We start from the raw sequence: 57671 nt of genomic DNA on the forward strand, positions 1-57671 counted from the left end.
TCGGTCAGCGTGTCTGGCCTGCAACAGCCGGAAACCTTCCCATAGGAAACGTGTTTCTTCCTGCTTCCCGTTTTCGCCCCAGATGACCGTTTTACGGGTGCGTCTGCCCAGTGCGTCATAGCTATAGCGTGCGACAAAATCGCCCTGCGGCCCCCGACCCCGAGCTTCCAGTAGTCGATTATCGGCGTCGTACCGATAAAATTGTTCTGTTCCACCATCACGCCGCTGTGTCAGGTTACCCTGACCGTCATACTGGTTCCAGAGATTGCGCCAGTTCAGCAGACGGTTGTCTGATAACGGGAAAGCAGAAGATGAACGGCTGATGTCCTGTATGTTGTCCGCTGCATCATAGCCGTATGCCCGGTGGTGTACCTGCCAGTGCACGTCAATGCGCTTCAGCAGGCGGCCCTCTGCATCGTAATCGTACTGAACATCGCCTCGCAGGCTGTCGCGGACTGAGGCCAGTTCGCCGGATGCGGTGTAACTTAGGGCTCGCGATAATATCTGCTGTTCGGGCTGGGCGACATCCCAGAGCCCGCTGCGCTGTGAGGTCAGGCGGCCTAAACTGTCATACTCTCGCCGCTGTTCGCGTCGTCCCTGAGTGCGGGTGATTTCCCGGTGTAAGCGGTCACGGGTAAACTCGCTGACCACTTGATGATTGAATTTTACTACGCTGACGTGGCCTGAACCGTAGCGCAGCCAGCGCAGCGCGTCACCATCCGGCAGAGACAGGGTACTTACATTCCCCAGTTCGTCCCGCGTATAGCAAATGTCTCCCTCACTGCCGTGCTCTCCCGACAGATAGCCTGCGGCATCATAGGTCAATCTGACCTCATCGGCGGTGAGTCCCAACGCGAGGCCTTCCTCGGTAGGCTCACGTTTTAGCGAAACCAGCCGCCCTCTGTCACTGTGCTGGTAATGAAACTCGGCGTGTGCATGTGCTCGGCGCACCAATTGCCCAGCGGCATCATGCTGATAAACGTGCGCGATGGCGGCATCATTCGCCGCATTTCCGCGCTGTGAGCGCTGACATAAGTGGCCTGCGTCGTCGTAGCGGAATGTTAGCTCGACGCCATCTACGCGCCGTTCTTTAACCAGTCGGCCGACGGCATCATAGCCAAATTGGTATTCTGCACCGTTGCCATTATCTAATCGCAACAACAGCCCGCGCGTATCATAGTGCCAGTGCTTTGTCCGGCGGAGGCGGTCTGTCACACTGACGGGCTGGCCTAATGCGTTATACTGCCAGCGTACTTCGTTGTTCTGTGCATCACGCCATGCCTGTAACTGACCACGGGCATTCCAGCGCAGCGTTTCCCGGCGACCATCCGGGTAGATAACGCCAGTCAGTTGTCCACAGGCATCCCACTCCCGGCGGGTGGTGTGGCCTTCCGCATCGACAGAAGCCAGCAGTTGTCCGTAATGGTCATACTCGAAGGTGCTGCATTGTCCTGAACAGTCGGTACGGGCCGTCAGCAGCCCTTGGTTATTCCAGACCAGCCTCACGGTGCCGCCCAGAGCGTCGATCACGCTGTCCGGTAAGTTCTCCTGTGTATTGGGATAGTGATAACGTGTTGGGTTACCCAGTGCATCGACCTCCTCAACCAATCGGTTGAGGTCGTCATACTGCATTTGCTCCTGGCTGCCGTCGGCATACGTCACCAGCGCAATGTTATCCGTCAGCCGATACCACTGGTAGTGTGTTTCCCGACCTAACGGGTCAATTTCACTGAGTAAACGCCCATAGCTGTCCCATATGGTTTTGCGACTTGCCCCGCCGGGAAGGATGACTTCACACAGCTCGCCGTCGGTATAATTCAGGTTGGTTTCGCGACCGTCGTAATCGGTAAAGCGAACGACGTGGTCATCACTGTCAAGCTCCCACCGTGCAACGAGGCCGTCCTCCCGGCGAGCGCTTCTCCGCTGTCCGGCAAAGTCGTACTCCAGCGTGAGTTGTTCACCCGCGCTATTCCGGTATGCCACTACGCGAGGTAAATCGGCAATCTCCTGCCACTGATATTCGCTGAGCAGGCCGTTGGCATCTTCATGACTGGCCATCAGCCCGTCATCTTGCCAGGTAAAACGACGGCGCACGCTACCGCCCTGCCCGGTGACGGTGACAAGCTGCCTTTGCGTATTGTAGGTATAGTGCACAAGACAGGTCGATTCATCCAGCCAGACGCTTTCCAGCCGTCCCTCAAGATATCGGCATGTGATGTGCCGCCCGGCGCAGTCAGTGAGTGCGCTAAGCGTGTCGTCGTCGTTCCAGAAAAGGAGCATGTCATTGCCACATGGTTCGGCAACGCGCGTCAGCACCGCTTTTCCCTGCGGAGACAACGCCGTGTAATACCATGTTTCCCCATCTGGGCCATAAACCGACCAGCTCTCATCCTGATGGTGCTCCAGCCAGCGTTTTTCTGGCGGACAGTAGGTTCGCTGGCCGATGGGAACGAAAGGGAAGGAAATCAGATCGCCTGACGGCGCACGCCAGACCAGACCGTCCTGATAGCGCGTTAGCGTCGTTTCCCAGAACAGGCTCCATCCTTTTCCCAATACACTATCGCCGGGGTTACCGCTACGCCAGTAACGTTGCCAATACACGGATAAGCGAGAGGGGAGGACAAAATCCAGCTCATCTTCATCTGACAGAAATTTTTGACCACTTACGATGTCTATCGGGCGGGCGATAATGCCCCCAGCCGCGACGCTTGTCATGAGCACGCCAAAACGGCAGGCAATGCGTTGGATCTTATTGATACCGGGGATTTTCTGTAAAAGTTGGCCCAGTTTTCCGAGCTTGCTTGCTGCGCCGCCAACGCCACCAATTAATCCGGCGAAAAGCAGTGTTAAATCAGAGACTTTATAGAGCCACTCGGGAACTTCCGGTTTGATAGGTAATGTGGATTTGGCTTTACCACCGATGAAAACATTGGAAGAACCTTCCGTGATAGTGGCGCCGCAGTTCACTTTATCGCCAAGGCGGGATGCTGGCTGGCTGTTGATGTATACTGTTTCTGAGCCCTGCGCCACCTGCATGGACGGTCCGTCTTTGCTACAGCTGGCGACACTCAGAGTGGCAAGGGCGGCCTTCATACCGTTGATGAACACATTGCGTGAACCCGTATCAATGGTTCCGGCCTTCGACATGCTGCTGGCACCTGCCTCGGCAATGCTATCACGGGCTTTTTCTGCCAGCACGCCAGTTGCCCAACCCACAGCAAAACTGAGGCCAATCAATAATACGCCAACGCCCAGGCAAGAGGAGGCGAGACCCGCAACAAATAAGGCACCGGCAGCAATGCCACCGACTGCGGCAATCAGACCACCGACGATGGTGCCCGCAATCATGCCTGCTAACGCACCCGAATGCCCGATCCCATCACCAACGCGCGCGGCTTCAAACATAACAATATTCCTTATCGTTATTGGTTAAACGTAAAGCTCCCGAGCAGGGCGTTGAACCGAGACTCATCAGCAGCAGACGGTGCGGCGGTTTTCGATAAGGTGAAAACCAGAATCTGTACGCTATCTAATGCGAATACCGCCTGCTGCTGCCAAATACGTTGACCATCACGCATATAACTTGCCTGAAGGCTTTCACCTTCCAGAACGTGATTGCCCAACCAAATCGCTTCACGGGTCTTTGTTTTCCAGCCTTTAAAATGCTGAGTCATCAGATCCAACTGTCTATCGATGTAGCCGCTCAATACCTCTCCGTCGTTCAGTACATCACGTGAAACCGTAAAAGCGGGTTCGCCTTCCTGACTGGGCGTAAACGCATTCACTGTGCGATCGCGGTAGCCGTCGGGCAACGTGATGCGGCCTTCGGTGAAGATGCAGTGGGAAGAAGATGTCGTCGTCACGATAAAATGTCTCGAATAATGGTGTCGTTGTAAGCTCTAGCCACCACACCTGTAGCATGGTGACTCATTCTCAGATTATTTATTTAAATCAATACGTTCACTGCCAATTACGTTGACCTTCACGCCTTTGATGTCGATATTGCCATTCTGATAAATGGTCAGCGATCCTGCGCCCGTCGTCAGTTCGATATTGCCGCCAGTCGAGGTGATGGTGATATTTCCCGTTACCGTCAGCTTGTCGTTCATCGTGACCTCGGTTTCTCGACCTGCTCCGATGATGACTTTCTGGGCACCCTGAATCTCCGTTCCCTGATTCTCGACGACGTTAAGAATTTGATGGCGGCCTATGACACTGATCTGATCCCGTCCGACGTTCTCTGCATGGTCGACGCCTACACCCGTACTGCGGTTATTCAGCACCACGGTGTTCATGTCTTTCTGGGCATGGATAAATACTTCTTCCTGCCCAGCCTGATCCTCAAAGCGCAGTTCGTTGAACCCGGCGCCTTTGTGGGTGGTGGTGCGCAGGGTCGTGCGTGTCTTGTTCGCGGGTAGCGGGTAGGGTGAGGGGTTGGTGGCGTGGAAGGTTCTGCCCGTCACGATGGGCTGGTCCGGGTCGCCTTCGAGGAAACTCACAATGACTTCATGACCGATGCGCGGAATAGCGATCAGGCCGTACTGGCCACCGGCCCAACCCTGGCTGACGCGTACCCAGCAGGAGCTCTGGTCATCGTTTGCGCCGTAGCGGTCCCACGGGAATTGCAGTTTCACCCGGCCGTACTGGTCGCAGTAAATTTCTTCACCCGCCGGGCCGACGACGGTGGCGATCTGCGGGCCGTCTACCATTGGTTTGTAGGGCAGGTCGGCGCGCCAGGTCGTGCTGGCTTTCACCACTTCAAAGCTGTTGCTGTAGGTGGTCGGTTCGCCGCCGCTTTCCTCTTCCAGCGCCTGCGGCTGTTGCCCGCTGTGGGTGATGGCGACCAACTGCCAGCCGATATTGAGTGCCAGATTGGGGTGTTCGGTTAAGGTAAAACTGCTGCCCGGCATCAGTTCAGCCGCATTGGACTCGCCCGAGCCAGTCATCGCCCCTGCTCGCAGTGCATCCAGCCGATAGCCGGTAAAGGCTTTACCGCTCGGATCTTGTTTAAAACGACCGGGGTAGTCGAAGTGTTGGTAACTTTCGCGCTGGTGTTCCAGTTCTCCGCTGATCTTCTGGTGCAACAGGCCATAGGCTGGGGTTTTGAAGCTGTAGTCTTTGAGTGCGACTTCTGCGGTGCTCACCGCCTCGGCATAGCGGAAACGACGCACGTATGCGCCTTCACTCAGCCCCTGTGTTGCCAGGTTGAAAAACAGCTCAGGGCCTTTTGCCAACGCGCCTGCATCGTCGGCAAAGATAACGCGGTGTTTGCCTTCCTCAAACTCATGGAAGAAGAACAGGCCTTCTTCGGCAGCCAGTCGGGCAATAAAAGCTAAATCGCTTTCGCGGTACTGCACGCAATATTCCCGCGCTGCGTGCTCGTTGCGCAGCGCAAAGGCGTAGTCGGTGATGCCCGCTTCTTCCAGCAGGGCGCCGATAATTGCCTCAGGCTTCTGCGCCTGAAAGATACGAGCATTGGTACGTAGCCCCAAACGCCACAGGGCCGGACGGACTTCTGCCTGATAGCGTGTGCGGCGAAAGCCGGTATCGCCTTGCGCAAACGCGCTGACAATACCGCTCACGCGTCTTTGGAGTTCACCTTCGTACCACACCAGGAGTTCGCAAGGTTGGTCGAGAACCGCACCAAAATCGATCCCCGGTAAGGGGCTGGCCAGATTCAGCGACAGGGCAAACGGCTGGTTGAGCGCCTCGCTGAGCTGAAAATCCACCACGGCAAAGGTCGATGCAGGCAATGCGCCGACCTTAACGGTGAACTGTAATCCTGTACTGTTTGCCATCCGTCCTCCTGATGCTGTCATCCACACTCAGGCATGGCGTGGGCCATGGCTCAATGCAGAAAACCCGGGCAAGCCCGGGTTAAATAGGAATTACGCTTCGACCGGCGCACGCCAGTCATCAGAACCGGACGTACCGGCAACCGTGTGCTCCCAGTCGATTTTGCGGTAGGCCAGTGACACTTCGATCAGCTGGGTGTAGTCCAGTTTTGATGGATCCTGGCAGTGTGGCATCTGGCAGTTGATGTCCACGATGGTGGAATCGGTCAGCACGGTAGAGAAGAAGTGCTCCTGCTTACCTTCAACTGATGTGCGATACCACTTCAGGGTGACGGTTGGCAGCATTTCACCGGACGCCAGGGCGTTGTACATCAGCGGAACCGCTTTGTTCAGTGCGACGGTGAATTTGAACGGCTTGTGTACGCGCTGGCCGGATGGCTGACCAGACTGCGGGTCGGTTGGGACGGTGACGATGTGTTTGAATTCCTGTACCAGCATTTCGTCTTCGTGGCCTTCCACATAGATGTTGCCGACAGAATCAGATGTGAAAGCACCCGCGGTGATGTTGCCCTGTGTTTTACCTTCGATGCTGATATAGCATGGAGTTGGCATAGTCTTGCTCCTTGTTATTGAACGGAATGAGTAACTTCACCGTTCACATAGCAATCCATGTGCCAAATTTTATGTAATTGTTTTGTAATGGAAATTACTTAATTCAAATTTTACCTAAGCGAAATTTGAGCAAAAAATTGCGCAGACTTCGCGAATCGTTTGCAGGCATTGCGCAAAAAGTGATTTCCACCAGAAAGTGAGCAATAAGTTGCGCAGAATGCGCATTTATTCTAAAAGTTTTTGTTAGGTTTGAGAGACTGCCGTCTTTTTGGAATGAATCAGCGATTGATTGGGGAATGAACCAAAGTTATTACCGATTAAAAGGGAAAAATAACCCCAATGATTAATCGTTAGCCGACTGATGTTGTGGGGATGAAAGGGGGCAGAAAACAGGTGAATAAAGATAAAGAAAGCGGACGGCAAAATAACAACGGTGGGGCTGGTTTGCCCGCATCCCACCGTATTTCGTTTCACGACGCGTCTATTGTGGCGGTGAATTAGCCTTCCTGCATCGCCTTTTCAACTTCTTCCGCCAGAATCGCAATACCCTGTTCGATTTTCTCCGGCTCCGGCACATAGTTCATGCGCATACATTGATGAGCGTGCGGCCAGTCCTGATCCAGACCGGGGAAGAAATAGTGTCCCGGCACCATGAGGACGCCGCGTTTTTTCAGGCGCTGGTACAGGATTTCCGTCGTGATAGGCAGATCCTTAAACCACAGCCACAGGAAGATTGCGCCTTCCGGTTTATGAATCAGGCACTGCTCAGGCGACAGGTAACGACGAATAATCGCGATAGTTTCCGTCACGCGCTGTTGGTAGAACGGGCGCACGACGTCGTTAGATAAGCGCAGCAGATCGCCACGCTGAATCATCTCGTGCGCCAGCGCCGGGCCGACCGCCCCCGGAGACAGACTAATGATGCCGTTCATGTTGCCGATCGCGGAAATCACCTTTTCATCCGCGATTACGATACCGCAGCGTGAGCCGGGCAGACCGAGCTTGGACAGGCTCATACACAGGATGATATTCGGGTTCCACAGCGGCGTCGCGTCAGTGAAGATAATGCCGGGGAACGGTACGCCATAGGCGTTATCAATCAGCAAGGGAACCTTGTGCTGCTGCGCCAGAATATCCAGACGCATCAGCTCGTCGTCGGTCAGCACGTTACCGGTCGGATTGGTTGGGCGGGATACGCAGACCAGCCCGATATCATCAGTAATCGACAGGTGATCGAAATCGACGTGATATTTAAATTGCCCTTCGGGCAGCAGTTCGATCTGCGGACGAACGGAGACGAACATGTTGTCGTCCAGCCCGGAATCCGAATAGCCGATATATTCCGGTGCCAGCGGGAACAGCACCTTTTTCAGGCTGCCATCGCTGTGGCGACCTGCAAACAGGTTAAATAAGTAGAAAAACGCACTCTGGCTGCCATTTGTCAGCGCAATATTCTGTGGTCCAATCTGCCAGCCTAATTCATTACTCAGGAGTTCGGCCAGCGCTTTAAGCAACGTATCCTTACCTTGCGGACCGTCGTAGTTGCATAGCGCTTCCGTTAATTTCCCTTGCTCCAGCATCTCCTGACACAGTTGCTGGAAGTAGCGGTCCATCTCTGGAATGTGTGCCGGATTGCCGCCCCCCAGCATGATTGCGCCTGGCGTACGCAGCCCTTCGTTCAGGTCGTCCATTAATTGGGTGATGCCAGCGTGGCGCGTGAATTTCTTGCCGAAAAGAGAAAAGTTCATAGTTTATTTATCAGTGATCGTACACAGGTTAGCGGCAACCATAGCGCTTGCGCCAATAGGGTGCAATGTGGTCAAAAAACAATCTGATAATTTTTTGTCTCGCCAAATATTTAAAATTCAGCATGAATGTCTGAAATTCATGCCGACGAGAAAAGGATTTTAGACCGCGTGCTTTATGTTGCTGAAACGATGTCAGCTTTTACCGATCAATATCTCAATAATTCTGCAAATATAGATACCATTCATGGTGAATTAGTGATGCTAATTGGATAAATAACGCGACAATGCCGAATTTTTCCATCTGGTGATAGTTATCACATTCTGACCATCAGCTGATTTGTAGTCTTTAGCTCGCATTAGCTAAAACAATTCAGCAAAAAGGGATGGTTAACATGAAAAAATTACTGGCTATAGGCATCACACTGGCGCTGACATCATGGCAACTATCGGCGCAGACATTTGTGCTGACAGATGCTGAAGGCAGTGTAGAAAAGGGAAACTGGCAAATTGGCAGTGATGCCCTGAAGATCAAAAATCAGCATTTCAGCATTGAGCAAAAAGTCCTGCACGGCGGACGTCAGGAAGGCAGTAAAGTGATTACGATTACCAGTCAGGACGGGCTGAAAATTGCCCTCAGTCCGACGCGGGGGATGAACTTACTGCATGTGACGGGCAAAAACATCCGTTTGGGGTGGGATTCGCCGGTTGATGAGGTCGTAAACCCGAACACCATCAATCTGGAAAGCCGTAACGGGCTGGGCTGGCTGGAAGGTTTCAATGAGATGATGGTGCGCTGCGGCTTCGAATGGACGGGGCACCCGGTCGTCAGCGAGGGCATGATCTACACCCTGCATGGCCGCGCAGGCAACACACCGGCTTCTAAAGTGGTCGTGGAAGTCAGCGATAAAGCCCCGCATACCATTACGGTGCGGGGCCTGCTGAAAGAAAACAGCTTCAAGAAGTCGAATCTGGAAACCTGGACCGAGCTGCGCTACGTTCCCGGCAGCGAGTCGTTTACCGTGCATGATGTGTTGACCAACAAAGCCGACTACCCGCGCGACTATCAGATTATCTACCACAGCAATTTTGGCACGCCGATTCTGGAAGAAGGCGCGCGTTTCATCGCGCCGGTGAAAGAGATTTCTCCGTTTAATGACCATGCTAAAGCGGGTTTGTCCACCTGGCAAACCTATAAAGGGCCGACAAAAGATTTTGATGAAATGGTGTTCAACATTACGCCGTATACGGATGCACAGGGCAAAACGCTGGCGGCGCTGGTGAACAAGGCGGGAAATAAGGGCGTATCGATTGCCTTTGATACCCATCAACTGCCGCTGCTGACGCTGTGGAAAAACACGGACACGGAAAAACAGGGCTACGTCACAGGGATCGAACCCGGTACTAACTACGCCTACCCGGTTACGATTGAACGTGAGCAAGGGCGGGTCAAAAAGCTTCAGCCTGGTCAGAGCACGACGTTTGAGCTGACATATAGCCTGCTGAGTAGCGCAGAGGCGGTACAGAAAACGGAGCAGAAAGTAAAAGCCATTCAGGGTGATAACAAAACCACGCTGACAGAAAAACCGATCGCCATCGAGTAAACGCTCTCTAGACCGACCACTGATTCAGGTGGTCGGCTATTCCACGTCATGATTACGCTTAGTCATTGTCACGTAACGTCATAATTATCTTTTCTTATCCGTTTTTTCATTTTACGCGTACCTTGAGGAAGGTATTTGTTACGTATTTGATCAGGGGATGAGAATGTCGGTGAGAGATGCGCTGCTTGCGCTTTGTGTCGTGGTGTTATGGGGTGTGAATTTTGTGGTGATTAAGGTCGGTCTGAATGACATGCCGCCCTTTTTGCTGGCAGGGCTACGTTTCTCTTTGGTGGCGCTACCGGCTATTTTCTTTGTTCCATTCCCGCGTATTCCCCTGAAATGGCTGATTGCCTATGGCATGACCATCAGCTTCGGTCAGTTTGGCTTTCTGTTTCTCGCTATCAAGCTGGGCATGCCCGCAGGGATTGCCTCGCTGGTACTACAGGCTCAGGCCTTTTTTACGCTGCTGGTTGGCGCGGTCTTGCTGTCGGAAAAGCTGCGCTGGAATCACGTTGTTGGGATTCTGGTGGCGGCGATAGGGATGGTGGTGCTGGCAGAAGGGCGCACGGCGCTGCAAATGTCCTCCGGTATGACCACCACCACGCTGCTGCTGACGCTGGCGGCGGCGCTGTCATGGGCGGTAGGTAACATCGTCAATAAAGTTATCATGAGCAAAAACAGTGATGTAAGAATCATGTCGCTGGTGGTGTGGGGTGCACTGGTGCCTGTCGTGCCGTTTTTCATCAGTTCCTGGCTGTTTGAAGGCAGGGACGCGATTGTCCACAGTTTAACGACGATCCAACTGCCGACGATCTTGTCGTTAGCGTATCTGGCGTTTGCGGCTACCATCATCGGCTACGGGATTTGGGGAAGCCTGCTGGCGCGCTATGAGACCTGGCGTGTGGCGCCCTTATCGCTGTTGGTGCCGGTGGTTGGGCTGGTCAGCGCGGCCGTTTTTCTTGGTGAATCGCTCTCGCTGCTGCAAATCATGGGCGCAATACTGATTATGGTCGGCCTGTTGGTGAATGTGTTTGGCGCACGGTTACGTTCATGGCTACCTGTGCGGCAGTCATAAACCGTATGTCCCATTATGGGGCGTATTTATCGTGCAGCGTCGCAAAGATAAGCGGCTATTTTCGCAATTTCTCATGCCTTTCCTACGCTTCTTACTGCTGCTGATGAATCCGTTAAGCTGCGGTCGTTTATTGGCGCGGGCTTTGCAGGTTAGCTTTGCACGAGGGTAGACATAAAAGCAGTGAGTGAAATCAACGGGATAAAGGGGCCTTCATGAAAACAAAAAACACAACATCGGGAAAATGGTTGCTGTCGCTGGGCGTGGCGACGCTGCTGGTGAGTGGAGCGGTGCAGGCGGCGTCAGCCCCTGCGGTGGAAGCGAAAAACGGTATGGTGGTTAGTTCACAGTATCTGGCTTCGCAGATTGGCGTCGATATCATGAAGATGGGCGGTAACGCGATTGATGCCGCGGTGGCTGTGGGCTATGCGCAGGCGGTGGTTAATCCCTGCTGTGGCAACATCGGCGGTGGCGGGTTTATGACGCTGCATCTGGCCGATGGAAAAGACACCTTTATCAACTTCCGTGAAACGGCACCGGCGGCGGCCAGCGCCAACATGTACCTGAACGCGGATGGGAGTGTGAAAAAGGATGCGAGCCTATATGGCTATCTGGCCGCTGGTGTGCCGGGTACGGTGCTGGGGCTGGATACCGCGCTACAAAAATACGGCAAATTGACGCGCGAGCAGGTGATGGCACCGGCGATTAAACTGGCGCGTGAAGGTTTTGAACTTACGCGGGCAGATACCGATATTTTGGATACTACGGTAAAACGCTTCAAAGCCGATCCTGAAGCGGCGCGCATTTTCCTGCGTCCCGACGGTAGCCCGTTGCAGCCCGGCGATAAGCTGGTGCAAACCGATCTGGCGAATACGCTGGCGGCGATTGCCGCGAAAGGGCCGGATGCCTTCTACAAGGGGGAGATTCCACAGGCTGTGGAGAAGGCGGCAAAGCAGGGCGGCGGCATTTTGACGGCGGCTGATTTTGCCGATTACCGTATTACCGAAACGGCACCGGTAACCTGCAACTATCGTGGCTATCAGTTTGTCTCTTCGCCGCCGCCCAGCTCCGGTGGCGTCACGATGTGTGAAATCCTCAATATTGTCGAAGGCTACGACATGAAATCGACGGGCTTTAATTCTGCCGCCACCGTTCATGTGTTGACGGAAGCGATGCGTCACGCTTACATGGATCGCAACACGTACCTTGGCGATCCGGCGTTTGTCAGCAACCCTGTCGAGCGTTTGTTGAGTAAGGATTATGCTGCCGAAATCCGCAAACAAATCGAGCCGGAGAACGCGACGCCGTCCAAAAACGTGCAGCCGGGGGTGGGTCCGCACGAGCGACCGGAAACCACGCACTACTCCATCGTGGATAATCAGGGCAATGCGGTGTCCACCACGTATACCGTGAACGGGCGTTTTGGTTCGGTGGTGATTGCGCCGGGAACAGGTTTCTTCCTCAATAACGAAATGGATGACTTTACCGTGAAAGTTGGCGAGAAAAACCTGTATGGGTTGGTGCAAGGAGAGCGTAATTCGATCGCCCCCGGTAAGCGCCCACTTTCGTCCATGAGCCCGTCATTGGTGACGAAAGACGGCAAAGTCTTCATGGTGCTCGGTTCGCCCGGTGGTTCGCGCATTATCACCATCACGCTGCAAACGGCACTGAATATCATCGACCACGGCATGGCGCCGCAGGAAGCGGTGGACGCCCCGCGCATCCATCATCAGTGGCTGCCGGACGAGGTGTATTATGAACTGCGCGGGTTGTCTGCCGATACGCTGAACCTGCTGAAGCAGCGCGGCTACAAGATGGTGGAACAAACGCCTTGGGGCGCAGCGGAGCTGATTCTGGTCGGCTTACCGGGTGCGGCGGGTGTGACACCTGCGGATTCGGGCAATGACTCGGCGGTATCCGGCAAAGTACGCGAAGGTTACCTGTACGGTGCCAATGATATCCGCCGCCCGGCAGGGGCAGCGATAGGGTATTGATTTTACTTTCCTATAAGTTAGCAGCCCGAAAGGGCTGCTCTGTCTGCGTTATTCTGATTTTTTATCAACTAATCCTAATAAAGACATATCATAGAGAAGGTCTGATTTTTCTTCCTCGGTGATCTCCTCTAATAGCTGTTCAATAGGATGTTCAACGAGAATTTTTTCTATCATATCTCTATGGTATTTTTCGGCTATCTCTGGACCTCTTCCTGCAATCATAATTAAAGACAAGACCTCAAGCATTAGATTTTCAATGGGGAAATCATAAGCTCCCTCTGATTGTTCATAGGCGTAACCACCTTCCGATTCATTTTCAATCCATACATTTCCAGTCATATTGTAAGAGTGAATTTTGTGTCTACAATATATGTAATAACACTCTAAAAAGCTTTCCCTAATCTCATTATAGCTAATACGTTCTTCGTTCACTTTCTTCCTCCTGGCTTCAATATAATTCCATTGTTATCCAATACATTTATTTCTATATTAGGATATTTTTGCTTAAATTGGTCAATGACACCTAGACAACTTTCACAGGCTGCCCGTTCTGTGAATATGGTTACACTGCCTTTTGCTGAGATATTGCTTCCTAATCTATCGGCTAAATTATCTAGGATTTTGTATTCTGAATCAGTATTTCTCGATATCTTTGTGCCCTCACTGTTCTCTATCACCTGATAGGTGAAATTCTGTTTTCCTGAGCCGACAAAACCCTGCTCAGCTTTGTCTATACGGCTATGCCCTGCTAAGGTTTTCGGCATCCCTAGTATATTAATTTCTGCGATAGCTACATTTCCACTAGTTCTAGGATTGCGAGGTAATGTTGCTCTCAAATCTATAATCTGCTGCTTAAAGCCAGCCGATTGCTGTATGGTTTTCTCATTAACCAGATAACTTTTCCAGCCTGCGGTTGGCGTCACGAGGCTTTTTGACAGGTACTGATTACCGACGCCTGCTTTCCCGATGCCCGCGAATGTACTCGCTATCGAAATACCAAAACCTAAAGTTTCTACTGTGTCCTTGGACCAGCCCGTAATCTGACTAAAATTTTCAATCCATTGGTTTCTGGCAAACATCTGACCATCAGAAATGCTGTCGCCTGTAGTATAGGTAAACAGCTGTTCCATGTCATAGCCCACATAAAGCGGGTAATTGCTAGTACGTTGCCGATCTTTCTGTACCCAATAATTGGCGAGTATTCCATCTTCTTCGCGTGTTGCTGGGTACATTGCCATTAACATTTCATATTGCTGGCGTTCGGCAGAATCTAATGATTCCTGTGCCACACAGTTAACTTTGCGGCAGGATGCTGCCAACAGGCGCAATTCCTTTTCATTATCACCTTTGGCAAGCTCTTTGATGGCCTGCATTTCATCAAGGTGTAATTGCCGATTAAAGCGTTCAACGATTTCAGCGGCGCTAGCGCCGCTATTTACACCACTGGCTTTGCCTGTGGCAACGGCACCCATAACTGCGCCTGCAAAACGGCTGATTTGAGCCTGTTTTTCTTGCCATCCTTCTGATTTTACAAGATTATCGTTAATGATTATGCCAGCCAGCTCTGCCGCTAATGCACCAGCCGCAGCGCCTTTGACGTTACCACCACTGATTTCAGCAGCGATACCTGCGACAACAGCATGGCTGAGGGCTTTGCCCGGTACGTCAAGGACTGTACCGTTATCCCCAATAAACTTAGCCCCTTCCGCATTGATCTGACTGCCGATATTACTCAAGAGCGCGGTGGTGAAATTATCTTTGAAGCTACCGCCGTTAATCGCAGTACCGATGCTGGAACTGATCACTGACTGTCCAGCGACACGCTGCGCGACCTTGCTCCAGTCACCGTTGCTGAGCATGGGCAGTTTGGCCTTGGCAGGATCGATGACGGTTGTGCCGTTAGCAGCCTTGCTAAATTGCATAACTTCATCGAAGCCTGCTAATGCACCGCCGATCACCATTGAGGTAACCAGAGATTTAACAGAATCGCTGTTGCTCATGGCCTGGATCGTTTTAGACAGGTTGCCTTTGTTATCAACCAGTGCGACTGCCGCCTGTGAAGTTAATGCCGTCATGCCTGAGTAAACGGCACCAGACATCACGGTAGCAGTCATCCCTGACGCGGTATTGGCTGCTGTTGTCGCGACCATTCCCGCCAATCCAGATCCTGCGGTAACTGCCGCAACTGCGATAGCAATTACGGCACCCACCACTGGATTCAAACTTTGGGTAGTATGATTCCAATTAGTGTAGGCATCTTGCACCGCGTTCCATTGCACATCTTTACGGGTATTCAACCCTTTTAGCCATGTTGCCCCTGAAGTATTGCTGAGAGTCAGCAACGCATTTTGCAGCGATTGAGCATTGCGTGTTTTTACGTCAGCAGAAATTCCTGTCGCTGCATCAACGGTAAATTGTCCACCGGCATGGATTGATGGTAATAGCCATGTATCTTTGGTGTATCCCCTATCGGAGTTTTTAATGAAGAAGCCTTTCGAGGTGGTGATAGTCTGCTCAAACGTGGTGTTTTTTACCGCCTTAAAGATGACCTTCCCTTGTGTGCTGATGAGTTTAGCGTTCCTGCCAGCTTCTATTTTGCTGGCTTCATAGATGCTGTCATCACGGCTCAGCAGGTTGATGTCACTTCCAGCGGTAAACTCAGCCACCTTATTACTGACATTGTGATAGGTCTGTTTACCCTTTTTCTTTTTTCCATACCATGTACGGCTACTGGATTCTTTTTCATAGTGGTTGGTTTCTTCCATGGCTTGTGCGTACAGGAATCCACCTTTAGCGGCTACATCCATTGCACCTTTTGCAAGTAAACTCGTGGCCTGAAATAAGATGCTGTTATTGGATAGAAGTGTTAGAACACCGCCGCTGTTTAATACGACATTTCTTTGTGTGGTCGTTTCATTAAACTCGTTGTCACCCTCCCGCACTGAATAATATCGCAGGGCGTTGAACTCCATTTTCCCATTAGAGCTTAACGTCATGTCCCCTATTGAGGATAATGCGCTGCCGGAGGCAATAAGATCGCCATTTGTAGCAAGTGTGAGATTTCTTCGCGCATCAATCTGAGTAATAACATGGCGGTCGTCTCTATTATCTTCATCCGGTTCGACAATCGCAGAATATGCCGTTGAGAGTAATGAAATCGTGTTGCCTGCGAGGAGAGTAATGTTGTTGGCAGATAAATTTGCTGATTTAACAGTAATTGTATTTCCTGCATTGATCAGTAAATCCCCACCCGTATTAAGTCGGCTTGATAATGAAGGTGTGCGTGTAGACGGTAAAAATTCGCTGTAGATGTTACCTACGGTTTTAGCATCAATGGTTATCATTCCATTGGCAATTAAATCAATGCCTTTTACGGCAGTAAGAGATACGCCTGATAAGGTAAGATTACCTTTTGCCTTGGCAAGAATATTACTATTTGAGAATAAATCATTTAGTTTGAAAAATGCATTTTCAAATATTTTTTGATTATTCTGCTGTGTGGTTTCTATTCTTCTTTGGTGGGTGGCGAGATCATAAATAGAATTAGTGATACTAATGTCTTTCCCTGCAATAAACTCTGTGCTTTTGTTATTGCTAAAATTAATTCCTGATAGGCTTATATTTCCTCCTGCATTTAGAGAGAGAGTCTCCTCTGCCTGGAGTGAAGCATATTGGCGATTTCCGGAATCACTAAATAGAGTTGATGAATCAGTTTCGTATACGATATCACTTTCACGGCTGGTGATGTTTATGTTTCTTGCTCTTAATGATGAAGTTCTCGATAATAGAGATACTCCTGAATTAATGTTTATATCATTTTTTTGTGATAGAATGTGAGAGTTTTTAATATTTGTCAAACTTTGTGATATCAAGTTTGTGTCGCTATAAGATTCTATTGTACCATTAATATTCATCGAACCAGCTTGTAATAATACACTCCTCCCTTTAATGTTTATTTTTTCCAATGGTGTAAATATTGATGATGCTTGCGATGTTGGTTCTTTAGTTCTGAATATATCAATAACCTGTTTAAAATCTGCAACCACATTCTCAGTTGCATGTACCTTTGCCGATAACAGTTGTTCACCTTTAAAGGCACTCTCTTTATCTTTGACCTTATAGTAAGCAAGGATTAGTGGCATGCCATCATCGAGGAAAGTTGTGCTGGCGGATTGTGATGTATTTGAGCGTCTAACCGCTTGCTCCTGTGCTGTTTCCGAACGAAAATTCGTTGTATGCTCAGTTTGCTTGAACAAGGGGGAAATATTTAAAAATGTTTGCCCAGTCAGAAATATATTACCAAAGGATCTTAAACTACTGGCATTATTTTCTAGTTGAGTCGCATTAATATAGAGATTTTTTTCGCCATGAATTTCAGCTTCGGGCGTTAGGGTAGTAAATTCTCCCTCAACTTCTTTTTTAGCAATAGATGGGATATATGCTTTCGCATCGGAAATTGAGCGAATTGGCAATTCATTACCAACATTAAGGTTGGCGTAAGTTAAATCCTTCTTCTCTTTTACAACGATCTGATCTCTGACATTGTTAAGCGATCTCGTCCTAATCACCAAATCCCCGGTATTGGTTTTAATCGTCCCCGAACGGTTTTCTACCTTAACGCCTTTATTTCCCGTCGCGTCTTTTTGGATCCACAGGTTGTTGTTGGCCTGAATGGTGGCCTGTGTGTTGGTCAGGTTATCGTTGAACAGGCGCATATCCTGGCCCGCGACGATATTTCCTTGGTTATTCAATGTGGTACTGGCAAGCGTGATATCGCGGTCACTTTTTACCGCATTGCCAGCAGCAATATCGACCTGCTGTGCAGTCAGATTAAGATCGGTTTTCGCGTGTACATTACCGAGCTGGATTTTACCTTTGCTGTCCAGCGTAATGCCTTGCTGAGAGCTGGTCAGGTTAGCGACATTAGCGCCGACGCCATCCTCGGTTGCCACGAGTCGGATGCGTTCAGCATACATGCCGCCGAGCGCTTTGGTATCGACTGCCAGCAGTGGTTTTGCACCTTCTCCGGCGATAGGAGCGATCGTGCCAGTTTTGAAATCGACCCGATTGCTGCCTTGAGTCAGCGTCAGGTTTTTCGCATTGATTTTGCCGTTCAGTTCGGTTGCCCGGCTGAGGATATCGACATAATCCGTTGCTGAACCGTCCAGGCCTTTGCCACCAATGGTGATGCTGCCTTTTTTCACTTCCAACGCTTCAAGTGCGCCTTGCTGATCCAGCACCGGTTTACCCGTCGTCAGCGTGGCTGAAGGTGTGTTGATGAACCCACATCCATCACAGGTAATGCCATTCGGGTTGGCAATCAATACGTTGGCTTTATTCCCGAAGACTTCGATCTTCCCTTGCAGGTCTGAGCGGGTGGAGCCCGTTACCTCGTTGATAATCAGATCGGCCGCTTTGCCATTGAGGTTGGCGTTAGCATTTAGCTGCCCAGCCAACTGCGATTGCCCCGCGGCAATGCTGTTGTTTAGCACGGCACCGGGTGTCCCGACGCTGAAATCTTGATAGGTATTGTGAGAAACGCCCGCTGCGTTCGGCGTGGCGATATTGATGACCGGAACAGCACCCGCGTTGTTGACCTGCGTGCGTGGGCCGTCTGGTGTGAGTGCAGCGAACGCGGGGTGTAACGGTTGAATTGCGGTCAGGTAGATCAGCAGATAGCTAAGTCCACGAGTGGTGCGGTTATTGAATTTCTCCATGTGACTTTCCTTGTTTTCCTTTTGCTGTGAATCGATGACTTAATCAAAAAGTGCCGTAACGGGGAGGGAGACTTGCCAGTAAACGACGGCGTTGTCGGGATGGAGATCGTCCGGGAAATGCAGCGGCACGCCGAGCGACACTGACTGGCTTACCCAACGTGAAGATGCGGACAAACCGACGGAAGCGCCGGTCATATTGCCACCATCGACTTTGCCGGCTTTCCCCGCAATCCACCCGCTATCCAGCGCGGTGGTTAATGCGATATCTCCCAAAAATGGCAGCGTGGTGAATTGCCAATTCAGTTCATTACGCCAGTAGAAGCCTCGGTTGCCGGTCAGCGTTTGTTCCTTAAATCCCCGAACTGAATACTCGCCGCCGAGCGAGACACGTTCGCTGGTATACAGGTTGTCCGGCGTGGTCTGGCCATAAAGGGAGGTCAGAAAATATAGCGAAGGGGTAAGTGGGTAGAAATAGCTGCTGCTGGCGCTAAATTTGCGGAACTCGCTGCGCGGCAGGTCACGGTTTTCCTTTGTGTCATCCGTTGCGCCCCAACTCCTTAAGCCATGGCTGAGCATCGGGTTGAGCGTAAAATATCCGCCCGCCAGCGTCGTGCTATAGCTGAGTCCGATACTGGCGCTGCTGACTGTCGGGCTGCTGATCTCAAGGCGTTCACCCGCCATCCGGTTCTCGGTACGTCGGCGAGAGAGCGCGCTATCCAGCGCCAGCTTCTGCTTCCCATCTCGATAGAGCGTTCTGTTAAGGCTGAGCCGATGAGTATTACTTTGCCCTTCATAGCGATACGCGCTGCTGCCAATCGGGATCGGTTGGAAAAAGTCATTCCAGGCGTATTGGTAGCCGAGCGTCCAGTAGCCATAAGGCAAAGACATCCCGCCCGATAAGGCTTCGCTGCCGTAGCTATGGCTGAATGCGCTATCACGGCTGGCGGTGAGCCACCAGCGGTCAGCGAGTCGCAGCGGGTTATCGAGCGTTAGGTGGGTAGAAAGCTGTTCGCGGCCCGTGCTTTTTTGTCCGCTGTTGTCTGTGCTGAGAGACAGGGGGATAGGGCGGGCTTGCGTGGTGCGTTTGAGGTAAACAATCGAACTTCCGGTCTGTTTTCCCGGCTGAATATCAATCGTAACCTGCTGCGAAGGCAGGCGATTAAGTTGTTCCATCCCTTGTTCGATATCGCGCAGATTGAGAATGCGTCCTTCCAGCCCGGGGAAGGCCATCTTGATTGCGAGTGGTGTTTCCCCTTCCATGCGAATGGCTTCTATCTTTCCCTCGCTGACGCTGATGATGAGCGTGCCGCTGGAGAGGTCTTGCTCCTGTAAATAGGCCTGACTGGTGACAAAGCCGCGATTAAGGTAGGCGTTGGTCGTTTCCCTCACGGCGTTATGGACTGTGGCTAAATCCAGGCAGCGGTTTTGGTAGCGTTGCTGAATAGCGGCCCGATCTTTCGTTGAAAGGGACTCTGCATCGTGAAAGGTAATCCTTTGGATAGGGAAGCAGACAGCATCCTTTGCTGTTGGTGCAGTGACCGTGGGTATCGTTAAGGTGGTGCTGTTTTCCAACGATAAGCGCTGCTGTTTGGCCTGCTCCAATAATGACTTTTGCTGGAGTTCCAGCGCATCCCGATCTGTTGGGCTAATGGGGGTAGCGGCGAAGGTTGAGCTGCAGAGGCTCAAAGAAATAAGGCTTATAAAAGAAAGGGTTTTACACAAAATGAACGCGATCCTTACGTTGATTTACATTTTGCGCTTATATACACAAATGCCTTATTCCATGACTAGGTAAAATCGATACCTGATAGAAATTCGACAGAATGCATTGAGAAATTTAATTTATGAGAATAAAAATGATAGTCATTATCATTTTTATATAAATAGGCAGGTAACTATATCGCAAGATAGTGTAATCTTGATATTTATCATAGGGTTTCCGCTGTGATGGAAACCCTATGGGGAGGAAGAGATCGAAATCAGGCGTGGGTTAGCGCGCCCAGGCAGTCATCCAGTGCGCCGACCAGCCAGTCGATGTCCTGCGTCTGGAACGCCAGCGGCGGGCGTAGTTTCAGCACGTTGCCATAAGGGCCTGCTACCGATGTCAGCACACCGCGATCGCGTAGTGCTTCCGTCAGATTTAGCGTCAGCGTTTTATCCGGCGTTTTACTGTCTCTATCGCTCACCAACTCAAACCCGATGAAGAGTCCGGCGCCGCGCACGTTGCCTACACTGGCGTATTTGTCTTGCAGGGTAGTCAGTTCTGCCAGCAACTGTGCGCCCACGACGCGGCTGTGTTCCTGAAGTTGCTCATCGTGAATCACTTTCAGCACCGCCTGCGCAGCGGCCATCGCCACCGGATTCCCACCGAACGTATTGAAGTAGGGGATCTGATCGCTGAAGGCGGCGAGTACGTCGCTTTTTGCCAGCAGCCCGGAAACCGGGATGCCGTTGCCCATGGGTTTTCCGGTAGTGATGATATCCGGCACGACGTCATGCCGTGCGAAACCCCAGAAGGCGTCGCCAGTGCGAGCGAAACCGGGCTGGACTTCATCCGCGATGAAAATACCGCCATTGCGGTGAACCACATCAACCACAGGACGCAAAAAGCCGCGCGGATTGGGGTGTACGCCATCGGAAGAAAAGATGGAATCAGCAAGGAACGCGGCAAATTTGATGCCGTGTGCCGCCATGTCGTCGATCTGTTTCTGGATTTCATTGGCAAACCACACGCCCAAGTCCGGCGTATTAACGCGGTAGGCGTCCGGCGGCGGCACCAGTCGGGTCGTCGCTGCCAGCGGTTGGCCGCTGCCCAATGCCGGTGAGGCGCCGGAGGTCAGATCGCTGGTGCCGTGGTAGGCTTCACGCGTCACGATCACGCCTGTGCCGCCGCTCCAGGCACGCGCCACGCGGATCGCCAGATCGTTGGCTTCCGAACCCGTGCACATATACATGGCACGGTTGATCGCCGTGGGTGCGGTGGCGAGGAGCTGCTCCGAATAGTCCAGAATACGCTCATGCAGATAGCGCGTGTGGGTATTGAGCATTGTCATCTGTTGGTGTACCGCCTCTACCACCGCAGGGTGGCAGTGGCCGATACTGGCGACGTTGTTATACACATCCAGGTATTTCTTGCCGTCGGCATCCCACAGGTACTGCCCTTCGCCACGCACCAGATGAACCGGTTTGCGATAAAACAGACGATAAGACTCACCCAGTACCCGGCTGCGCTTGTCGGTCAGCGTACGGATATCCGCGCTCAGCGCGTCGGCATGTTCGGCGCGGAAGCTGTTGGTATCCATGATGGTTGAACGTGTTGCCATACTCTCTCCCGTTATAAAATGTGCGCCGCAGTGTTAGTTAGCATCGGCGACAAGCGGCTCAAGCAGATGTTCCCGTCGCGCTTTGGTCGTCAGGAAATAGAGATAGCCGAGCAGCATAAAGGTGCAGAACAGCCCACCGATCACCGGGTTGAACCAGAGCATCGCAATCAGGCAGATGATGGCGCAGACGAGGGCGAACGCGGGGACGATGGGGTAACCGGGGGCACGATAGCTGCGTGCCATATTGGGGGCGCTACGGTGCAGGCGGAACAGGCTTAACATGCTCATGATGTACATGACGATGGCACCAAAAACCGCCATGGTAATCATCGCTGCCGTCAGGTTCATGCCCTGTAGGTTAATCCCGTCGCAGAAGATGGCGGCAATCCCGATCGCGCCACCAGCCAGAATGGCGCGGTGCGGCGTGTGGAAGCGGGACAGTTTGGCAAGCCCCGGTGGAAGATAGCCCGCGCGCGCCAGTGCGAAGAACTGGCGAGAATAGCCCAGAATAATGCCATGGAAGCTGGCGATAAGACCGAACAGACCAATCCACACCAGCATGTGCATCCAGTTGGAGTTTTCCCCGACGATGAGCTTCATGGCCTGTGGCAAGGGATCGTTGAGGTCGGAGAGCTGACGCCAGTCGCCTACGCCGCCCGCCATCAGCATCACGCCAATTGCCAGCACCACCAGCGTCAGGATGCCGCTGACGTAGGCTCGCGGAATCGTGCGTTGGGGATCTTTCGCTTCTTCGGCGGCCATTGCTGCGCCTTCGATAGCGAGGAAAAACCAGATGGCGAACGGTATCGCTGCAAACATACCGGAAATGGCTGCGGGTGAAAATTCATGTTGTCCCGCCCAACCGTGTGCCACGAAGTTACTCAGGCTGAAGCCTGGCGCAACAACACCCATAAACACCAGCAGTTCCATGACGGCCAGCAGCGTGACCACCAGCTCAAACATCGCTGCCAGCTTCACGCCGAGAATGTTCAGGCTCATAAAGATAAGGTATGCGCCAACGGCCGCGAATTTGGGATTCAACTCGGGGTATTGCACGTTCAGATAGGCGCCAATCGCCATTGAAATGGCAGGTGGTGCGAAAACAAATTCAATCAGCGTGGCCATACCGGCAATCAGGCCACCCAGATCGCCGAACGCGAGTCGGCTATAGGCAAAAGGGCCGCCAGCATGGGGGATCGCCGTGGTGAGTTCGGTAAAGCTAAAAATAAAACAGGTGTACATGGCGGCAATGAACAACGTCGTGACTAAAAATCCCAACGTGCCCGCGACGCCCCAGCCGTAGCTCCAGCCAAAATATTCACCAGAAATTACCAATCCTACCGCGATACCCCACAAATGCAGGGTGCCCAGCGTGGGCTTTAATTTGCTCGTCATCACATTATCCCCGTCAGTCTGCTCATGGTTATTCAGGGCCAGTACGGCAACCCTTGTTGGCTTGTGTAGCGATAATGCCCACGCTTGTTGGTGGAAAACTTGACGCTGGCGTATCGAATGCTGCGCGCTGAAGTCAACTTTTACGGTGGGTATCGCGCCTGCGCCTTCTGGGGTCAAACCGGGGTTCTGGTGCGTCAAGTTTCTCTGTACGACACACGCCATGCTGAACGCTCGTTGACTCGCGTCGGAGTGGGAACCATGAGTGCTAAACAATATGACACCTTAAGTAATGCAGAAATTACCGCGCTGGCGCACCGGGCGCTTGCCTGCTATCCGGCGGCGCTGCAAGGGGAAGTGCGGCTGCTGTGCCGCTCGGAAAATGCGACGTTTCTTGTTTTGTCGGCAGGTAAGCGTTATGCACTGCGGCTACATCGCAGCCACTATCACCAGAAAGCGGAGATTGAAAGCGAGCTGCTGTGGCTGGATGCGCTGCGAGAAACGGGCATTGCCGTGCCGGAAGCGGTTCGTAATGTGGATGGGGAGCGGGTGCAGTCACTGGGTTTATCCGACGGTTCCTGTCGCTATGCCGTGCTGTTTCACTGGATTGACGGCGAGATGCCGACCACCAGCATTGATCCGCGAGCGTTCCAGCAACTGGGCGAGATCACCGCCCGCCTGCACCAGCATAGCCGCCAATGGCAAAAACCTGACGGCTTCCAGCGTATTGTCTGGGATCATCACACGATGGTCAGCGCGCAGAGCCATTGGGGAAACTGGCGTGACGCGCCGAACCTATCGCGTGGCGAACACGGTATTGTCGAGGAAGCCATCGGGCGTATGGGGGCGGAAATGGCGGAATTTGGCAAAGCGCCGCACCGCTACGGGTTGATTCATGCCGACCTGCGCCTGACCAATCTGCTTCTGCATCGCGGCGAAACGCGAGTTATCGATTTTGATGACTGCGGTATGGGGTGGTATCTGCACGATCTGGCCGCGGCGATCAGCTTTGTTGAGCACCATCCGCGTGCGGCGGAGTGGGTTGAAAACTGGCTGTGTGGTTATGAGCGTGTGGCGCACGTCAGCGATGAGGAATTGGCGCTGTTGCCGACGTTGTTGATCCAGCGGCGCATCCAGCTTACGGCGTGGGTAGGGTCGCACGCGGAAACCGAGATGGCGCAGAGTCTTGGGCCAGACTGGGCAAAACATAGCGTGCGCCTGTGTCGGCGCTATCTGGAAACCAGCGATCTGCCGATTGGCGTGGCCTGAATGCACCACGGGCGGGCAGCGTGCGCTATGGTAATGCCTGCTCGTCCCACAAGAGATTTGTAACCCATTGATTTCACTTCCTCACGCTCTGGTATGAAACTTGCTGGTATGAAGTCTGCTGATCGTTTCATGGCCCGTTGGCGGGCCGTGTGATACGGCGAGGTGAAAGGCAATGGAAAACGTGACGTACTCTTCGGCGCTGAATGCGGCGTTCTCCCGCAACTGTGGCGTGCTGGCGGCGGCGGCAACCGGACTCGGCGACTTTATCCATGATAATGGCGGTGATGCCGATCGTATCTTCGGCATCAGCGGCGTCGATCCCGAGCAGCTCGCCAGCCCGACGCTCAGTCTGGGGCTGGTGAACTATTGCCGTGTGATGGAGGAAGCCGCGCGCAATTCAGGCGTTGATAATTTCGGTTTACGCTACGGCAAGCAGTTTAAACCGCAGTCATTAGGCCTGATCGGCTATATCGGTTTATGTTCGGATACGCTGGAGCAGGCGCTGCACAATGTGGTGAAGGCGTTTCCCTGCCATCAGCACGACACGCTGACGCGCATGGTGGATAAAGGCGACTGCTGGCGGCTGGATTATCAGGTTCGGCACGGCGCCATTCTGCATCGCCGGCAGGATGCTGAACTGACGCTGGGTATGCTGCTCAACCTGATTCGTCATGTTTTGGGCAAGCACTGGGCACCGCGTGAAGTACATTTTGAGCATCCGCGCCCGGAAATGTGGCATGAGCACTGTAAGGTGTTTGATGCACCGGTTTACTTCGATCAACCCTATAATTCTCTGCTTATTCCCAAACACCAACTGACCCGCACCATGCCGGATCGCGACATGACATTGCTGCTGGTGATGCAAGATGCGATTCGCCGTCTGAACGAGACGTCACCGCAGCAAAGTATTGTCGATCAGGTGCGTACGCAGGTTCATCTGTTATTGATGCAGAAAGAGCCGACGCTGGAAGAGGTGGCGGAGAAGGTGGGGTTGTCCAGTTGGTCGCTCCAGCGTCGTCTGCGGGAGGAAGGGCTCAGCTTCTCTCTGCTGGTAGACAAACTGCGCTGTGAAATGGCGACGCACTATCTTCAACAGAAGCAACTGCCGATTTCGGAAATGGCGCTGTTGCTCGGCTATTCCGAGGTGAGCGCCTTTTCCCGTGCATTCCGTCGCTGGTTTGGCATTAGCCCGCGCCAGTGGCGTAAAGGTGAAGCCCTCAATCTTTCCTGATACCGCTATTTAAAATCCGCGTACGGCGTAAGCGGCTGCGGTGGGCTGTCGAGATCGCCCTGCCAGCCGGAGGCGGAGTAGCGCAGGTAGATGAGGCCGTGGCTTGGGGTGTAGTCCTTCGCTTGCTGAATGTCGATACCGACACCCAGCGTCCAGTGTGAACTGAGGCGGCGTTCGACAAGCGCTCGCGCCGTATAGCCGAAGCCGGAACTGCTGCTACCCTGCTCGATGGTGTCTCTGTCGGCGATCGCCGCGTTGCCCAGCAGGCCGGTCAGCGGATAGCGACGTTGATCTTTGGTAGAAGAATGTGACCACGACAGCGATCCGCCGAGTTCCCACGACCAGTTTTCCGTCCGCTGCCGGTAGTTCACCGGCACGCCCAGCGAGAAGTACTGCTGCGGGCTGTAGTAGCCGCCCTGACCGAGCGAGTAACCGCTGAGATCCTTCTGATAGCGCCACCACATGCTGTTCAGGCCGACCGTGACGCGTCGATTATCCTCGTTAATCAGCTTGTAGTAATAACCCGCCATGGCACGGGCGCGGTCATTATCGGCCACGTTTTTACCGGTGATCTGGTGGACGCTGAAATCACTCCAGACGCCATGCGCTTCACCCCGATCGTAGCTCAGCCCAAGGCTGACGCCCGTGGCGCGCACGCCACCCCAGGTAACGCCGGTGCCTGGGTCTTTGGTACCGCCGAATGCCAGCAATGAGCTGGATATGGGGCGGCGCGATGCCGTCGCCGTCCAGCCAATTTGTCGCCAGTCGCCGCTGTAGCTTGCGCCACCGACAACATCAACTACGTCAAAGCCGAGCGGTGTGGTGCCGAGATCCGCTGACCAACGATCGTTTTTCCAGCCTGCGGCAACGCTGGTACCCGTCGTTTTCTGTGATTTACCGTCGAAGCAGTCCTGTGTGGCGCAGGTGCCGAAGGTTTCCCGGTAGGCGCCGTTACTGCCTGTCGAGAAGGAACCGGCATTCATTTGCATGGTATCGGTGCGGAAGAAGGCACGGCCGTCGTACAGCGGCATCTCTATCTGCAACATGGTGTCGTGGGCGCTCAGATTGGAAATCCCGCCAGTGCCGCTCGAGCTCCAGTAATCGTGGTCAAGGGTGACGATAATATCCTGCTGGCGATACAGATCCGCCGCATCGGCGCGGATGCCGCGTTGCAGCCAGTCATCGCTACTTTTATTACGCGTCAGCCGAGTGTAATCATCATCGGTTTGCGGCAGAGTGGGCGTGATGCCGCTGGCGACCATCGCCTGTTTATAGTCCTGCTGTGCCTGTTCAGGCTGAGATTGCTGCTGTTCAACGCGTGCCGCATCGCGATAGATCAGCGCTGTCGTTTGATCGATAGGCGTTTGGCTGACCGGCGCTTTCTGCACATCGATTTTTAGCTGGCGGAAAAGGGCTGCCGATTTTTGCGGATTCCCTACCGCTTGCCAGGCGTTGGCGATGCGCCGCTGGCTGTTAAGCGTATCCGCTGCCTGTGTTGGGCGCTGGTTCAGACGTTGGCGCGCATCATCTTGCCGACCCTGCGCGATAAACGCGTCGATCTCGCCTAACTGGGCGTCGGGGTTCTGCGGTTCCCGCGTGCGGATGCGTTGGTACTCCGCCAGCGCCGTCGCGTATTCACCCCGTGCCAGCGCCCAGTCTGCTAGTAGCAGGTCGATACGAGTGTCAGCCGGTTGCTGGCGCAGGAACGCAATAGCGGCAGGTTCGTTACCCACATCGCGCATCGCTTCCGCTTTCGCCAGCGTGGTCTGAATCGTCAGACGCTGGGATAAATCACGCATGTCGTCGCTCCACTGTGCTGCGGGCAGCGTGTTCAGGTGAGCGAGTGCTTGCTCATCACGATTGGTAGACGACAGGTAAAGTGAGTAAACGTAGTTCTTCTCTGCGCTGGCGGGCGGCACCGCGGTCGCGCGTTGTACCACGCTGTCCGCCTGCTGCGTTTGCCCTAACTGGCGCAGCGTCTGGGCATAGTGATAAGCGAGCCATATATCGTTCGGATCCTGCTGGTTGGCCTGACGATATTTTTCCTCGGCCTGCGTCAACTGCTGCTGTTCCGACAACCGATCCGCCTGCTGTTTCAGGATATTGAGTTGCAGGGCAGCAAGCGTCTCTCGCATCGTATTCTGCTGGCTGCGCGGCAGGCTGTTGAGGTAAGCGAGTGCTTTCTCCGGCGACTGCCGCTGGTAAATACCAACCAATCCGCGTAGGGCGTTATTATTGCCGGGTTCAAGGTGTAAAGCCTGCTGGTAGAGCGGCTGGGCGGCAGCATCATTTTTGCTGGCAACCGCCACGTCGCCCAAACCAATCAGCGCATAAGCATTGGTATTGTCCATCTGGCGAGCCTGCTGATATTTCTGCCGCGCCAGCGATAGGTTGTTAGTTTTCAGCGCGTTGTCACCTTCCGCAATGGTGGCCCAATATTGCGTGCTTTTAATCAGCCCTTCCCATTTGCCGCTGTTCAGGCGGTTAACATCCGCCTGCAATGCCTTCTGGAACTGCGCCAGTGCTTTTTCCCGATCGCCTGCGCGCAGGTAAACCAGACCAATGGCACCGATCAGCTCAGGGTCGTTTGGCGTGGCCGCCAGCGCCTTATTCAACTCGCTAAGTGTGGCGGTATTGCCGCCGCCATCTTCAATTTGCGCCAGTGCGTGCAGCTTCCCCTGATAAACGGGGTCGGCTAATATTCCCTGCTGGCGGCTGAGTTCTTTACGTGCTGTATCCGCCTGTTCGCCTTCATCAAACACGGTCAAAAAGCGGTTTAGTTCAGCCACGCTTTGTGGCGTGACCAGCATCCGGCCAATAATTTCCAGCCAGAGTGACGCTGCCTGACTACGTCCGACGGGGTCATTAGAAAGCTGTTCGAGGAGGGGATAGGCTTGCTCATTGCGGTTCTGGCTAAACAACAGCCGTGCCAGCACCATGCGCAGCGGAACATTATTCGGGTAGACCTGATCTAACGCCTCCAGTTGCTTAATCGCCAGGGGCTGCTGGTCGGGCAAGCGAGAAACCAGACGCCAATATTCTACGGCGAGATCGATCGTGGGTGGCTCGCCGTGAAAGAGCGCATCGTACTGTGTTTTGGCTTCAGCATAGCGCCCGGCGGTAGACAGCAAGCGCGCCTGCTGTAATTGCTGGCGCGCGGCATCCTGCGTCAGTGCCAGCATGATGGCTGACTGACGGTAGGTGGCAGAGTCGGGAGCTACCGTTTTCAGCTTGTCCAGTTGCTGACGTGCCTGAGCCTGATCGCCTTGACGCAGCGCCAGCCGTACTCGGGCGGCGATAACCTCGGGGTTATTTGGATCGATAAGCTCCAGTCGATAAAGAGACTGGCGCACGAGGTCGTCTTTGTTGCTGGCCTCTCCCAGACGCACCTGCTCCATCAAAAATTGCTCTGGCGATGCGGTTTCCGCACTGTATGCCTGCGGCGCAGCAACCAGCAATAACGGGAGGAAGTGCAGCCAGTTTACGGTGTTGTTGTGCATTGGCTGCCCCGAGACGGTAAAAGTTGGCCTTGTGAAGTGAAGCGATAGCGCTTCTGATCCCATCCCTGACCAAAGAGCGTCAGAGAGGCGGAGAAATACGCATCATCCCCCGGAGGGTTGTCGACCAGCCGCTGTCGCTGAGCAGCCAGCGCGTCCGGTTGGCGGGAGAGCATCGGCAGCAGCGAGGCGGAAAACCCAACCGATCCCTGGCCAGTGACGGCGCCTGTCGCAGTGTCGGTTTTTTCGGGCGGCAGACCTTGCTTTATCGTCTGCTGAATCATCGGCTGAAAATGTTTGACCAGATCGGTTTTCCCTCTGCTGCTGTCGGCCATCATCCCTGCCCACAGATAGACGCGGATGGCGTCGTAGCTGCCGACGTTGGGTTTGGTAGTATCAGGCTGCCAGCCCTTATCTTTTTGCCAGATGACCCAATCAGGCGAGAAGCCTTTTGGCGCGGTTTCCAACAGCAGGCGCTGCGTGGTGCGCTGCATGGCTTTCCACGTCTCACCCAGCGGCGCAAAGCGAGCCAGCAGCTGTGGCGGAAGGTAGCTGGGGTTTAAGCGCCAGCTCTCTTTCTCTGCGAAGCCTACTTTGCCGGGCAGCAACATCACGCCCAGCCCTGGAATATTGACGACCTCTTCTTTGGCGATACGGGTGAGCAACGCGGTGCCTACGGTCTGATAGCGCGCTTCTTTCCACAGCCGACCAGCCTCAAGCAGGCTGTAGGCGATCCACAAGTCGGCATCGGAAGCAGAGTTCGGATCCAGCACTGTCCACTGCTTATCCTTGCTCTCTCCCCACAGCCAGGCGGGCAGATGAGCGCGCAAATCACCGGCGGACAGGTTGTTTTCCGTCCATTGCAGCAGCCGTTCAAACATCACGCGATCGTTGGCAACCAGCGCAAAGAACATGGCGTAGCTTTGCCCTTCGGACGTGGTGATTTTGTTGGGGGTAGAGGTATCAATCACCCGTCCTTCCGCACTGATGTAATGCTGTTTGTACTGCTCCCAGGCTGGCCAGTCGCAGACGGCGGCGGTGGCTTGGGAAACCCATAGCCACAGCAACGTGGGGATCAGGTCGCGCAGCACGCGTGGCATGGTGCGTTAGTCCCTTTCATCCGGCGACAGGCGACGGCGACTGAAGAATTTCATGCCACGCCACAGCAGCCAGGCAACAATAACGACGGTAAGCGTCGAGATGATGGCTAGCCAAACGGGATGTTGCGCCAAGGTGTGCCAGATGCGTTCCCACCACGGCAGATGGCCGACGTAATAAATGTCTCCGACGCGGAGATTATTAATACCTGATTCGCGGATGACGGAAACGGAGCCGAACAGCGAGGCTCTTTTTTCGCTGTCGATCAGCGCGTTATTGAGCAGCGTATAGCCCTGTGGGCTATCGGCCAGCAGGGCGACAACGCTACGCTGGTCGTGATACGGAGACTGGAAGCCGATAATCGCCGACATCGCGCCATCACCGCTGACGGTGGTTTTGCTGTCTGGTTTCGCGTCAGAGTCAGGCGGGTCCATGTCCAGGACCGCGGTCTGGCGTGTCGGTTGTTTTATCCAGCTTTGCGTTTGCTCGACCAGCAGGTTGATTTTGCTGTCATCGTGCAGCGCTGGCGGGATAGCGCCGATCATCAAAATATCGCTGTCCTGCTTGTCGATTTGCGTCCAGTCATCGCTGAGCTGTACCGCCAACGCCGGGTAGCCGGTTTGCGCCCCAATGTTACCGATGGCGTTCAGCATGGCGCTAACCTGAGCTGGCTGTGGCTGCTTGTTCACCAGCACCAGCGTTTGTGACAGGTCAGCCAGTCGGCTAAACGGGTAGCCCGCATTCGCAAAGGCGCGCAGATCCGGCATCGCCATAAAGTGGCGGTAGCCAGAGAAGTTAATCGTCGAATTGCTGTCGATGACGGCGTGATTCACGACTGGCGTATAGGTTTCGCAGCGGTCAGCGGTGCCGCTGGAGAGCAGCGTGGTGTAGTTGAAATCAAAGCGCAGCTGGTTGGTGGTGCCCAGTTTCAGCGCCGGAATGGACAGGCTCTTGTCGGAATCCCATAGCCCCTGCGTGAGTGGCAGGCGCATTAACAGGGAGTTCTGGTCCTGTTCCGGTGCCAGCGAGAAGGCCTGTACGAACTGGTTGTTCAGGTTAATGCTCAGACGTGAACCGTCCTTAACCTGCGGCGCGGTATAGCGATATTTCAGCCGCATATCGATGCCGTGGCTGCGGATCAGGAACAGATCGGGCGGCAGGTTCATGGTCAGCGAAATCGGCCGGGGCACGATACCGTCGGTTTGCAGCTGTTCGTTATATTGCTGTAGTTCGGCGAAGGTCATCGGGCGGTCGGTGCGAACCCAGTTTGGCGCATCATACGGCTGACGTGGTGCGAGCTGTTCGACCTTATCGATGGTGACGCTTTGCCCACGGAACAGCGGGTTCCCCTGCGCGATGCCCTGCACGGCGGTGAGCAGTTCATTGTCATCACGCCCCTGAACCACTAGCAGCTTAATGTGAGGATCGTTGGGGTGGCTGATAATCGATACCGTTGGCCCGTTCACTGCGGGAGTATCGCGCAGGAAATCCGGCCGCTTATCGTTGGTAGCGAACACAATGCCGTGGCTCTCCGGTAACTGGTTGAAGAGCGCTGGGAAAGACTGCCCGCGCCACTGCGCTTTGCTACCAAACCACGAGGCGAGCACCGCAGCGGCACGCTGCTGCACCAGATCCGGCTGGCCGGCAAAGACGATGGGCAGCGTCAGCGGGCGGGTATCGCGGCTGTCAAAAAACGGCGCAGGGAACGGTGACAGATCGTCCTTCAGCGTCAGCTTCTGGAATTGCAGGTTGAGCGTGCTGGCTTTACTGACATCCAGCCACAGGCTGGTACTGGCCGGGTTTTCACAGATGTTCTGATAATGGCCGACGAACACCAGTTGCAGGCGGTTAAAGTCCGTGATGTAGCGCGGATCGATAGGAATACGGACGCGGTTGGATTTCCCCATCTGCTCTTTGCCAAGTGGCGTGACGCCCATTAGCTCATTGTTCAGGTAAACTTTGATATGCGACTCGGTGGGGATTAGCGCCGGCGACGGGGTAAATTCGAGATCGAGAGAAGCCTGTGTGACCACCTCGTCGCTGCGAACGCCGAACTCAATTTGTCCGTCGGGATTGACGCCGCGTAATGCAAAGGTGCCTGGAGCTGGTGCGATTTGCGCAAAAGGCAGCGTCACGTTGCGCACGGCAGCGTTGGCCGACGGCGGTGCCAGAGGAACCGCAGGCATGGTCGCCGTTGGCGCTGCGGCAGCAGGCGGTTGGGTTGTGTCCTCCGTTGTCGGAGTGGGTGCGTGCGGCGCGGTGACAGCCTGAGATAATGAGCTGACGCCTAAAGCCAATGCGGTGAACCAGATTATTTTTTTCGTCATTGTGTCATCATCAATGTTAAGGGTCTTTCTCGTTGTCGGGAGAAAGACCGTTGATCACGGCCTGTGAATGGCAATCAAGCCACTGTCTTTTCTGCAAACAGGTTCTCTTGTGCAAATCGCGTTTCATGGGCAAACGGCGTCTTGTCCTGATGGACGGTTTTTTCCGGCAGCGCAGCGTCCGGCTGGTCTGTGACGGTGCGTTTTCCTACATAGCGCGGGATGAATGACACGACCCAGACCACGATGTTGAGGAAGGCCAGAATAATGCTGCGTATCACGGGCGGTGAGTAATCCGCCAGACGCAGGTAGCCGCGAAAGCCGAGTGCCAGCACATCAACCAGACTTTCGACCGGTTTATCTTGCGGGAAGCTGTCTTGCCAGAGCGCCCAGGTATCGGCGCGGGCAAACGTACACTGAATGAAATCAATATGCTGGCGGATGGTCAGATCGGTCATGCGCAGGCCAATCTTGTTATCGAACGCGCGGGTGACGCTAAAAGGGAAGGCGTATTCCTGCTGGCCGCGTTTTAACAGCAGCGAGACGCTGTCCCCAACCTGAAGAATGCCTGACTCGCGGGTTTCAACGCCGACGCCGCCATCGGAATAGTCGCGCAGGACGCAGGGGAAAAGATGACCATCGGGGCGCAGAATCGCGGCGGACATCGACATCTCCACCCGATGCGCCTGACGAACCTGTTTGGCCTCTACCGCAACCGCAACGGCACCACCCAGAATGGTCATGTTATACGCGACCCAAAGCAGGCTGATGATCACCGTCATGATCTCTTCCTGCGGTCCGTAAATCAGGCGCCAGACGCCGTACACCACGCCGGCGATATTCAGCAGCACCAGCACCAGATAAGGCCGTGTGATCACCCAGTCAACGTGCTGTTCTTCAACCAGCCCGCCTTTGGCCGTCACGTTGAATTTCCCTTTATGCGGGTTAAACAGCGCGACGGTAGTCGGGCGTGCGATGTACCACGCTAGCACGGTTTCATAGATCTCACTCCAGAACGAGTGGCGGTAGCGCCCCTGAATGCGTGAGTTGGTCAGGCTGGCGTGCACCATGTGCGGCAGCACGTAAAGCGCGATGGCCAGCGCCGGGGCGAAAATGATGTAGGCGTGTAGCAGGAGAAACGCCAGCGGCGCAGTCAGGAAGATCAGCCGGGGAATACCGGACAGAAAGTGCATCATGGCGTTGGCGTAGCACAGCCGTTGCCCCAGTTTTAGCCCTTTGCCTAACAGCGGGTTATCCAACCGGAAGATCTGTACCATGCCACGCGCCCAGCGGATACGCTGCCCGATGTGGGCCGAGAGGCTTTCGGTCGCCAATCCGGCGGCCTGCGGAATACGAATATACGCCGAACTGTATCCACGGCGATGCAGGCGCAGCGAGGTGTGCGCATCCTCCGTGACCGTTTCGACCGCGATCCCACCAATTTCATCCAGCGGCTTACGCCGCAGGATGGCGCAGGAACCGCAGAAGAACGTGGCGTCCCACATATCATTACCATCCTGAACCAGACCGTAGAACAGCGTGCCTTCATTAGGCGTGCGGCGGAAGCGGCCCAGGTTGCGCTCAAACGGGTCAGGAGAGAAGAAATGGTGCGGGGTTTGCAGCATCGCCAGCTTTTTGTCTTTGAAAAACCAACCCATGGTTAATTGCAGAAAGGAACGGGTCGGAACGTGGTCACAGTCGAAAATGGCGACGAATTCGCCTTCCGCCTGTTTCAGGGCGTTGTTGATGTTCCCGGCTTTGGCATGTTCGTGCGTGACGCGGGCAATGTAATGGACGCCAACTTCTTCTGCGAAGGCTTTAAATTCGGCGCGGCCGCCGTCATCCAGAATATAAATATTGAGCTTATCTTTGGGCCAGTCGATGCCCAGCGCGGCATACACCGTCGGTTTCACGACGCCCAACGGTTCGTTGTAGGTCGGGATCATCAGATCGACGGTCGGCCACGTTTTGCTGTCTTCCGGCAGTGAAACCGGATGGCGGTTCAGCGGCCAGATCGTCTGGAAATAGCCCAGAACCAGCACGACCCAGGCATAGGTTTCTGCCGCTAGCAGTAACATACCGCAAGTCAGGCTGAGGGGATCGTCCCAGTTCAGCGTTTCGGCGTAGCGCCACCACAGGTAACGGCAGGAGACCGTGAAAGAAAGGGCGATCATCATGAGCGTCGGCATGCGTCCCGGCATGTTACGAACGAGCATGGCGATGCCCCACAGCAGCGTCATGAAGATAAACTGAGACAGCAAATCAAACGGCTGTGTGATGCACAGCAGCGCCAGCGCCGCACACAGCAGGCTCAGTATCACCGTCACCAGCATTTGTATGCCGTTCGTTTTGGTGGAGCCTGAGTCACTGTCTTCGCGATCGTCAGCATTCGCATGGCTAAAGCGGGCAAACAGCGTTTGCTGGGCGTTCATATAGCGTTGCCGCCAGCGCGGTAGCGCGGAGAAGTAATTGCGGCGCGATGTCGGCAACTGGCCGTTTTTGATAGCCAGTAGCCAAAGCCCCTGCGTCAGGTAGCGAAGAATATCGGCCGGACGCGGACGTTGAGGCGAGATGTGTGGGAACCAGTAGGTTCGCTGCGCGCGAATCTGTTGCCAGCCCTCAGACTCCAGCCGCAGGACGATCCAGCCGAATATTGCAAACAGCGTGGCGAAAAAGGCGGCGAAGGCGGACGCCCCCTGCTGACGATAGCTGCGGTAGCGCTGCTGTATCGCCTGTCTGGCGGGTGGGACGAGAAAGAGGCGCAGGATCCCGCTCATACGCCGCTTTCCTTAACGTGGATCAGACACCAGTTTGCCAGCGTCATGATCTCTTCCGCTGCCACGCTGTCCGGGCGGCATTCACCCAGCGGCTGTTTCAGCATCAGCGATTCTGCCAGGGCTTCGTCGCGGTGTACTACCAGCGGCAACAGGTGTGAAAGCGTGTGCAGCCAGAGCTGATGTAAATCCTGCTGGAGCGTGCTGAGGGTGGAAAATTGATTCACCAGAAAATGACACTGACGCGACAATGCCTGCTGATGTAAACGTGAATGGCAGTTGGCATCTGCCACCACCACTTGAAAAACGGTGTTCGCGGTGGCTAACGCCTGCCGTGTGAGCGGGCTATTGTCCGCCGGGACATCGATCAGTATCCAGCGATGGTGACCCGCCGCGCTGAGCTGTGTCAGATTGTTTTGCCAGAGTGCAGGGTGCTGGTGGTAATGCTGTTGGAGCGTGGCGACTTCCTGCGTGTTCAGGCGACCAAATGGCAGAAAATCCAGTCCGGGCAGATATTGCATTGCGCCGGTTTGCCACGGTGCGCCGTCAGCTTCTGCCCGCGCCCAGCCGCGGCGTTGCTCAAACGGCATATTAAAGTGAATGCGCAGCAAATTGTCCGGCGAGAAATCAATCACCAGCGCGGATTCACCCAGCCGTTGGAAGGCCCACCCCAGTGCGGCGGCTATCGAGGTTGTGCCCACGCCGCCGCGGATTCCCTGCAATGCAATCACGGGCATCGTCAGTCGCTCCCGGCCGGTTCTTTTAATTCATCCAGCAGCGGCCAGCGAGCCATCATTTGGCTCAGACGCGCCTGACGGGCGATATCGATATAGTTTATTTCAGGTAAAGAAAAGGCCTGACTGAGAACCCGTAGATCGTCATCGGCTCTTGCATTTTCGGTTAAATCGGCGCGTGCGCTGGTATCTATACGAGTCGGTTCGTTATTCATCCCATGCCTCTGAAATAGGCTATCCATGATCATTGAGATCGATAAAGGGAAACATCCGAATGGCAGATGTGATGCTTCTTTTTGCACCCATAACAGACAGTGACAGTCTGGCAGATGAAGGTTTACGCCTCTGCTGTCTTTAATCAGGATTCAGGTGTGCCAATTAACTATAGCAATGAATTCATGATTGCAATGTGAATAGGGAAAAATAGTAACGGGTGATTTATCAACAGATAGGAATAATTCATAGCGTACAGTTGTGATCCCGCAAGGGGCTGCTAGAGTTTATTTTGACTGTATATTTAAGGTGGAATGCCGCCATTAACGGAAAAGAAATCAGTCTATGAAACAGAACTTTTCATTAGGTATTCGTGACCTTTGGGATGAGCTGGTTACGCTCCAGCAGGCTGGCTTTTATTGGGTGAATATCGATCGACAGGTTGATGCCGCATTATTTTGCCAGCAAATCATACATGGCCAGAATAACGACGCGAGAGTGACGTTAATAGGCTGTGGGGAGCGGTCTGATTCGCTGTTGACCGCGCTGCTTTCTACCGAAATAAATAATACTGAAATAAAACAATTATCGTGCTATGTATTGCCGGAAAATAAAGCCGCGTTGCTGAATTTAACCGATGATTTAATGCGCGCATTACGCCCCAAAAATCGCCTTCTGGTGCTTTATGCACCGGCTAGCCTGTGGCGGGATATTTCGCCGGAAAGGCTTCAACGCTGGGTGGATGACACGGCGGCATGGCTATATCAGCGCCAGTGTACGCTGGTGGTGATCGGCCATAGCAGCGGCGTAACCCGTCTGAGAAATATGCTGATTTCCCAACATCGCGGGCTCTATGGTTTAGCCAGCCTGCAATGGCAACAGGATCGCGCCCAGTATCTGGTGTCATGGTGGGCAACGGAAAGAGGCGTGCGGGCGAATAAGGTACAGATGCTGCAACCCGATAATGACGGGTGGCACATACTGGAGGAAGAGGAACCCGTTCTCACGCCGTCTCTGGATGATGATGGACTGTTCCTGATGGAAAAGAGCGTGATGGAAGGTGCCCCTGCGCTGTCAGAACACTGGCAATTGTTCGATGACAACGCCATGTTGGTACAAACCGGCATGTTGACGAATTCAGCCACCCTCGTTTTTGCACTCAACCAAACCAGCCAGGTGGATACGCTCGTCAAACAGGTTCATAGCCTGCGGCGGCAGCGCGGTGAGTTGTTGAAGATTGTGGTGCGCGAAATGAAGCCTTGCTTGCGTGCCAGTGACGAACGCCTGCTGTTGGCATGTGGTGCAAGCATTATTGTTTCCCATTCTGAGTCACTATCCCGTTTTTTATCGCGGATTGAAAGCGTACAGGGGCAGCGCTTTACCAAACCCGTCCCTGTCGATGTCGAGGTCTTGTTGACCAGCATGCGGCCGCTACAGATTAAGGGCTACCAGCCTCCTGAGACCTTTCGACAGTCTGTGCAGATGTTGATTGATAGCACGCTCATGCCGGAAGGCAGCAAAGGCGTGCTGGTCGCATTGCGTCCCGTGCCGGGCGTACGGGCAGCGCAGGCGTTGACGCTGTGCACGCTGCGGCGCTTTGGCGATGTTGTCACGATCGCGCAGGGGCGGCTGTTTTTGTTCCTGTCCAATTGCCGTCTGAATGAGCTGGATATTGCGCTGAAATCCATTTTCCGCCTGCCGGTAGATGAAGCGTTCAGCAATCGGATTGTCTGGTCGCAAGACCTACAGATTCTGGCAGAAGTTAAATCGCTGGTGCAGGACGATAGGCTGGGTCAGGAACAGCAGATTAACGATTATGTTCACTTGCAGCAGGCTGAGTCTACACCACACAGCCAGACGCCGCGGCGTGAACCGATTGCGATTGATTTACTGAAACCTGATTTACTGGCCCGCGCACCGGGAGAAGCGTCATGAACCTGATGGATATTGTTCAATTGGTGTTATTGAGCGCGGTCGTTTTCTTTACGCTTGGCTATCTGGCGCATCGTGTGATTCCCCACTGGCTTCAGTACTGGAAAAACAGGCTGTTGTCGCCGCGCTACCTGAAGCCTGCGAGCGTCTGGATGCGCAGCCCTTCTTCAACAAAGACGGTCTCAACCAAGCCGACTTCAGCAGAGACTAAAAAATAAAATGGACGAAAAAACACGTACTCAGCAAAATCATACGCAAAAACAGCAGAACCTATGGCGCTACTGGCGTGGACTCGGTGCCTGGAATTTGTATTTTTTGCTGAAATTTGCCCTGCTATGGTTTGGCTACCTGAATTTTCATCCGCTGCTTAATCTGGTCTTTCTGGCGTTTCTGCTGTTCCCGATCCCCAACGTCACGCTGCACCGCTGGCGGCATATTATTGCTATCCCGCTCGGTATTGGGCTGTTTTACCACGATACCTGGCTGCCGGGCATCAACAGCATTCTCAGTCAGGGAACACAGGTTGCTGGCTTTAGCGCAGCCTACTTGCTGGAGCTGTTAAATCGCTTCATTAACTGGCAAATGGTCGGTGCGGCGGTGGTCATTAGCGTGGCTTACCTGTTTTTCGCGCAGTGGATTCGTATTACGGTGTTTACCGTGGCGGCGCTGGCGTGGTTAAACATCGTCAATCTGGCGGGGCCTGCTGTGTCGCTGATGCCCGCGGCATCGACGACGTCCGTCCCCTCGGCGGCGGCGTCTCCAGTGGGAGGAGATGCCGCGTTGCCCGAAGCGACATTACCGCCAACGAACGCGAACCTAACGGCTTATTTGAACCAGTTCTATACGCGAGAAAAAGCGCGAACCACGGTGTTCCCTACCGCATTGCCGCAGGATGCTCAGCCTTTTGATCTCCTGATTATCAATATTTGTTCGCTGTCGTGGTCGGATCTGGAAGTCGCGCAATTGGGCAATCACCCGCTGTGGAAGAAGTTCGATATCCTGTTCCGTCAGTTTAACTCTGCTACCGCCTATAGCGGACCGGCATCTATTCGCCTGCTGCGCGCAAGCTGCGGCCAGCAGTCCCACACGGATTTGTACCAGCCGGTGAATCAACAGTGCTACCTGTTTAGCAATTTGGTGAAGCTGGGATTTGAAGAACAGCTGATGCTCGATCACTCTGGCGTCTTTGGTAATTACCTGCGTGAGGTGCGTGAAGAGGGCGATATTCAGATCCCGATGCTGTCGCAGGAGGGCATCAGCCACCAGATTACCTCGTTCGATGGCGAGCCGATTTATAACGATCTGGAGCTGTTAAATCGCTGGCTGAGTGGGCGGGATAAAGCGACGACGACGCGCAATGCGACCTTCTTTAACCTGATTCCGCTGCATGACGGCAACCGCTTTGTCGGTACCAACCAGTCGGCGGACTATGCGCCACGCGCGAAGATTCTGTTTGACCAACTGGATGCGTTTTTTGACGAGCTGCAAAAATCCGGCCGCAAGGTCATGGTGATTGTGGTGCCGGAGCACGGCGCGGCGCTGGCCGGCGATAAGATGCAAATGTCTGGGCTGCGCGATATTCCCAGCCCGAGCATCACGCATATTCCCGTCGGTGTGAAACTGTTTGGCCTACAGGCGCCGCATCAGGGCAACGCGCTGGAGATTACGTCGCCGAGCAGCTACCTGGCGATTTCGGAACTGGTGGCGCGAATGGTGGATGGCAAAGTGTTCACCGCCCCTTCTGTCGATTGGCAAACGCTGACGAGCGCACTGCCGCAAACGGAAGCGATTTCGGAAAATGAGAACGCTATCGTGATGCAATATCAGGGAAAACCCTACATTCGTCTGAACGGCGGAGACTGGGTGCCGTACCCGCAATAACCTCATCTTGTGACGCGATCGGGCAGGCGAAACGCTTGCCCGATTCTTCTCCCGGCGGCGTTCGCCACCTTCTGTCTGCTACCGCATAGCCGCACTGGCTTATGCAGGGGATATACCCTATCCTGAGGCCGCATTACCGCGGTTGCCGGGGGGAGCCTAGGATTAAGATGAAATCCCCCGAATATCTGTAGAAAACAGCGTTAAGGCGGCGATAAGCTGCCTTATACTATGCGTCGCGTGTAACAGTTCGCCGTGTATAACGGCGTTGCCGCGTGTCATTCGTGTTGCGGCGTGTTTTTGCGTTGCGTATTGCTCACCTGTTTTTTGTTTGGTGGGTCAGGTATTCAGGTCTGCATAAAGGTTGACGGAGAAAGCGCTTGCGGCTCAGACGTTCATTAACGATTAAACAGATGACAGCCGTGTCTGCCGTGGCACTGGTGACGATCAGCCTGTTTATCGTCATACAGCTCTTTCACTTCGTTCATCAGCGCCGTGAAGACTATGCCAAACAGCTGGAGAGCATCGCCTATTCCGTGCGTCAACCGCTGACGGATGCGGTGCTGCAAGGTGAAGTACAGCGGGCGGGCAATATTCTGGACAGCCTATTACCCGTTGCTTTTCTGAGCCGGGCAGATGTGCTGCTGCCGGATGATTTTCAGACGCTGCACGCAAATTTCCCGAAAGAACGTCCGGTGCCAGACTGGATCGCGCGGGTATTCAGGCTACCGATCCGTATTTCTATTCCACTCTATTCCCCGCCGCAGACGCAGTATTCGGCGCCGCTGGCACATCTGGTCTTGCAGGCGGATTCCTACCGGATGTATCAATTTATCGTCAGCACTTTTTCAACCATGCTGGCGACGTATCTGCTGCTGGCGTTGATTATGTCGATTGCCATTACCTGGTGCATGAACCGCCTGCTGATACACCCGCTGCGTGGGATTATTATCGAGTTACAGAATATCCCGCCGGACGCCATGCTCCACCGTCCGCTTACGTTGCCGCCCTGGCATCAGGACGATGAGCTGGGTGCGCTGGTGCGCAGCTACAACCGTAATCAACAACTGCTGGAGCAGTCTCTTGCTGCCGGAACGGAAGGGGGCGCGCTGCCGGATAAAGCGCATTTTATGCGACGCTTAGAACAGCGTCTGGCCGATGCTACCCCTTTCAGTCTGCTGGTTTTTGGGCTTGATGCCTCAGCCGCGAAGCAGGGCGATATGACCACACTGGCTACGCAGCTTAGCGCGGTGATTGAAGAACAACACGAGGAGGCAGGGGCCACCTATCTGGCACGTCTCGATTGTGATGAATTCGCCTTCATCGGGAAAACGCTGGAATCCGCTGGGCAAGCGCAGGATTGGGCACAACATGTCATGCTGGCGATTAACCTGCCTTTTTTACCTGCGGACACCCAGCCTGAACGGGCTGTCAGCGTGGGTATCCTCACTATTACCGATCCTCGACCAGAGGCGGCAGCGCTGCTGTTGTCACAGGCGCGTTTTGCCATGCAGCTGGCGCGACGCGATAAGAAACGCGGCATTCATTGCCTCAACGCGTCTTCCTGAATATTCACAGGTAACGTAAATGTTACTTTTTGTCGATGGGTTTCCTGAAGCGCGTCTTCCCCGTATGACGGGGGATTGAGCGGTTTTTAAGAGGATTATTCTGCTGCAAAAATGTGCATCTGTTACAAGTAAATTGCATTGATGTTTCTTTATAATTCTTGCTGACGTGATTCAGCTCTTGTTTTTAACCTGTCGTTCACAAACTAAACTTATAAAACATTCTCAGCTTGTTATTGCAATGTTACTTTCCGGCGCAATCACAGGCGGCATTTTCGTACCCTATTCCCCTCCTGTGTTTTCCCCACCATAGGACGTATGTATGAAAACATCAATTTTTAAAAGTCTTTATTTTCAAGTTCTTGCCGCCATTACGATAGGGATACTGTTGGGGCATTTCTACCCCCAGCTTGGCGAGCAAATGAAGCCTCTGGGCGATGGGTTTGTTAAATTAATTAAAATGATTATTGCGCCGGTTATCTTCTGTACGGTAGTTACCGGTATCGCAGGAATGGAAAGCATGAAGTCGGTCGGTCGTACTGGTGCGGTCGCCCTGCTGTATTTTGAAATCGTGAGTACGATTGCGCTGATTATTGGCCTGGTCGTGGTTAACATCGTGCAACCTGGCGCGGGCATGAACATCGATCCAAGTACGCTTGATGCGTCTGCGGTGGCGGTTTATACCCAACAGGCTTCGCAACAGGGTCTGATTCCGTTCCTGATGGACGTGATCCCGGCGAGTGTGGTCGGCGCGTTTGCCAGCGGTAATATCTTGCAGGTTCTGCTGTTTGCTGTGATGTTCGGCTTTGCGCTGCACCGCTTAGGGGCAAAAGGCAAAGTGATTTTTGACGTGATCGACAGCTTCTCCAAGGTCATTTTCGGCGTCATTAACATGATCATGAAACTGGCTCCGCTGGGTGCGTTCGGTGCAATGGCCTTCACCATCGGTAAATATGGTGTCGGTACGCTGGTGCAACTGGGACAGCTGATCGCCTGCTTCTACATCACCTGTGTTCTGTTCATCTTCCTGGTGCTGGGCAGTATTGCCAAAGCGACGGGCTTCAGTATCTTCAAATTCATTCGCTACATCCGTGAAGAACTGCTGATCGTTCTGGGGACGTCCTCTTCTGAATCCGTGCTGCCACGTATGCTGGAGAAGATGGAGAAGGTCGGTTGTAAAAAATCTGTCGTCGGTCTGGTTATTCCTACTGGCTACTCGTTCAACCTTGACGGTACCTCTATCTATCTGACGATGGCGGCGGTGTTTATCGCTCAGGCGACCAACAGCCACATGGACATCTGGCATCAGATTACCCTGCTGGTGGTACTGCTGCTGTCCTCTAAAGGTGCAGCGGGCGTGACGGGAAGTGGATTCATCGTGCTGGCGGCAACGCTGTCTGCGGTGGGTCACCTGCCTGTTGCCGGTCTGGCGCTGATTCTGGGTATTGACCGTTTCATGTCAGAAGCCCGTGCGTTGACCAACCTGATTGGTAACGGCGTTGCGACTATCGTGGTAGCGAAATATTGCCGCGAGCTGGATGAGAAGAAACTGGATGCTGAGCTATCCGGCACCAATAAAAACGATAACGCGGCCACGCCGACGGCGCAGTCGTAATTCCAGCATGCAGTTATCATTCCGGTTGCCGTGAGCATTCCGGTATAGCTTGCTAAATCAGTTCCCTGCGGTGTTAACGCACCGTGGGGAATTTTTTTGCCTGTCAACGAGCCAAAGCAAATTGCCTCTCCCGCTTTTCTTACCCGCCATGGAACGTAAAAATATTGTTAAATATGACTATTTTTGCCTTTTTTGCAGATTATTTCGCCTCCTGGAGTGACATAGACAAAAGCGTGCGGTCTAAGGGAATGGTACACTTCGCGTCTTCAATTTTTTTCCGTGATATATCCACGAGAGTGTGCGGTGACAGACGCAAGGTCACCATAATGATCAACAATAACCACATTATTATGTTGGATAGCTATGAGTAGGGGTTCACATGCAGGGCACCAAAAAGGCGCTTTTCGTTGGTGGTTTGTTGCTGACCGTGGTCAGCAGCGGCGTGCAGGCTGAAGCACTACAGCCCGATCCTGCCTGGCAGCAGGGTAAGCTTGATAATGGTTTTACCTGGCAGTTATTAACCACACCACAGCGCCCCGGCGATCGGGTTGAGCTGCGTCTGGTTGTTAATGCCGGGTCGCTGCTGGAAAACGCCCAGCAGGTAGGTTTTGCCCATTTTCTTCCTCGTCTGGCCTTAGCGCCCGGCGATAAATTGTCGGCAGCCCAGCGACCATCCATGTGGATGCGCGACGCTAACGGTTCCCGCGTCCTGCCTCCGGCCATTATCTCGTACGATTTCACGTCGTATAATCTGAGCTTGCCGAACAACCGTCCCGAGCTGCTGAAAGAAGCGCTGACGTGGCTGGCGGAAAGCGCAGGGCGGATGACGTTCGACGAAAAAAGCCTACAGGCTGCGCTGAAGGTGCCCGATCAGGTGGCAACTTTTCCGATTAACCCACAGGATCCGAGCTGGCGCTATCGCCTGAAAGGCTCGCCCCTGCTGGCGCACGATCCTGCTCAAGACGTCAAACCGCCATTAAATGGCGAGCAACTCCAACAATTTTATAAAACCTGGTACACGCCAGATGCGATGACGCTCTACATCGTTGGTCATGTGGATAACCGCAGCGTGATCGAACAGATCGGGAAAGTCTTCTCTCCGCTGGAAGGGAAGCGTGAAGCGCCAGCGCCCTTACCGACGTTAAGCCCGCTGCCGACGCAGGCGATCAGCCTGATGAACAACAACGTCCAGCAGGATACGGTGTCGCTGATGTGGGATGCCCCGTGGCACCCGATTCGTGAATCGCAGGCGCTGGTTCGCTACTGGCTGGGCGATATGACGCGGGAAGCGATGTTCTGGCACTTGCAGCAGGTGCTGGAGAAGAGCCCGCAGAAGGGCAACAATCTCCGCTTCGATTGCAATGTGTTTTATACCCGTTCTCAGTGTGCGATTCATATGGATGTACCGAATAGCGAGGGTGTTGAGTCGGGCGTGACGTTTATGGCGCGTGAGCTGGCGACGCTGCGTGAAAAAGGGCTGACACAGCAAGAGTTTGATGCGCTAATCGCGCGCAAGACAGATGAACTGAATAAGCTGTTTGCCACTTATGCGCGTACCAGCACTGACATCCTGATGGATCAGCGCCTGCGCTCTCAGCAAAACGGTGTCGTCGATATTGCCCCTGAGCAGTATCAGAAACTGCGCCAGAGCTATCTGTCTGCGCTGACGCTCGATATGCTGAATCAGGAACTGCACCAGCAGCTGGTGCAGGATACGACGCTGATGCTGATCCAACAGCCCGGCGAGCCGGAAGCGAATATGAAGGCGTTGCAGGAAGCCTACGACCGGATTATGACGCCAGTGACCGAGCCTGTTGCCAGCGCGGCGGCTGCTGCACCTGAAGGGGCCGTTCCTGAAGGAGCAAAACCGCAGGAAACCGCTCCCGCCGCACAGTGAACCAGTAATTCGTAAATAGAAAAGGCCGCGATTGCGGCCTTTTACTTATTATCACGCGACAGCCTGTTTATGCAGGCATTGCCTCAAGCGGGATAATCGCGCCACGGTATTGAATGACCGTGCTGGCCGTCAGGTGGCCGCGCTGTGCCGCTTCCTGCGTGCTGCCGCCATTCAGACGCACTGACAGATAGCCTGCGCTGAAGGAGTCGCCCGCTGCGGTGGTATCGACTACCTTCTCTTTTGGCAATTTGATTGCCGGGACATCAACCAGCGCTTGTCCACGTTCTGACACGATGCAGGAATCCGCACCGCGTTTAATGACCACTTCGCTAACGCCCAGATTGTGCGTCCGCTCCAACACCGCTTCCAGTGGCTTCGCGCCCCACAGCATGTCTTCGTCATCCAGCGTCAGGAAAGCAATATCGGTACAGGACAGGATGTCGGTATAAGCCTGTTGCGTCTCTTCCTTGCTCTGCCACAGACGTGGGCGATAGTTGTTATCAAAAATCACTTTACCGCCGTTGGCGCGGCAGGCGCGCAGCAGGGCGAGGAGACGTTGACGGCTTTCGGCGTTCAGAATCGCCAGACTGATGCCGCTCAGGTAGAGATAGTCAAAGTGTGCCAGTGACTGACCGATTTTTTCTGCTTCCGGGCTATCCAGCCAGTAGCGGGCAGCGGCATCATTACGCCAATAGTAGAACGTACGCTCGCCGCTCGCGTCGGTTTCAATGAAGTATAAACCAGGCAGCTTGTTATCCAGCCGCTGAATCAGGTCGGTTTTCACCCCTTCTTTTTGCCAGTCGGCAACCATTTCGGTACTGAAGCTATCGGTGCCGAGTGCGGTCACGTAATGCACGCCCAGCTTATCGGCGTTTACCTGACGGGCAATGTAAACGGCAGTGTTCAGCGTATCGCCGCCAAATCCACGGTTAAGATCCGTGCCCTTCTGCGACAGTTCGATCATGCATTCGCCGATTACGGCAATGTTAGTAGTTGTCATCACTTTTGGCCTGTTTGAAAAGCTGGGTATAAAAAATGCGGAAATTAACGTCAGTCTCAACATTACGCGAGACTGAGTCAATAGTCTTGAAACGATGTTTTATTTTTTCATGACGCAGATCGGAAAACCAGTGCTTTCCCGCTGCTTTTAGCGAGGTGAGGGCGGCGCTTTCTCTTGTTCACTCTGATCTGTTGAGGTGTCACCTTTATAGTTCGCTGTTGCGATCCAGGCGGCGCAGAAGAGCGTCAGACGAGCGAAGAAATAGAAGAACGCCATCAGGCCAATAACCGAACCGAACGCGGCGCCGGAAGGCGAGCTGGCCAGTTTAGGCAGCGCGACGGTCATCGCGAATTTGATGACTTCAAAGCCCACGGCGGCGATCAGCGTACCGCGAAAGAGCGCTTTGCGCTTGGGTTTATGGCGCGGTAGAACGAAGAATATCCACAGAAATAACAAATAGTTGGCGAAGATGGAGATCGACAGGGCAATCAGCGTCAACGCGGGGCGCAACCACTCGATGCCATCTAGCCCCAGCGCGGTTACAATCATGTTTTGCGCGGTGCCGGCAACGGAAGTCAGGAAAAGCGTAATAATCAGCGCAATGACCAGGCCAGTTAGCGACAGGAAATCCCGCGTGTACTGAAAGTAAATCTTCTCTTCGTCTTTCGGGTTCCGTTCCCACACATCGCGCGACTGGGCGCGAATCGCTTCACGCAGGTTTCCCATCCAGCTAATGCCGGAATAGAGCGCGATCAGCAAACCGGTAATCCCGACGGTGGTACGCTGCTGCACGGCCGTGTTGACGGTATTTTTCAGCGTATTAGCCAGATTAGGATCGCTGATACTGTTAACGATGCGGTTAATTAGCCCCGTCAGCAGGTCAGGGTTGGAGGCCAGCACAAAACCGACGACGGCAAAAGACACCATGAGAATCGGGATCAGCGACAGAAAGGAAAAGTAGGTAATCGCCGCGCCAAACTGGTTGCCCATGCGATCATTGAAACGTTCGCCCGCGCGGATCAGGTGCGCCACGCTGGGAATTGCCTGAATACGTGCGGCCAGACGTTTGCTCTTGCCCAGAAACGAGAGGGGTTTCTGCGGCGATGTGTCCCTTTCTGGGGTTGACGATGTTGATTTGCGATCCGGGTCTGCCGGTACAGGCATTGCGTTTCTCCTGTGTTCGGGATTAATTTATTAGCATAAGGTTGATTATAACCAACAATATAAGAATGTTACTTTTAGATGTTTTTCTGAACGTACGTCATACACGGACGTTAAGCGAGTGAATTTCTATGCCAACACCTTCCCCATCCGAGCCAGCGCTGAGCGGTCTGCGCCTTAATCTGCGCATCGTTTCAATTGTGGCGTTCAACTTCGCCAGCTATTTGAATATTGGTCTGCCGTTGGCGGTGCTGCCGGGATACGTGCACGATCACCTTGGCTATAGCGCGTTCTGGGCCGGGCTGGTGATCAGCCTGCAATACTTCTCCACGCTATTGAGCCGTCCCCATGCGGGTCGCAGTGCTGATGAAAAAGGGCCGAAGAAAATCGTTGTCTGGGGACTGGCTGGCGTCATGCTGAGCGGGGTGTTTTACCTGCTGGCCGCCTTTAGCGACGCCTCACCGGTGATTACGCTGCTGCTATTGTGTCTCGGGCGTATCGTTCTGGGGGCCGGACAGAGTTTTGCCGGGACTGGCGCGACGCTCTGGGGCGTTGGCGTGGTGGGTTCCCGACACATCGGGCGTGTGATTTCATGGAATGGTATTGCTACCTATGGCGCGATGGCGATTGGCGCACCGCTCGGTGTTTGGCTCAACCATATCGGTGGGCTAAAACTGCTCTCCGTGTGCATTATCCTGATCGCAGCGGTGGCGATTGTTCTTGCGCTGCCGCGCCCGGCGGTGCAGGTTGCGCCGGGGAAAAAAATTCCCTTCCGCGAAGTGCTGGGGAAAGTCTGGGTTTACGGCATTATTCTGGCGATCGCCTCTGCGGGTTTTGGCGTGATCGCCACCTTTATTACGCTGTTTTATGCCGATAGGAACTGGGAAGGTGCCGCGCTGACGCTGACGATTTTCAGCTGTGCTTTTGTCGGCGCACGGCTGGTATTTCCTAACAGTATTCAGCGATTTGGCGGATTGCGCGTGGCGATGGCGTGCTTTGTGGTTGAGATCGTGGGGTTGCTGTTGGTCTGGGGAGCGACGCAGCCACTGATGGCGGAAATCGGCGCATTCCTCGCGGGGGCTGGCTTCTCTCTGGTGTTCCCGGCATTAGGCGTTGTCGCCGTCCAGGCCGTATCGCCGCAGAATCAGGGCAGCGCACTGGCGACCTATACGATATTTCTCGATTTATCGCTGGGCATCGTCGGGCCAGTGGCGGGGGTGCTGATGGCCTATACCGGCATCGCCTCTATTTATCTGGCGGCGGCGCTGCTAGGGCTATGCGGCCTGGCGCTGACGTGGCGACTGACTCAGCGTCCGGCAGTCAAAGAATAACAGCAGCCACCGCAGTGGCTACTGTCCGGCAGTCACGTCGATTATTTCAGCTTCAGCGTGTGGATGATGCCTTCCGCTTCGCTCTGTGCCTGTTGCTGATTGCTGGCTGGCAGCGTGATCTGCAACGTCAGCAGTTGGTTTTCCACTTTGCCCAGCACGACAGAGGAATAAGCCTGCTGCCCGCTGCTGGTGATAATGCTGTCGAGCTGTTGCAGCTTCTTGCCGTCAACGTCGATGGTTTTGTTGGTCACGACCTGAAGATTGGCGTCACGCGTGCGTTGCTGATCTTCCAGACGCTGCGCCAGCACGGTCAGTTCTTCCGTGGTGTTGTCGCCCAGAATTACGATGACCGCTTTCTGTCCATTGTCATTGGCGTAAACATGCATGTTGTTCGCCTGCGTTCCCACTTTTCCGCTCTGGTCGCGCATATCGGCTGGCAGAGTAAACGCAATCTTGCCTTCCATTAATTCAATATTCTGACCCGCGCTGGCTTCTGCGGCAGGTTTATCTTGCGCGCCCGCTTTTGCGGCGTCATCCGTTTTGCCATCACAGGCAGCAAGCAGGCCGACAAGCAAGCCGACACCGAGGTATTTGATTACATTCGACATGGGATCCCTTTCTCTCGTTTTTGAACAGGTCATCTTTTGAAACAGGTAATAACACTATGGCACCCTATTCAGATAGCAAAAACAAGCATTTTGTTGTTGCAAACCGTTGTGGGAACCTGCGTTATTTTTACAAAACGATGAGTGACTTAAGAGGAAAGGGCGGCGTAAATAGCCGCCCGATTGGCATTAATGGTGGCTGCTGACGGAACGGTAGTCGGCCGAGCCTTTTTGCTCGCTCAGACGTTTGAGTACCATGTTCAGCATCACGCCGTACATCGGCAGGAAGAATGCCAGGCTGATCAGCAGTTTGAAGGCATAGTCCACCATCGCAATTTCGACCCAGTTTGCAGCCATGAAGGCATCGGTGCTGTGGTAAAACGCGATGAAGAAAAAGGCCAGCGTATCGCTGAAATTACCAAACACGGTCGACACGGCTGGAGCGACCCACCATGCACGATTTTGGCGCAGGCGATTGAAGACGTGAACATCCAGAATCTGACCCAAAACATAGGCCATGAAACTGGCGCAGGCGATACGTGCCACGACGATATTCACCTGACTTAATGCTTCGAACGACTGCCACGATCCCTGATAAAACAGCGATGAAACCAGATAGGAAATCACCAGTGCAGGCACCATTACGGTCAGAATGATACGACGCGCCAGCGGTGCACCGAAAACCCGTACCGTCAGGTCAGTAGCCAGAAAAATAAACGGAAAGGTAAACGCGCCCCAGGTGGTATGGAAACCGAAAATCAAGACCGGGAGCTGAACCAGATAATTACTCGACGTAATGATCAGGACATGGAACAACGATAGCCAGATCAGCGCCGTAAGCCGCTGCTGGGGAGTAAAACGATACATAATGTGACCTTTTTGGTTATTGGGGTTAGGGAACCCAAGAGATAACGTGCAGATTTATGCTGCAACGCGGCGGCATAATACGCAATTGCTTCGTTAATGCAATGTGTTTTGCCAGGAAAAGATGGTTGTTTTCTGCGCAAACGTTGTCGTCGCTTGCGTCGGGAAATCCTCAGCGTAAACTAAGGCGGTTTTTTGATTCCTGTACTGAGAACGTTGATGACCGATCCCTTTACCAATCCGGATAAAACCCTTGATGCACAGGGACTGCGTTGCCCTGAACCTGTAATGATGGTGCGTAAGACGGTACGCCAGATGGAAACCGGGCAAACGCTGCTGATTATTGCCGACGATCCGGCCACCACCCGCGATATTCCCGGTTTTTGCGTGTTCATGGAGCATGAGCTTTTGGCACAGGAGACCGAACAGCTTCCCTATCGGTATCTGCTGCGCAAAGGGTAATACTCGTCATACTTCCAGCCGCAGGTGCGCGGCGTTGCACCGCGCACCGTAGACTGCGATTAGTCCTGTTTTCTCAAGAGCCGCAACGCGTTGGCGGTGACCAGCGCCGTTGCGCCGGAATCGGCCAGCACCGCCAGCCACAGCCCGGTAATACCCAGAATGCTGGTGACCAGAAAGACCGCTTTCAGCCCCAGCGCGATAGTAATGTTCTGACGAATGTTACGCTGTGTGGCCCGCGACAGGCTAATCATGGCAGCCAATCCGGTCAGACGGCTGTGCGTGAGGGCTGCATCGGCGGTTTCCAGCGCGACATCCGTACCGCTGCCCATCGCAATGCCGATCGTTGCAGCTTTCATTGCCGGAGCATCGTTGATACCGTCGCCGACCATCGCCACGGGATGCTGCTTGCTTAAATCGCTGACCGCCGTGACCTTATCGGCAGGGAGCAAGCTGGCGCGGTAATCGATCCCTAATCTTGCCGCAATCGCTGCTGCCGCGCGGGGATTATCGCCTGTAAGCATCACGCCACGGATCCCCAACTGCTGCAAGGCATCCAACGCTTCACGCGCATCGTGGCGTAGCGTATCGCTGAGTGCCAGCAACCCCAGCAACCTGTCGTCTTCTTGTACGACTACGACGGTTTTCCCTTCGTTTTCCAGCGCGTCAATCTGTTGCGGCCAATCGGCATCGAGCAGATCGGGGGCAACGCGAGTCGGCGCACTGACCTGAATCCGCTTGCCGCCTATCGTGCCTTCAACCCCGACGCCCGCTAGCGCTTTACGGTTTTCCGCCAGCGGCAGGAATGTGCTGCTGGATAACGCATGCTGGACGATGGCTTTGGCAAGTGGGTGGTGTGAACCGGATTCCACGGCGGCGGTGCGCGTCAGCAGCGCCGTTTCGCTAATGCCTGCGGCGGGTAACACGTCCGTTACCTGCGGCTTGCCTTCCGTTAGTGTCCCCGTCTTGTCAAACGCGATAGTCTTGATACTACCCAGCGATTCCAGCGCCGCACCGCCTTTAATGAGCGCCCCACGGCGCGTTGCGGCAGCCAGCCCGGACGTAATCGCCGCAGGTGTTGAGATCACCAGCGCACACGGACAGCCGATTAACAGCAGCGTCAGACCGCGATAAATCCACTCTTGCCACGACTGTGCCAGCAGCAACGGCGGCACCAGAATTACCAGCAGCGACAGCAGCATGATGGCCGGCGTGTAATAGCGGCTGAACTTATCGAGGAAGCGTTCTATCGGCGCACGGCGTTCTTCCGCTTCTTCTATCAGTTGCAGAATGCGGTCGATCGCACTGTTGCCCGGCTGTGAAACCACGCGCAACTGCACAACCCGATCGACACACAGGCTGCCAGCGGCAATTTTTTCACCGGGTGTGCGCTCAACGGGTACCGATTCGCCGGTCAGGGCGCTTTCATCAAAGCTGGCATCGCTGTTCAAAAGCTCCGCATCGGCGGGAAGACGTCCGCCGGGCGCGACTTCAATCACATCGCCGGGAACCAGACTGGCGACAGGCACGAGACGCCGTTGCCCGTTGACGATCGCCGTGGCGTCTTCGGGAAGCAGCGCCATCAGTGCCGTTACGCCCCGTCGTGCGCGGTTGGCCGCGTAAGACTCCAGATATTCGCCCAGCATAAACAGCAGCAAAATGACCGTCGCTTCGGTGGTGGCACCAATCAAGAGTGCCCCGATGGAAGCCACGCTCATCAGCGTTTCAATCGCGAAGGGGGTGCCTGTGCGAATGAGTTGTATCGCTTTTTTCAGGATTGGCATCAATCCGACAATCGTGGTCGCGATAAACGCGATCTGCCCGCTACGCTCGCTGAGCAGGGAAAGCCCCCAGCTTGCAGCAGCCAGCAAAGTGAAAAGAAGTAAGAAACCATATTCGTGCACGAAACGACGCACGGTAGATGTATTCGGGGGAACGACGGGGAGTGCGGTGTCCTGCAAGGTAAAGCCCGCTTGCTGGACGGCATGTTGAACCTGAGGACGAATGTCGGTGTAGGCATCAACAACCAGTTTTTCGGTGGCGAACAGCACTTTGGCTTGTTCAATTCCGGTGAGATTTTTTACTGCATTTTCGATTTTACGTGCGCAGCTGGGACAATCCATCCCGCTGATTTTCCAGCTAAAACGCTGGTTGGATCGGGGCCTGTCGCTGTCTCCGCCGTCGGGGTCGTCTGAATCCGCGCTGCCGCCGCTGTCTGACGAGTGCTGCTCTGTGCCGCAGACGCTCTGTACTGCGGCGTCAGAGGTGTGTTTGGTTGAACAACAGCTGTGGTCGGCGTGGTTCGAATGCTGCGCGTGCTCGTTGCAGCAGCTTTTGGTGCTGTGTGCGGTGCTGCGTGGCGCGTGGTGAACGCTGTTATTGCAGCAGGCTGATTTCTCAGCGCTGTGGTGCTGATGAGAGTGCATGTCTTCCTCCTGGGTGATTAGTGATAGCCATTCTCATCAGGAACTTTACACCGCTGTTCAACGCTTAGCCAGATTTTCGTGAGCGGCGTAAACGTTAGAAATAGAGGGAACGGACAATCAGGAAATGGCCGCCAAAATAGCCCGCTGCCACAATCGCCTGATGGGCGCGGAACGGAAAACGGTAATGGTGAATCAGCCAGGCTGCGTGGGCGATAAACAGCAGTACCGTACCCGTCAGCAGAGAGAAATTTGCGTTTGTTCCCAGCGCAAAATACCGCTCGCCGGCAATCCAGACCATCAGCGTGGTTATGATGATGAATGCGCAGGCGGGCCAGCGCTGTGTGTCCAATCGTCCCCAGATAATCGCGATCAAGATTGCAGCCAGAATGACGAGTGTTAATGCCAGCGGCCAGAAGAAAGTAAGCGCGATTTGTCCGGTAAAGAAGCTAACGGTGTACAGCAAATGGGAGAGGAAATAGGCACCAAACGCGTAAAGCAGGCGCTGAGTCGGCAGCAGCAACAGGGTATCTGCGACCAGCGTTGCCAGCAGCCCCAGCACAATCAGATAGCCCGGCACGCCAAGCAGCGGCGTCTGCCAGGCCAAAGCCAACAGCAGTAGCATCGTGACCGGTTTGAATAACCAACGTTGCCACGTTGGGCCACGGTAGCTGGCGTCCACATACAACCAACCAGAAAAAAGTACAGCAATAAATGACCAAAGCATAGCGTGTCCTTTTTGTGTTTTTGTTTGTGTCAGGATAAAAATAAGCCGTTCTTTATTCAGTGTAGGGGATTGTGAGGAAGTTAAACAACGCGTCGTGAGACGGATGCGACTTCTGTGAGCTTCATGTTATGTTATCGCCTGTTTTTATTGTAGATGGGCGCCGTGACGTCTCGAAGGGAGCATTGTGTTGAATGAGTAGCGAATCCGCGCTTTATCGTATTCAATTTATAAATAACGGTAAGAATTACCAGCTTTACGTGCGTGAGTTGGTGCAGAGCAGCCTGTTCGGTTTTATTGAAATTGCCGACTTCGTGTTTGATAGCCAGTCTGCGGTGTTGGTTGATCCGTCAACGGAGAAACTGAAAACGGAATTTTCCGGCGTTAGCCGCAGTTTCATCCCGCTACAGGCGATCATTCGTATTGATGCCGTGACGGAAAAAGGCAGCGCCCGCATTTCTGATTTGGGCGATAACGTTACCGCGTTCCCTTATCTTCCTGGCAAGAAACCCTGATGAATGACTTCCCCTGGCTGTTGGCGTTGGCCGTTGGCGCGATTTTGGTGCTGGCGGCGCGGCAGTATCGACGTCAACGCCAGAGGGACGCGCAGAATGACGCGGCGCCTCTGCGTATTGTGGCCGCAGAGGTGAAACACAAACGTGAGTTCCCCCGTAATCGTCGGCGCGCGCGCGAGCATCAACTGATGGCCGTAGAGGATATGCTTTATGAGGTCACGTTCAGGCCGATTGCCGGTGGCGCGACTATCACGCTACGCCTTGAAAACGCGGATTATCACCAGCTTGATACTGGAATGCAGGGATCGTTGCAGCTAAAGGGCACGCGCTTTATCCGCTTTGTGCCCCAGCAGAAGTAGCGGTTACGACTTCGGCGGCTTAGGCTGCTTTCTCTGCCACGCCAGCAGTTCAAACACGCCAAAAAGGAAAATACGTGCCTGAAGTGCGCGGTTCAGCACGGGGCTGTCTTTCGGCTGGCTGGATTTTAACAGCAGCAGTTGAAAACCATGCATCAGGATCATAAACACCATCGCCACGGTCATGAAGATATTCAACGGCCTGGGAAACGGCTGAATCAGGTTGAGCAACAAAAATCCCCACACGCCCAGCATCAGTAGCCTGCCAAGGTTAATCAAAATCATCTCTTACCCTTACGTCGCTGCGAAGATCACTGACGGATGTACAAACGGTAGGCGACCTGACCGGCAATTTTCTCGCGGTGCAGTTGCCAATTTTCTGGGATAGTCAGCTGCGCATTTTCCGCCTCGGTTTCCACGTAAATCCACGCATCTGGCGCCAGCCAACCCTGTTGTTCCAGCAGGGCAAGCGTGTTATTCAGCAGTTCTTTACGAAACGGCGGATCGAGAAACACGACGTCAAATGGCGTGCCCGGCTTCGCCAGCCAGCTCAGGGCATCAGTATTGACCACCTCGGCATTTTCCGCCCGAAGTAACGCCAGATTTTGCGTTAATTGCTGGGCGACCGCACGCTCCATTTCCAATAATGTGGCGTGAGCGGCATAACGAGATAAGGCTTCCAGCCCGAGCGCGCCGCTGCCAGCGAAACAGTCCAGACAGCGCGCCTGTTGGATGACGGGAGCCAGCCAGTTAAACAGCGTTTCCCGCACGCGGTCGGTGGTGGGACGTAAACCGGGGCTATCAGGAACCGGAAGTTTTCTGCCGCGCCATTGACCACCGATGATTCGGATTTGTCCGGCGGCTGACGATGCGTTTTTTTTAGCCATAGCTCACAGGGTTATTGTTGTGCCGCATCATCATGGTGTGGATACGGGCAGGAAATTTCTGGCGCTATTCTAGCGGCGGTTACGTGTAGAGGGAATGTTAAGATGGATGTTAAGGCGCTTAAGCCAAAATTTTGTGCGGTCTGCGGCCTTCCGGTAACACGCCGCGTTTGACACACTTCGTTACGGACATTGCCTTTCGTTACGAAGATTGTTGGCCGCGCGGAGAATTGTCTGGCATTGCTCCCGTTGGCTGCGTGTTGCTGTCGGCAGGAAAGTGTTAAACTTGTTGTTTAAATATGATTTTCATTGATTGATTCGCTGCGGTGAGCAGCGTGGAGCGCGATCGCACATGTCAAAAGAAAAGAAGCGCGGTTTTTTTTCCTGGCTGGGATTAGGGAAACAGGAAGAAAAACAACAAGAGCAGCCGCAAGAGACGCCGGTTGTGGAAGAACAGCCGCCAGCGGCGGAGTCGGATGCCGCTGCATCGGCTCACCAGACCGTTGAGCACGCGCCGGAGCAGGTAGAGAAACCGCTGCCGGAAGCGCCTGTCGTTTCTACCCCCATTATTTCCGCAACCGACGATCGTGACCCGATCGATCATGACGTTCTCGATCGGGATGTCGCTGATCCGATCGTGCAGACCGAGATCGCCGAAAGTGCGACAGCGACTGAGGCAGAGCCGGATGTCGTGCAGCAGGAAGAACACGAATACGAAGAACAAGAACTTGCGCAGCCAGAGGCGGTTCCGGTTGTTGCGCAAGAGCAGGAACGTCCGACGAAAGAAGGTTTCTTCGCTCGCTTGAAACGCAGTCTGGTAAAAACGCGCCAGAACCTCGGTTCAGGATTTATCGGATTGTTTCGCGGTAAGAAAATCGACGACGATCTGTTTGATGAGCTGGAAGAACAACTGCTGGTTGCGGATGTGGGGGTCGAAACGACCCGTAAAATCATCACCAGCCTGACAGAGCACGCCAGCCGCCGCCAACTGAAAGATGCTGATACGCTTTTTGTGAAGCTGAAAGACGAAATGGCGGAGATTCTTGCTAAGGTGGATGCCCCGCTGAATATCGAAGGCAAAACGCCTTATGTCATTCTGATGGTTGGCGTTAATGGCGTGGGTAAAACCACCACCATCGGGAAACTGGCGCGCCAGTTTCAGGCGCAGGGCAAATCCGTGATGCTGGCGGCGGGGGATACCTTCCGTGCGGCGGCGGTCGAACAGCTCCAGGTCTGGGGACAGCGCAATAACGTGGCGGTGGTGGCACAGCATACGGGTGCGGATTCGGCGTCGGTGATTTTTGATGCAATTCAGGCAGCGAAAGCGCGCGGCGTGGATGTCCTGATCGCGGATACCGCCGGTCGCTTGCAGAACAAAGCGCACCTGATGGAAGAACTGAAAAAGATTGTGCGCGTGATGAAGAAGCTGGACGAAGACGCGCCGCATGAAGTGATGCTGACGCTGGATGCGAGCACCGGGCAGAACGCGGTGAGTCAGGCCAAATTGTTTAATGAAGCCGTTGGGCTGACGGGTATAACCCTAACGAAGCTGGATGGCACCGCGAAAGGCGGGGTGATTTTCGCCATTGCCGACCAGTTCGCGATTCCTATCCGCTATATTGGGGTAGGGGAAGGCATTGATGATTTACGGCCATTCAAGGCCGACGATTTTATTGAGGCACTTTTTGCCCGAGAGGATTAAAACGGATGATTCGTTTTGAACAGGTCAGTAAAGCTTACCTCGGTGGGCGTCAGGCATTGCAAGGGGTGGATTTCCATCTGCGCCCCGCGGAAATGGCGTTCCTGACCGGCCATTCTGGCGCAGGGAAAAGCACCCTGCTGAAACTGATTTGTGGCATTGAACGTCCCAGCGCGGGGCAGATTTTGTTTGGCGGTCACAATATCAGCCGCCTGAAAAAACGCGAAGTCCCGTTCCTGCGGCGTCAGATCGGCATGATCTTTCAGGATCACCATCTGCTGATGGAACGTACAGTCTATGACAACGTCGCGATGCCGCTCATCATCGCGGGTGCCAGCAGTGAGGATATCCGTCGTCGGGTATCCGCCG

At 54.1% G+C, this 57671-nt stretch carries 41 protein-coding genes (1 of these 41 running past the window's edge); 17 read left to right on the forward strand and 24 right to left on the reverse strand.

Features of this window, described 5'->3' with window-relative positions; translation table 11 throughout:
* The 5 genes from WCT94_RS13420 to WCT94_RS13440 all read right to left on the reverse strand — a co-directional run.
* Nucleotides 1-3405: DUF6531 domain-containing protein (locus tag WCT94_RS13420; protein ID WP_336869956.1), on the reverse strand; the 3405-nt coding region annotated here is incomplete at its 3' end.
* Between the two features lie 17 nt (nt 3406-3422).
* Nucleotides 3423-3863 carry a DUF1795 domain-containing protein gene (locus WCT94_RS13425; RefSeq protein ID WP_336869957.1) on the reverse strand — a complete coding sequence of 147 codons (441 nt, stop codon included), beginning with the start codon at nt 3861-3863 and terminating at the stop codon, nt 3423-3425.
* A 75-nt stretch (nt 3864-3938) separates the two neighbouring features.
* Nucleotides 3939-5798: a type VI secretion system Vgr family protein gene (locus tag WCT94_RS13430; protein WP_336869959.1), complete on the reverse strand. Its 1860-nt coding sequence runs from the start codon at nt 5796-5798 to the stop codon at nt 3939-3941.
* Nucleotides 5799-5888: 90 nt separating this feature from the next.
* A complete protein-coding gene (locus tag WCT94_RS13435; protein ID WP_225182066.1) occupies nt 5889-6407 on the reverse strand; it encodes an Hcp family type VI secretion system effector in 519 nt (172 codons plus the stop codon).
* A gap of 497 nt (nt 6408-6904) precedes the next feature.
* Nucleotides 6905-8155 carry a valine--pyruvate transaminase gene (locus WCT94_RS13440; protein ID WP_336869960.1) on the reverse strand — a complete coding sequence of 417 codons (1251 nt, stop codon included), beginning with the start codon at nt 8153-8155 and terminating at the stop codon, nt 6905-6907.
* Nucleotides 8156-8547: 392 nt separating this feature from the next.
* Between WCT94_RS13440 and WCT94_RS13445 the strand changes: the two genes are divergently transcribed.
* The 3 genes from WCT94_RS13445 to ggt all read left to right on the forward strand — a co-directional run bounded on the left by WCT94_RS13445 (nt 8548) and on the right by ggt (nt 12822).
* Nucleotides 8548-9756 (forward strand): aldose 1-epimerase family protein, encoded by a 1209-nt coding sequence (locus WCT94_RS13445; RefSeq protein ID WP_336869961.1) that lies wholly within the window; start codon nt 8548-8550, stop codon nt 9754-9756.
* A gap of 163 nt (nt 9757-9919) precedes the next feature.
* Complete coding sequence (locus WCT94_RS13450) at nt 9920-10831, forward strand: EamA family transporter (protein WP_336869962.1); 912 nt, start codon at nt 9920-9922, stop codon at nt 10829-10831.
* A 212-nt stretch (nt 10832-11043) separates the two neighbouring features.
* Nucleotides 11044-12822: a gamma-glutamyltransferase gene (gene ggt, locus WCT94_RS13455; protein WP_336869963.1), complete on the forward strand. Its 1779-nt coding sequence runs from the start codon at nt 11044-11046 to the stop codon at nt 12820-12822.
* Between the two features lie 48 nt (nt 12823-12870).
* Here ggt and WCT94_RS13460 read toward each other — a convergent pair whose 3' ends face one another.
* From WCT94_RS13460 to eat, 5 genes are all read right to left on the reverse strand, one after another.
* Nucleotides 12871-13254, reverse strand: coding sequence for a hypothetical protein (locus WCT94_RS13460; RefSeq protein ID WP_336869964.1), 384 nt, complete (start codon nt 13252-13254; stop codon nt 12871-12873).
* Nucleotides 13251-18539: a DUF637 domain-containing protein gene (locus WCT94_RS13465; RefSeq protein WP_336869965.1), complete on the reverse strand. Its 5289-nt coding sequence runs from the start codon at nt 18537-18539 to the stop codon at nt 13251-13253. Before WCT94_RS13465 ends, WCT94_RS13460 begins: the two co-directional genes overlap by 4 nt.
* 39 nt (nt 18540-18578) lie before the next feature.
* Nucleotides 18579-20261 (reverse strand): ShlB/FhaC/HecB family hemolysin secretion/activation protein, encoded by a 1683-nt coding sequence (locus WCT94_RS13470; protein ID WP_336869966.1) that lies wholly within the window; start codon nt 20259-20261, stop codon nt 18579-18581.
* A gap of 257 nt (nt 20262-20518) precedes the next feature.
* Nucleotides 20519-21862, reverse strand: a complete 1344-nt coding sequence (locus tag WCT94_RS13475) for an aspartate aminotransferase family protein (protein ID WP_336869967.1) — start codon at nt 21860-21862, stop codon at nt 20519-20521.
* 33 nt (nt 21863-21895) lie between these two features.
* A complete protein-coding gene (gene eat, locus WCT94_RS13480; RefSeq protein WP_336870048.1) occupies nt 21896-23257 on the reverse strand; it encodes an ethanolamine permease in 1362 nt (453 codons plus the stop codon).
* Nucleotides 23258-23515: 258 nt separating this feature from the next.
* On the opposite strand from eat, the gene WCT94_RS13485 reads away from it, so the two are divergent.
* Together WCT94_RS13485 and qhpR are read left to right on the forward strand one after the other, a co-directional pair.
* Nucleotides 23516-24523: a phosphotransferase enzyme family protein gene (locus WCT94_RS13485; protein ID WP_336869968.1), complete on the forward strand. Its 1008-nt coding sequence runs from the start codon at nt 23516-23518 to the stop codon at nt 24521-24523.
* Nucleotides 24524-24695: 172 nt separating this feature from the next.
* The gene (gene qhpR / locus WCT94_RS13490; protein ID WP_336869969.1) at nt 24696-25754 is read left to right on the forward strand and encodes an AraC-like transcriptional regulator QhpR; all 1059 of its coding nucleotides are present in this window, start codon (nt 24696-24698) and stop codon (nt 25752-25754) included.
* Between the two features lie 5 nt (nt 25755-25759).
* Here qhpR and bcsC read toward each other — a convergent pair whose 3' ends face one another.
* The 6 genes from bcsC to bcsR form a co-directional block, all read right to left on the reverse strand.
* Nucleotides 25760-29254: a cellulose synthase complex outer membrane protein BcsC gene (bcsC, locus tag WCT94_RS13495; protein WP_336869970.1), complete on the reverse strand. Its 3495-nt coding sequence runs from the start codon at nt 29252-29254 to the stop codon at nt 25760-25762.
* Nucleotides 29236-30351, reverse strand: a complete 1116-nt coding sequence (gene bcsZ / locus WCT94_RS13500; protein ID WP_336869971.1) for a cellulose synthase complex periplasmic endoglucanase BcsZ — start codon at nt 30349-30351, stop codon at nt 29236-29238. Before bcsZ ends, bcsC begins: the two co-directional genes overlap by 19 nt.
* A 6-nt stretch (nt 30352-30357) precedes the next feature.
* Nucleotides 30358-32676 (reverse strand): cellulose biosynthesis cyclic di-GMP-binding regulatory protein BcsB, encoded by a 2319-nt coding sequence (gene bcsB / locus WCT94_RS13505; RefSeq protein ID WP_336869973.1) that lies wholly within the window; start codon nt 32674-32676, stop codon nt 30358-30360.
* Nucleotides 32677-32750: 74 nt separating this feature from the next.
* Nucleotides 32751-35450 (reverse strand): UDP-forming cellulose synthase catalytic subunit, encoded by a 2700-nt coding sequence (gene bcsA, locus WCT94_RS13510; protein ID WP_336869974.1) that lies wholly within the window; start codon nt 35448-35450, stop codon nt 32751-32753.
* Nucleotides 35447-36184 carry a cellulose biosynthesis protein BcsQ gene (bcsQ, locus tag WCT94_RS13515; RefSeq protein ID WP_336869975.1) on the reverse strand — a complete coding sequence of 246 codons (738 nt, stop codon included), beginning with the start codon at nt 36182-36184 and terminating at the stop codon, nt 35447-35449. The genes bcsA and bcsQ overlap by 4 nt, the downstream gene beginning before the upstream one ends.
* Nucleotides 36185-36186: 2 nt before the next feature.
* On the reverse strand, nt 36187-36396 hold the full coding sequence (gene bcsR, locus WCT94_RS13520) for a cellulose biosynthesis protein BcsR (protein ID WP_319849667.1): 210 nt from the start codon (nt 36394-36396) through the stop codon (nt 36187-36189).
* Nucleotides 36397-36739: 343 nt separating this feature from the next.
* On the opposite strand from bcsR, the gene bcsE reads away from it, so the two are divergent.
* From bcsE to WCT94_RS13550, 6 genes are all read left to right on the forward strand, one after another.
* A complete protein-coding gene (gene bcsE / locus WCT94_RS13525; RefSeq protein WP_336869976.1) occupies nt 36740-38329 on the forward strand; it encodes a cellulose biosynthesis protein BcsE in 1590 nt (529 codons plus the stop codon).
* A complete protein-coding gene (gene bcsF, locus WCT94_RS13530) occupies nt 38326-38544 on the forward strand; it encodes a cellulose biosynthesis protein BcsF (protein ID WP_180744934.1) in 219 nt (72 codons plus the stop codon). Before bcsE ends, bcsF begins: the two co-directional genes overlap by 4 nt.
* A 1-nt stretch (nt 38545) precedes the next feature.
* The gene (gene bcsG / locus WCT94_RS13535) at nt 38546-40207 is read left to right on the forward strand and encodes a cellulose biosynthesis protein BcsG (RefSeq protein ID WP_336869977.1); all 1662 of its coding nucleotides are present in this window, start codon (nt 38546-38548) and stop codon (nt 40205-40207) included.
* Between the two features lie 377 nt (nt 40208-40584).
* Nucleotides 40585-41772, forward strand: a complete 1188-nt coding sequence (locus WCT94_RS13540; RefSeq protein ID WP_336869978.1) for an adenylate/guanylate cyclase domain-containing protein — start codon at nt 40585-40587, stop codon at nt 41770-41772.
* A gap of 319 nt (nt 41773-42091) precedes the next feature.
* Nucleotides 42092-43384, forward strand: coding sequence for a dicarboxylate/amino acid:cation symporter (locus tag WCT94_RS13545; protein WP_040032759.1), 1293 nt, complete (start codon nt 42092-42094; stop codon nt 43382-43384).
* Nucleotides 43385-43763: 379 nt separating this feature from the next.
* Nucleotides 43764-45281: a M16 family metallopeptidase gene (locus tag WCT94_RS13550; RefSeq protein ID WP_336869979.1), complete on the forward strand. Its 1518-nt coding sequence runs from the start codon at nt 43764-43766 to the stop codon at nt 45279-45281.
* A gap of 67 nt (nt 45282-45348) precedes the next feature.
* Here the strand turns inward: WCT94_RS13550 and WCT94_RS13555 are convergent, their stop codons facing one another.
* Together WCT94_RS13555 and yhjD are read right to left on the reverse strand one after the other, a co-directional pair.
* Entirely contained in the window at nt 45349-46281 is a 933-nt protein-coding gene (locus WCT94_RS13555) for a sugar kinase (protein ID WP_336869980.1), read from the reverse strand.
* A 147-nt stretch (nt 46282-46428) separates the two neighbouring features.
* Nucleotides 46429-47445 carry an inner membrane protein YhjD gene (gene yhjD, locus WCT94_RS13560; protein ID WP_336869981.1) on the reverse strand — a complete coding sequence of 339 codons (1017 nt, stop codon included), beginning with the start codon at nt 47443-47445 and terminating at the stop codon, nt 46429-46431.
* Nucleotides 47446-47573: 128 nt separating this feature from the next.
* Here yhjD and WCT94_RS13565 point away from each other — a divergent pair, with 128 nt between their 5' ends.
* Nucleotides 47574-48773, forward strand: a complete 1200-nt coding sequence (locus WCT94_RS13565) for an MFS transporter (RefSeq protein ID WP_336869982.1) — start codon at nt 47574-47576, stop codon at nt 48771-48773.
* Nucleotides 48774-48814: 41 nt separating this feature from the next.
* Here the strand turns inward: WCT94_RS13565 and WCT94_RS13570 are convergent, their stop codons facing one another.
* Together WCT94_RS13570 and WCT94_RS13575 are read right to left on the reverse strand one after the other, a co-directional pair.
* Nucleotides 48815-49381, reverse strand: coding sequence for a DcrB family lipoprotein (locus WCT94_RS13570; protein WP_012772832.1), 567 nt, complete (start codon nt 49379-49381; stop codon nt 48815-48817).
* Nucleotides 49382-49567: 186 nt separating this feature from the next.
* Entirely contained in the window at nt 49568-50245 is a 678-nt protein-coding gene (locus tag WCT94_RS13575; protein ID WP_336869983.1) for a 7-cyano-7-deazaguanine/7-aminomethyl-7-deazaguanine transporter, read from the reverse strand.
* A 216-nt stretch (nt 50246-50461) separates the two neighbouring features.
* On the opposite strand from WCT94_RS13575, the gene tusA reads away from it, so the two are divergent.
* On the forward strand, nt 50462-50704 hold the full coding sequence (tusA, locus tag WCT94_RS13580; protein WP_012772835.1) for a sulfurtransferase TusA: 243 nt from the start codon (nt 50462-50464) through the stop codon (nt 50702-50704).
* Between the two features lie 59 nt (nt 50705-50763).
* Here the strand turns inward: tusA and WCT94_RS13585 are convergent, their stop codons facing one another.
* Nucleotides 50764-53127 (reverse strand): zinc/cadmium/mercury/lead-transporting ATPase, encoded by a 2364-nt coding sequence (locus WCT94_RS13585; RefSeq protein ID WP_336869984.1) that lies wholly within the window; start codon nt 53125-53127, stop codon nt 50764-50766.
* Nucleotides 53128-53221: 94 nt separating this feature from the next.
* Complete coding sequence (locus WCT94_RS13590; RefSeq protein ID WP_336869986.1) at nt 53222-53851, reverse strand: lysoplasmalogenase; 630 nt, start codon at nt 53849-53851, stop codon at nt 53222-53224.
* Between the two features lie 191 nt (nt 53852-54042).
* Here WCT94_RS13590 and WCT94_RS13595 point away from each other — a divergent pair, with 191 nt between their 5' ends.
* Nucleotides 54043-54363: a DUF1820 family protein gene (locus tag WCT94_RS13595; protein ID WP_012772838.1), complete on the forward strand. Its 321-nt coding sequence runs from the start codon at nt 54043-54045 to the stop codon at nt 54361-54363.
* A complete protein-coding gene (locus WCT94_RS13600; protein ID WP_336869987.1) occupies nt 54363-54722 on the forward strand; it encodes a DUF2500 domain-containing protein in 360 nt (119 codons plus the stop codon). Before WCT94_RS13595 ends, WCT94_RS13600 begins: the two co-directional genes overlap by 1 nt.
* A gap of 3 nt (nt 54723-54725) precedes the next feature.
* Here the strand turns inward: WCT94_RS13600 and WCT94_RS13605 are convergent, their stop codons facing one another.
* A complete protein-coding gene (locus WCT94_RS13605) occupies nt 54726-55004 on the reverse strand; it encodes a DUF1145 family protein (protein WP_336869988.1) in 279 nt (92 codons plus the stop codon).
* A gap of 26 nt (nt 55005-55030) precedes the next feature.
* Complete coding sequence (rsmD, locus tag WCT94_RS13610; RefSeq protein WP_010306568.1) at nt 55031-55606, reverse strand: 16S rRNA (guanine(966)-N(2))-methyltransferase; 576 nt, start codon at nt 55604-55606, stop codon at nt 55031-55033.
* A 349-nt stretch (nt 55607-55955) separates the two neighbouring features.
* Between rsmD and ftsY the strand changes: the two genes are divergently transcribed.
* Complete coding sequence (ftsY, locus tag WCT94_RS13615) at nt 55956-57305, forward strand: signal recognition particle-docking protein FtsY (protein ID WP_336869989.1); 1350 nt, start codon at nt 55956-55958, stop codon at nt 57303-57305.
* 5 nt (nt 57306-57310) lie between these two features.
* Nucleotides 57311-57671: the 5' portion of a cell division ATP-binding protein FtsE gene (ftsE, locus tag WCT94_RS13620; RefSeq protein ID WP_225086445.1), read on the forward strand. It continues 311 nt past the right edge of the window; only the first 361 of its 672 coding nucleotides appear in the window; its start codon is at nt 57311-57313; the stop codon falls past the right edge of the window.

This window comes from Pectobacterium sp. 1950-15, from assembly GCF_037136835.1.
Lineage (GTDB): Bacteria > Pseudomonadota > Gammaproteobacteria > Enterobacterales > Enterobacteriaceae > Pectobacterium.

What these genes read in the sequence shown, in the direction of transcription:
- WCT94_RS13430 (WP_336869959.1), bottom strand. Translation starts at nt 5,798, where the DNA reads ATGGCAAACAGTACAGGATTACAGTTCACCGTTAAGGTCGGCGCATTG.
- WCT94_RS13435 (WP_225182066.1), bottom strand. Translation starts at nt 6,407, where the DNA reads ATGCCAACTCCATGCTATATCAGCATCGAAGGTAAAACACAGGGCAAC.
- WCT94_RS13440 (WP_336869960.1), bottom strand. Translation starts at nt 8,155, where the DNA reads ATGAACTTTTCTCTTTTCGGCAAGAAATTCACGCGCCACGCTGGCATC.
- WCT94_RS13445 (WP_336869961.1), top strand. Translation starts at nt 8,548, where the DNA reads ATGAAAAAATTACTGGCTATAGGCATCACACTGGCGCTGACATCATGG.
- WCT94_RS13450 (WP_336869962.1), top strand. Translation starts at nt 9,920, where the DNA reads ATGTCGGTGAGAGATGCGCTGCTTGCGCTTTGTGTCGTGGTGTTATGG.
- ggt (WP_336869963.1), top strand. Translation starts at nt 11,044, where the DNA reads ATGAAAACAAAAAACACAACATCGGGAAAATGGTTGCTGTCGCTGGGC.
- WCT94_RS13465 (WP_336869965.1), bottom strand. Translation starts at nt 18,539, where the DNA reads ATGGAGAAATTCAATAACCGCACCACTCGTGGACTTAGCTATCTGCTG.
- WCT94_RS13475 (WP_336869967.1), bottom strand. Translation starts at nt 21,862, where the DNA reads ATGGCAACACGTTCAACCATCATGGATACCAACAGCTTCCGCGCCGAA.
- eat (WP_336870048.1), bottom strand. Translation starts at nt 23,257, where the DNA reads ATGACGAGCAAATTAAAGCCCACGCTGGGCACCCTGCATTTGTGGGGT.
- WCT94_RS13485 (WP_336869968.1), top strand. Translation starts at nt 23,516, where the DNA reads ATGAGTGCTAAACAATATGACACCTTAAGTAATGCAGAAATTACCGCG.
- qhpR (WP_336869969.1), top strand. Translation starts at nt 24,696, where the DNA reads ATGGAAAACGTGACGTACTCTTCGGCGCTGAATGCGGCGTTCTCCCGC.
- bcsC (WP_336869970.1), bottom strand. Translation starts at nt 29,254, where the DNA reads ATGCACAACAACACCGTAAACTGGCTGCACTTCCTCCCGTTATTGCTG.
- bcsZ (WP_336869971.1), bottom strand. Translation starts at nt 30,351, where the DNA reads ATGCCACGCGTGCTGCGCGACCTGATCCCCACGTTGCTGTGGCTATGG.
- bcsB (WP_336869973.1), bottom strand. Translation starts at nt 32,676, where the DNA reads ATGACGAAAAAAATAATCTGGTTCACCGCATTGGCTTTAGGCGTCAGC.
- bcsA (WP_336869974.1), bottom strand. Translation starts at nt 35,450, where the DNA reads ATGAGCGGGATCCTGCGCCTCTTTCTCGTCCCACCCGCCAGACAGGCG.
- bcsQ (WP_336869975.1), bottom strand. Translation starts at nt 36,184, where the DNA reads ATGCCCGTGATTGCATTGCAGGGAATCCGCGGCGGCGTGGGCACAACC.
- bcsR (WP_319849667.1), bottom strand. Translation starts at nt 36,396, where the DNA reads ATGAATAACGAACCGACTCGTATAGATACCAGCGCACGCGCCGATTTA.
- bcsE (WP_336869976.1), top strand. Translation starts at nt 36,740, where the DNA reads ATGAAACAGAACTTTTCATTAGGTATTCGTGACCTTTGGGATGAGCTG.
- bcsF (WP_180744934.1), top strand. Translation starts at nt 38,326, where the DNA reads ATGAACCTGATGGATATTGTTCAATTGGTGTTATTGAGCGCGGTCGTT.
- bcsG (WP_336869977.1), top strand. Translation starts at nt 38,546, where the DNA reads ATGGACGAAAAAACACGTACTCAGCAAAATCATACGCAAAAACAGCAG.
- WCT94_RS13545 (WP_040032759.1), top strand. Translation starts at nt 42,092, where the DNA reads ATGAAAACATCAATTTTTAAAAGTCTTTATTTTCAAGTTCTTGCCGCC.
- WCT94_RS13550 (WP_336869979.1), top strand. Translation starts at nt 43,764, where the DNA reads ATGCAGGGCACCAAAAAGGCGCTTTTCGTTGGTGGTTTGTTGCTGACC.
- WCT94_RS13555 (WP_336869980.1), bottom strand. Translation starts at nt 46,281, where the DNA reads ATGACAACTACTAACATTGCCGTAATCGGCGAATGCATGATCGAACTG.
- yhjD (WP_336869981.1), bottom strand. Translation starts at nt 47,445, where the DNA reads ATGCCTGTACCGGCAGACCCGGATCGCAAATCAACATCGTCAACCCCA.
- WCT94_RS13565 (WP_336869982.1), top strand. Translation starts at nt 47,574, where the DNA reads ATGCCAACACCTTCCCCATCCGAGCCAGCGCTGAGCGGTCTGCGCCTT.
- WCT94_RS13570 (WP_012772832.1), bottom strand. Translation starts at nt 49,381, where the DNA reads ATGTCGAATGTAATCAAATACCTCGGTGTCGGCTTGCTTGTCGGCCTG.
- WCT94_RS13575 (WP_336869983.1), bottom strand. Translation starts at nt 50,245, where the DNA reads ATGTATCGTTTTACTCCCCAGCAGCGGCTTACGGCGCTGATCTGGCTA.
- tusA (WP_012772835.1), top strand. Translation starts at nt 50,462, where the DNA reads ATGACCGATCCCTTTACCAATCCGGATAAAACCCTTGATGCACAGGGA.
- WCT94_RS13585 (WP_336869984.1), bottom strand. Translation starts at nt 53,127, where the DNA reads ATGCACTCTCATCAGCACCACAGCGCTGAGAAATCAGCCTGCTGCAAT.
- WCT94_RS13590 (WP_336869986.1), bottom strand. Translation starts at nt 53,851, where the DNA reads ATGCTTTGGTCATTTATTGCTGTACTTTTTTCTGGTTGGTTGTATGTG.
- WCT94_RS13595 (WP_012772838.1), top strand. Translation starts at nt 54,043, where the DNA reads ATGAGTAGCGAATCCGCGCTTTATCGTATTCAATTTATAAATAACGGT.
- WCT94_RS13600 (WP_336869987.1), top strand. Translation starts at nt 54,363, where the DNA reads ATGAATGACTTCCCCTGGCTGTTGGCGTTGGCCGTTGGCGCGATTTTG.
- WCT94_RS13605 (WP_336869988.1), bottom strand. Translation starts at nt 55,004, where the DNA reads ATGATTTTGATTAACCTTGGCAGGCTACTGATGCTGGGCGTGTGGGGA.
- rsmD (WP_010306568.1), bottom strand. Translation starts at nt 55,606, where the DNA reads ATGGCTAAAAAAAACGCATCGTCAGCCGCCGGACAAATCCGAATCATC.
- ftsY (WP_336869989.1), top strand. Translation starts at nt 55,956, where the DNA reads ATGTCAAAAGAAAAGAAGCGCGGTTTTTTTTCCTGGCTGGGATTAGGG.